49 protein-coding genes (1 of these 49 only partly in view) are annotated in these 57,671 nt (G+C 67.5%); 21 read left to right on the top strand and 28 right to left on the bottom strand.

Features of this window, described 5'->3' with window-relative positions; translation table 11 throughout:
* Positions 1-713 carry the start of a S9 family peptidase gene (locus JW958_01270; GenBank protein ID MBN1824863.1) on the bottom strand. 1,411 nt of this gene lie to the left of the window's left edge, so the window shows 713 of its 2,124 coding nt (coding positions 1-713); the start codon lies at positions 711-713; its stop codon lies beyond the left edge, outside the window.
* Positions 714-1,043: 330 nt separating this feature from the next.
* Here JW958_01270 and JW958_01265 point away from each other — a divergent pair, with 330 nt between their 5' ends.
* The 3 genes from JW958_01265 (at position 1,044) to JW958_01255 (ending at position 9,358) form a co-directional block, all read left to right on the top strand.
* Complete coding sequence (locus JW958_01265) at positions 1,044-1,844, top strand: response regulator (protein ID MBN1824862.1); 801 nt, start codon at positions 1,044-1,046, stop codon at positions 1,842-1,844.
* A 180-nt stretch (positions 1,845-2,024) separates the two neighbouring features.
* Positions 2,025-7,109, top strand: a complete 5,085-nt coding sequence (locus JW958_01260; protein MBN1824861.1) for a hypothetical protein — start codon at positions 2,025-2,027, stop codon at positions 7,107-7,109.
* Entirely contained in the window at positions 7,106-9,358 is a 2,253-nt protein-coding gene (locus JW958_01255; GenBank protein MBN1824860.1) for an NADP-dependent malic enzyme, read from the top strand. The genes JW958_01260 and JW958_01255 overlap by 4 nt, the downstream gene beginning before the upstream one ends.
* A gap of 361 nt (positions 9,359-9,719) precedes the next feature.
* Here JW958_01255 and JW958_01250 read toward each other — a convergent pair whose 3' ends face one another.
* The 5 genes from JW958_01250 to JW958_01230 form a co-directional block, all read right to left on the bottom strand.
* Positions 9,720-11,012 carry a VCBS repeat-containing protein gene (locus JW958_01250; protein MBN1824859.1) on the bottom strand — a complete coding sequence of 431 codons (1,293 nt, stop codon included), beginning with the start codon at positions 11,010-11,012 and terminating at the stop codon, positions 9,720-9,722.
* 99 nt (positions 11,013-11,111) lie between these two features.
* A complete protein-coding gene (thiS, locus tag JW958_01245; protein MBN1824858.1) occupies positions 11,112-11,315 on the bottom strand; it encodes a sulfur carrier protein ThiS in 204 nt (67 codons plus the stop codon).
* Positions 11,308-12,423 carry a 2-iminoacetate synthase ThiH gene (gene thiH / locus JW958_01240; GenBank protein ID MBN1824857.1) on the bottom strand — a complete coding sequence of 372 codons (1,116 nt, stop codon included), beginning with the start codon at positions 12,421-12,423 and terminating at the stop codon, positions 11,308-11,310. Before thiH ends, thiS begins: the two co-directional genes overlap by 8 nt.
* On the bottom strand, positions 12,420-13,205 hold the full coding sequence (locus tag JW958_01235) for a thiazole synthase (GenBank protein ID MBN1824856.1): 786 nt from the start codon (positions 13,203-13,205) through the stop codon (positions 12,420-12,422). Before JW958_01235 ends, thiH begins: the two co-directional genes overlap by 4 nt.
* A 99-nt stretch (positions 13,206-13,304) precedes the next feature.
* Entirely contained in the window at positions 13,305-13,622 is a 318-nt protein-coding gene (locus JW958_01230; GenBank protein MBN1824855.1) for a GIY-YIG nuclease family protein, read from the bottom strand.
* Positions 13,623-13,727: 105 nt separating this feature from the next.
* On the opposite strand from JW958_01230, the gene JW958_01225 reads away from it, so the two are divergent.
* Both JW958_01225 and mtgA read left to right on the top strand, forming a co-directional pair.
* Entirely contained in the window at positions 13,728-14,378 is a 651-nt protein-coding gene (locus JW958_01225) for a thiamine phosphate synthase (GenBank protein ID MBN1824854.1), read from the top strand.
* Positions 14,375-15,166 carry a monofunctional biosynthetic peptidoglycan transglycosylase gene (mtgA, locus tag JW958_01220; GenBank protein ID MBN1824853.1) on the top strand — a complete coding sequence of 264 codons (792 nt, stop codon included), beginning with the start codon at positions 14,375-14,377 and terminating at the stop codon, positions 15,164-15,166. The genes JW958_01225 and mtgA overlap by 4 nt, the downstream gene beginning before the upstream one ends.
* A 50-nt stretch (positions 15,167-15,216) precedes the next feature.
* On the opposite strand, the gene JW958_01215 is transcribed toward mtgA, so the two are convergent.
* The 3 genes from JW958_01215 to JW958_01205 are packed head-to-tail and all read right to left on the bottom strand — an operon-like array spanning position 15,217 to position 20,168.
* Positions 15,217-15,942 carry a metallophosphoesterase family protein gene (locus JW958_01215; protein MBN1824852.1) on the bottom strand — a complete coding sequence of 242 codons (726 nt, stop codon included), beginning with the start codon at positions 15,940-15,942 and terminating at the stop codon, positions 15,217-15,219.
* 36 nt (positions 15,943-15,978) lie between these two features.
* A complete protein-coding gene (locus tag JW958_01210; GenBank protein ID MBN1824851.1) occupies positions 15,979-18,540 on the bottom strand; it encodes a TIGR03960 family B12-binding radical SAM protein in 2,562 nt (853 codons plus the stop codon).
* A complete protein-coding gene (locus tag JW958_01205; GenBank protein MBN1824850.1) occupies positions 18,537-20,168 on the bottom strand; it encodes a radical SAM protein in 1,632 nt (543 codons plus the stop codon). The genes JW958_01210 and JW958_01205 overlap by 4 nt, the downstream gene beginning before the upstream one ends.
* A gap of 213 nt (positions 20,169-20,381) precedes the next feature.
* Between JW958_01205 and JW958_01200 the strand changes: the two genes are divergently transcribed.
* The 3 genes from JW958_01200 (at position 20,382) to queF (ending at position 22,522) form a co-directional block, all read left to right on the top strand.
* Positions 20,382-21,401, top strand: a complete 1,020-nt coding sequence (locus JW958_01200) for a radical SAM protein (protein ID MBN1824849.1) — start codon at positions 20,382-20,384, stop codon at positions 21,399-21,401.
* Complete coding sequence (locus JW958_01195; protein MBN1824848.1) at positions 21,398-22,039, top strand: MBL fold metallo-hydrolase; 642 nt, start codon at positions 21,398-21,400, stop codon at positions 22,037-22,039. The genes JW958_01200 and JW958_01195 overlap by 4 nt, the downstream gene beginning before the upstream one ends.
* A 123-nt stretch (positions 22,040-22,162) precedes the next feature.
* Positions 22,163-22,522 carry an NADPH-dependent 7-cyano-7-deazaguanine reductase QueF gene (queF, locus tag JW958_01190; protein ID MBN1824847.1) on the top strand — a complete coding sequence of 120 codons (360 nt, stop codon included), beginning with the start codon at positions 22,163-22,165 and terminating at the stop codon, positions 22,520-22,522.
* Positions 22,523-22,535: 13 nt separating this feature from the next.
* Here the strand turns inward: queF and JW958_01185 are convergent, their stop codons facing one another.
* The 12 genes from JW958_01185 to JW958_01130 all read right to left on the bottom strand — a co-directional run bounded on the left by JW958_01185 (position 22,536) and on the right by JW958_01130 (position 32,704).
* Positions 22,536-23,387: a deoxyribonuclease IV gene (locus tag JW958_01185; protein MBN1824846.1), complete on the bottom strand. Its 852-nt coding sequence runs from the start codon at positions 23,385-23,387 to the stop codon at positions 22,536-22,538.
* Positions 23,384-23,674: a hypothetical protein gene (locus JW958_01180; protein MBN1824845.1), complete on the bottom strand. Its 291-nt coding sequence runs from the start codon at positions 23,672-23,674 to the stop codon at positions 23,384-23,386. Before JW958_01180 ends, JW958_01185 begins: the two co-directional genes overlap by 4 nt.
* Positions 23,671-24,366 carry a cytochrome c biogenesis protein CcsA gene (gene ccsA / locus JW958_01175; GenBank protein ID MBN1824844.1) on the bottom strand — a complete coding sequence of 232 codons (696 nt, stop codon included), beginning with the start codon at positions 24,364-24,366 and terminating at the stop codon, positions 23,671-23,673. The genes JW958_01180 and ccsA overlap by 4 nt, the downstream gene beginning before the upstream one ends.
* Positions 24,363-25,037 (bottom strand): heme exporter protein CcmB, encoded by a 675-nt coding sequence (locus JW958_01170; protein ID MBN1824843.1) that lies wholly within the window; start codon positions 25,035-25,037, stop codon positions 24,363-24,365. The genes ccsA and JW958_01170 overlap by 4 nt, the downstream gene beginning before the upstream one ends.
* The gene (gene ccmA / locus JW958_01165) at positions 25,037-25,756 is read right to left on the bottom strand and encodes a heme ABC exporter ATP-binding protein CcmA (protein ID MBN1824842.1); all 720 of its coding nucleotides are present in this window, start codon (positions 25,754-25,756) and stop codon (positions 25,037-25,039) included. Before ccmA ends, JW958_01170 begins: the two co-directional genes overlap by 1 nt.
* On the bottom strand, positions 25,753-26,742 hold the full coding sequence (locus JW958_01160; protein MBN1824841.1) for a hypothetical protein: 990 nt from the start codon (positions 26,740-26,742) through the stop codon (positions 25,753-25,755). The genes ccmA and JW958_01160 overlap by 4 nt, the downstream gene beginning before the upstream one ends.
* Positions 26,735-26,968, bottom strand: coding sequence for a hypothetical protein (locus JW958_01155; protein MBN1824840.1), 234 nt, complete (start codon positions 26,966-26,968; stop codon positions 26,735-26,737). The genes JW958_01160 and JW958_01155 overlap by 8 nt, the downstream gene beginning before the upstream one ends.
* Complete coding sequence (locus JW958_01150; GenBank protein MBN1824839.1) at positions 26,965-28,938, bottom strand: heme lyase CcmF/NrfE family subunit; 1,974 nt, start codon at positions 28,936-28,938, stop codon at positions 26,965-26,967. The genes JW958_01155 and JW958_01150 overlap by 4 nt, the downstream gene beginning before the upstream one ends.
* Positions 28,935-29,354, bottom strand: coding sequence for a cytochrome c maturation protein CcmE (locus tag JW958_01145; protein ID MBN1824838.1), 420 nt, complete (start codon positions 29,352-29,354; stop codon positions 28,935-28,937). The genes JW958_01150 and JW958_01145 overlap by 4 nt, the downstream gene beginning before the upstream one ends.
* A gap of 142 nt (positions 29,355-29,496) precedes the next feature.
* Complete coding sequence (locus tag JW958_01140) at positions 29,497-30,492, bottom strand: bifunctional oligoribonuclease/PAP phosphatase NrnA (protein ID MBN1824837.1); 996 nt, start codon at positions 30,490-30,492, stop codon at positions 29,497-29,499.
* 144 nt (positions 30,493-30,636) lie between these two features.
* Positions 30,637-31,317, bottom strand: a complete 681-nt coding sequence (locus JW958_01135) for a TrkA family potassium uptake protein (GenBank protein MBN1824836.1) — start codon at positions 31,315-31,317, stop codon at positions 30,637-30,639.
* A 34-nt stretch (positions 31,318-31,351) separates the two neighbouring features.
* A complete protein-coding gene (locus tag JW958_01130; protein MBN1824835.1) occupies positions 31,352-32,704 on the bottom strand; it encodes a potassium transporter TrkH in 1,353 nt (450 codons plus the stop codon).
* A 176-nt stretch (positions 32,705-32,880) separates the two neighbouring features.
* On the opposite strand from JW958_01130, the gene JW958_01125 reads away from it, so the two are divergent.
* From JW958_01125 to JW958_01070, 12 genes are all read left to right on the top strand, one after another.
* Positions 32,881-34,368 carry a leucyl aminopeptidase gene (locus JW958_01125; GenBank protein MBN1824834.1) on the top strand — a complete coding sequence of 496 codons (1,488 nt, stop codon included), beginning with the start codon at positions 32,881-32,883 and terminating at the stop codon, positions 34,366-34,368.
* 48 nt (positions 34,369-34,416) lie between these two features.
* Complete coding sequence (trxB, locus tag JW958_01120; protein ID MBN1824833.1) at positions 34,417-35,346, top strand: thioredoxin-disulfide reductase; 930 nt, start codon at positions 34,417-34,419, stop codon at positions 35,344-35,346.
* Between the two features lie 67 nt (positions 35,347-35,413).
* Positions 35,414-35,833, top strand: coding sequence for a (deoxy)nucleoside triphosphate pyrophosphohydrolase (locus JW958_01115; GenBank protein MBN1824832.1), 420 nt, complete (start codon positions 35,414-35,416; stop codon positions 35,831-35,833).
* On the top strand, positions 35,830-36,498 hold the full coding sequence (locus tag JW958_01110) for an HAD-IA family hydrolase (GenBank protein ID MBN1824831.1): 669 nt from the start codon (positions 35,830-35,832) through the stop codon (positions 36,496-36,498). Before JW958_01115 ends, JW958_01110 begins: the two co-directional genes overlap by 4 nt.
* A gap of 98 nt (positions 36,499-36,596) precedes the next feature.
* A complete protein-coding gene (locus tag JW958_01105) occupies positions 36,597-37,721 on the top strand; it encodes an aminopeptidase P family protein (GenBank protein ID MBN1824830.1) in 1,125 nt (374 codons plus the stop codon).
* A 243-nt stretch (positions 37,722-37,964) separates the two neighbouring features.
* Positions 37,965-38,591 carry an MBL fold metallo-hydrolase gene (locus tag JW958_01100; GenBank protein MBN1824829.1) on the top strand — a complete coding sequence of 209 codons (627 nt, stop codon included), beginning with the start codon at positions 37,965-37,967 and terminating at the stop codon, positions 38,589-38,591.
* Between the two features lie 148 nt (positions 38,592-38,739).
* Complete coding sequence (locus JW958_01095; protein MBN1824828.1) at positions 38,740-39,018, top strand: hypothetical protein; 279 nt, start codon at positions 38,740-38,742, stop codon at positions 39,016-39,018.
* Between the two features lie 97 nt (positions 39,019-39,115).
* Positions 39,116-39,610 (top strand): ferritin, encoded by a 495-nt coding sequence (locus JW958_01090; protein MBN1824827.1) that lies wholly within the window; start codon positions 39,116-39,118, stop codon positions 39,608-39,610.
* Between the two features lie 305 nt (positions 39,611-39,915).
* Entirely contained in the window at positions 39,916-42,390 is a 2,475-nt protein-coding gene (locus JW958_01085) for a glycogen/starch/alpha-glucan phosphorylase (GenBank protein MBN1824826.1), read from the top strand.
* Positions 42,391-42,537: 147 nt separating this feature from the next.
* On the top strand, positions 42,538-42,738 hold the full coding sequence (locus JW958_01080) for a hypothetical protein (protein MBN1824825.1): 201 nt from the start codon (positions 42,538-42,540) through the stop codon (positions 42,736-42,738).
* A 739-nt stretch (positions 42,739-43,477) separates the two neighbouring features.
* Positions 43,478-44,428: a DMT family transporter gene (locus JW958_01075; protein MBN1824824.1), complete on the top strand. Its 951-nt coding sequence runs from the start codon at positions 43,478-43,480 to the stop codon at positions 44,426-44,428.
* Between the two features lie 114 nt (positions 44,429-44,542).
* On the top strand, positions 44,543-46,873 hold the full coding sequence (locus JW958_01070) for a response regulator (protein ID MBN1824823.1): 2,331 nt from the start codon (positions 44,543-44,545) through the stop codon (positions 46,871-46,873).
* 247 nt (positions 46,874-47,120) lie between these two features.
* On the opposite strand, the gene JW958_01065 is transcribed toward JW958_01070, so the two are convergent.
* The 6 genes from JW958_01065 to JW958_01040 form a co-directional block, all read right to left on the bottom strand.
* Positions 47,121-47,669, bottom strand: coding sequence for a hypothetical protein (locus JW958_01065; protein ID MBN1824822.1), 549 nt, complete (start codon positions 47,667-47,669; stop codon positions 47,121-47,123).
* A gap of 45 nt (positions 47,670-47,714) precedes the next feature.
* Positions 47,715-48,122: a hypothetical protein gene (locus JW958_01060; protein MBN1824821.1), complete on the bottom strand. Its 408-nt coding sequence runs from the start codon at positions 48,120-48,122 to the stop codon at positions 47,715-47,717.
* A 283-nt stretch (positions 48,123-48,405) separates the two neighbouring features.
* Positions 48,406-49,344, bottom strand: a complete 939-nt coding sequence (locus tag JW958_01055) for an HD domain-containing protein (protein ID MBN1824820.1) — start codon at positions 49,342-49,344, stop codon at positions 48,406-48,408.
* 80 nt (positions 49,345-49,424) lie between these two features.
* Positions 49,425-51,845, bottom strand: a complete 2,421-nt coding sequence (locus tag JW958_01050; protein ID MBN1824819.1) for a GAF domain-containing protein — start codon at positions 51,843-51,845, stop codon at positions 49,425-49,427.
* A gap of 212 nt (positions 51,846-52,057) precedes the next feature.
* Positions 52,058-52,813: a response regulator gene (locus JW958_01045; GenBank protein ID MBN1824818.1), complete on the bottom strand. Its 756-nt coding sequence runs from the start codon at positions 52,811-52,813 to the stop codon at positions 52,058-52,060.
* Between the two features lie 2 nt (positions 52,814-52,815).
* A complete protein-coding gene (locus JW958_01040) occupies positions 52,816-56,361 on the bottom strand; it encodes a PAS domain S-box protein (protein MBN1824817.1) in 3,546 nt (1,181 codons plus the stop codon).
* 244 nt (positions 56,362-56,605) lie between these two features.
* Here JW958_01040 and JW958_01035 point away from each other — a divergent pair, with 244 nt between their 5' ends.
* Entirely contained in the window at positions 56,606-56,914 is a 309-nt protein-coding gene (locus JW958_01035; GenBank protein ID MBN1824816.1) for a hypothetical protein, read from the top strand.
* 75 nt (positions 56,915-56,989) lie between these two features.
* On the opposite strand, the gene JW958_01030 is transcribed toward JW958_01035, so the two are convergent.
* Positions 56,990-57,631: a response regulator transcription factor gene (locus JW958_01030; protein ID MBN1824815.1), complete on the bottom strand. Its 642-nt coding sequence runs from the start codon at positions 57,629-57,631 to the stop codon at positions 56,990-56,992.
* Positions 57,632-57,671 lie beyond the last annotated feature (40 nt).

The raw sequence follows: 57,671 nt of genomic DNA, 5'->3' as shown, positions 1-57,671 counted from the left end.
CGGGTCTGCGGATCCCCGAGACGGTGATAGTACAGCTTCTGGTTCTTGTTCACGTCCTCGTAGGCGTCCCCCTCCTTGGGAGGGGCGAAGCGGGCGTAGTAGAAACCCTTTTCGTCGGCGGTCCAGGCGGCGTCGGAAAACTTGATCCACTTAAGAATGTCCGGCATGTCCTTCCCGCCGGCGACGTCGCGGACGTGGAAGGTCATCCAGTCCGATCCGCTTTCGCTCGTGCCGTACATCACGTAGCGGCCGCGGGGGCTGATGGAGATTTGGGAGAGCGCGACGGTGCCGTCCTCGGAGAAACCGTTGGGATCGATGAGCACCCGCGGCTCGCCCCGGAGCGCTTCGCGGACGTAATACACCGACTGATTTTGGAGCCCGTCGTTTTTACTGAAGAAATAGCGGTTCCCCCGGCGGGTGGGCATGCCGAAACGTTCGTAGTTCCATAGCTCGGTCATCCGGTCGGTGATCCGCTTCCGCCCCGGAATCCCCTCGAGAAAACCGAAGGTGAGCCCGTTCTGTTCCCCCACCCACCGGTGGATCTCCTCGGAGTCCAGGTCCTCCATCCAACGATAGGGATCGGCCACCTTCGTTCCGTGGATCTCCTCCACCAAGTCCGTCCGGCGCGTCTCGGGATAGTCGACGGCTTCTCCACGGAGAGGGAGGAGGAGGAGCGGCGTCGCGAGGAAAAGAGCGATCTTTCGTCCTTTCATGGTCGTCCTTTCTTCTCGTTTCGGATTGGAACAAAGAGGGCGCCGGTGGGCATCCGCGGCCGGAAGGAGCCGGCGTGGTCGCGCCCGATCGGTTCTCCTGTCCCGCCGGTGGGCGAAGGGAGCATGGAACCCGATCTATCTCACTCGATCTCAATCGGTTATATGCCGCAGGGCAAGAAGCCCGTCCGCTCTTTCCAGCATAGTACCGGGGATCGCGGCGGTCAAGGCGCCGGAGGCGGACGGACGGCTAAACCGGGGCTCGGGCCGAGCCGATACGCGGAGTAAGACGGCCCATGAAAATAACCGGCGCGGACCGGAAGGAATCACATGGTGAGCGGACTGCGTATCCTCGTGGCGGACGACAACCCGATCAACCAGAAAGTCGCCCTCCGGATTCTGGAAAAGGACGGCCACTCCGTGTCGGCCGTCGCCAACGGCGCGGAAGCGCTCGTCGCCCTCGAAGAGAACGATTTCGACCTCGTCCTCATGGACGTTCAGATGCCGGAGATAGACGGATTGGAGGCGACCCGCCGGATCCGTTCGCCCGATTCGCGCGTCCGCGACCACCACATCCCGATCATCGCCGTGACGGCCCACGCCATGCAGAAGGACCGGGAGGCGTGTCTCGCCTCCGGCATGAACGACTACGCCTCCAAGCCGATCCAGCCGCGCTTGCTCCGCGAGGTGATCGCCCGGAACGTCTCCGCCGCGGCGGAGAGAACCGGCGCGGGAGCCGAAGGGGAGAATCCGGCCGGCGCGACGGCCGGAATCCCGGTGTTCGACCGGGAGGGGATGATGGATCGGCTCGACGGCGATGAAGAGCTTTGCCTGGAAATCGTCGACGTCTTTCTTCAGGACACCCCCGAGCGCCTGGAGTCGCTCATTCGGGCCGCCCGGGACGCCGACGCCGCCACGGTGGAATACCTGGCCCACTCGATCAAGGGAGCGGCGGGGAACATCGGCGCCGAGCGAGTCTCCGACATCGCTTTCCGGATCGAGAAAGCGGGAAGCAGCGGCGACGTGGAAAATGTCGCCGACATGGTCGACCGCCTGGAGAACGAACTGCGCGACCTGAACGCCGCCCTCCACGCGGCGGGCATGGTTCCCTCCCCCGCCACGGGCGGCGAGTAAGGGTCGCTCCTCTCCGCCGCGTTCCCCTTCGTCCTGGAATCCCCCGCGTCACGGCGATAGAATCCGAACGGACGAGCCGCTCCCGGCCGGACCCGCACGGGCCGCGCCGGTGCACGGGGCGGCGTCCGGCGGTCCTCCGACGGGTCCGGGAGAGCGATCCGGACCGGGTTCCTTCGCGCCATGACCCAAAAGACCGATCCACAAAGGGACGACCCGGCCGACGACGCCCTGTTTCGCGAGCGTGTGCGGGAAGTCTCGGAGCAGTTCGACGTCGCCCTCGGCCGGCCGGACCGTGTGGCCGAGGCGTGCGCCGCCATCGCGGCCCTGCTTCCGAATCCGCCCCCTCCCCGTCGGCTCGGCTGGCTCCTCCCCCTCGTCCCCTTCCTCCATCGCCGGAGCGGCGAGATCGCCTGGCATCTCTTCGAACTTCTCGACGGCGCGGTCTTCCACGCCGCCGATCCGCTCCCCTTCCTCCGCGGCATGATCGACGCGCGGGAGGGCGCCCTCGCCCGTCGAGCTCTCGAGCGGACCGTGGAGCGGATAAGCGAAGGCGCCGCTCCGCCGGCACCGGAACTGCTGGACGGCCTGGCCGACCGGGTGGAGGAGGCCGATTCCCCCTTCGCCGACGGCGAATCGCTGGAGCGAATCGGCCGCATACTGGCGCGCCTCCCCGTCGCCGGCGGCGGCGATCCCGACAAGGCCGCGCTCGCCCTCTTCCTCCGCGGACCGAGCCGGAAAATCCGCCGTCTCGCCGCCCGCGTCCTCGACCGTGAGGGGAAACCGGCGGACGAGGAGACCGCCCGGACGCTCCTGGGGGCGGAGGCGGCCGCGTTTCTGCAGCCCTATCTCGCCTTCACACGCGCCTCCCACCGGGACCTGCTTCATATCGCGCCCGAGGGGAAAGGGCCGCCCCCCATTCTGGAATCCCTTCGCGGCGCCGAGGAGGCGTGCCGCCGCCCGCTCCTCCGGGAGGTGATCGCCGAACTCGGTTGGAGCCGGGTCAACCTCGGCCTGGAGGCGCGGCCGGTGATCGGCGTGAGCGTGGGAGGTTCCTTTCCGCTGATGGTGTCGCCGGCGGAAGCGAACCTCTTCGACGGTTGCGAGGGCGCGCGGCGCATCTCCGGGTTGATCCTGATTCTGGCTCACGGCGGCCGCCGGGACGGGCGCCGGCCCGCCCGAGAGGAAGCGGACCCTGTGGAGCGCTTCCGCTCCGTAAACCTGGCCCACGCCGAGGTCCTCGCCGACATCCTCGACGTAGCTCCCCTCACGCGGGAGAAGGTGCTCCGGATCCTCGAGAGAATGGACCGGATCGTCGAGGACTACGTCTACCTCTTCTCCGGCCACGACGAGGAGTGCGAGCGGCTCCCGGAGATCTACGCCGCCCTCCACGCCGCGGTGCTCGCGGAGACGGGCCGCGAACCGGACGGGCCCTCCCTGTCGGCGGAGACGACCCGGCTCGTGCAGAGCTTCGAAGAGCCCCGCTCCGCCGGCGAGGTCCGAACGCTCCACGGCCTGAAACGCTACCTCCACCAACGCGGCCTACGCTTCGGCTTCCGCCTCGTCGAGAAGGGGCGCGCCACGCACCGCACGGTGGACCTGGTGCTCGCGTCGCCCCGGCGCGTCTCCCGCGTCTTCCGCGTCATCCGCTACGCCGACTTCGATCCCGAGGAGAGGGACGAGCAAGGGCCGGAGCGGATTCCCTATCCGGTCCGTCTCGTGGCGGAGGGGTTCGGCCGCCAGGCGCTTCACGGACAGGAGAATCTTCCTGACGTAAAGGTTTTTCTCTACGGCAACGAGGTGCAGTACTACATCGCCTACGGCACCCATCCCGCCTTCCTCCGGATCGACTACGCGCCCCCCCACCGCGGCGGGATGATCGACCTGGAGTTTTACGGCGTAAGTAAAAACGAAATCGCCCAGCACCCGAACCCGTCGCTCGGCGCGCTCCGCCTCTTCTTCCGGCGGCTCGAATACGACGTGCGGATCGAGGAGACGCGGATCCACGCCCGCTACGACAAGGAACGGGCGGTGGACCTGGGGGACCTGTGCGGGAAGGCGGAGGCGCTCTTCCGTCTCGTCCCCTATCTGATGGAGCTGGATTGGGTGATCGGCTCTCTCGACCTCCCCGAAGAAGCGCGGCGGCGCGTGGCCGTGTCGTGGGCGGATTCCTTCGCGATCTGGGGCGTGCTCCCCCTGCGGGAGCTGCTGAGCCGGGATCGGACGGGCATCCTGGTCGGCGTCGAATCCGGTCCGGAGGGGGAGCGGGAGATCCTATGGGACGGGCGCGGCCCTTACCGGGACCGCTTCCGGGAGCCGCCGCCGGGGTGCGTCCTCTCCGGCATCCCGCGGGCGCTCGAATCCCTCGGCCTGGAGGCGACGCCGATCCCGGAGGAGGAGGCGGAGCGGCCGGTCGGACAGATCGGCCTGGAGAGCGCGCTCCTGGAACCGCTCCGGCGGGCCGTCGCCTGCGGCGAGATCGAGGAGCGCCTCGAGGCGTTCCGCCGTCGCCCCGAAACGCATTTCCGCCGCGAACACGAAACGGAGCGCTTCGCCCGGATCCTGGCGGACAAGGACCGCGTGGTGGCGGAAGCGGCGGACCTGGCGCGGCTCGTGGCGGACCTGGGGCGGACCCTTCGCTTCCGGACCACCGGCAGCCTGAACGGCTATGAGGTGCAGCGCGCCCGCCTCGCCCTCCGCGGCCCCTCACTCGAGATCTACGTGCTCCGCGACGGCGGCGGCGTTTCTCGTCTCGCTTTCTTCACCCGCGGACCGTGCCTCTTCCTCCATCGCGAAAAGGGGCGCGGGCAGTGGCGATCCAACGCGAGCACCGACCGCGCCGAGCTTCACCGCGTGCTGCGCTCCAACGATTATCCGGTGATCGACGAAGAAGCCGCCGGAAAGGACGACCGGGAAACGGCGGCGCGCAAGCGGGAACGATTCCGCGCGCCGAACCCGGCGAGGCGGCCGCGGCCGGCGCCGGGGGAGAGGGTTCTCGCGGGGCTGAGAGCGTCGCCGGGACGCGCCGCCGGGTTCGCCCTTTTCGGCGTGGAGGGGCGGGATCCGCGCGATCTGGACGGCGCGGTTCTGGTCGCCCCGACGGTGCGGCCCGAGGACAACACCTACCTCTACCACGCCGCGGCGATCGTCTCCACCGGCGGCGGCGCTCTCAGCCACGCCGGCCTGATCGCGATCCAGTTCCGCAAACCCGCGCTCATCATCTCCGGCGAGTGGGAACGGGACTCCGAAGAAGGCGCCGCGGCGCTCCGCTATCGAACGTTGGAGTTCGAAGACGAGTTCCGCGACGTGGAGGGATACCGCGCGGCGATCCGGCGGCGTGTCCGTGAGAGAAGCCATCTCCTCCGCGAGGGGGATCTGGTCGTGGTCGACGCCGAGGAGGGGACGTTGCGCGTGCTCGGCCGGGGGAGCGACGTGACGGCGCTGCACGAGAGCTTCCTCCGCTTCGGCGAGGCGTGCCGCCTGCTCTCCGGCGCGACCGACGAGGAGGAGATCCTCCGGCTCCGCGGCGATCGCCTCCGGGCGCGCCACGGCATCGAGAAGATCCTCGTCCGCCTGGAGGATCCCGCGCTCGCGCGGCACGCCGTGCAGGAACTCTTCCTGAACCGCGCCTTCCGAGGCGAGGGGGAAGGATCGGAGAGGGCCGCCCTTCTCGAAACGATCCTGGAGAACCGGAAGGCGGGCGCCGTGGCGCGGGAGGAGTTGGAACGGATCGCGCGGGAGATCCGGGAAAGACACGACGCCTTCCAGGACTACGCGCTCCACCGGATCCCCGCGGCGCGCTCCGCCTTCGAGGCGCTCGGCCTCCGCCTCGACCTGCTCGCCCTCCGCGCGACCCTGGAGGACACCGGCGGCGCGCACCGACTTCTCGGCGCCGAACTCCCGCCGGAGAGAATCGACCCCGAACCGGTGGACCGCGCCGTGCGGAACCGGCTGGCCGAGCTGCGCCGCGATTGGATCGGACGCGTCGACGAGATGGAGCGCGCGCCGGACCACCGCGTAGGGCTCCGCCACGCGCTGCGCAAGCTCGCCCGGATCGACCGCGTGCTCGGCGTCCCGCCGGAGGAGAGCGAGCGATTCGAAAGGATCGCCGCGCGGGTCGACGAGGAAGACCGGCGAACGAGGGACCGACTCCGGGAGAGGCACGTGCTCCGCCCCGCCGACGGCGGTTTCCCCCTCTCTCCCCTCTTCGGATGGAAGGCGGCGAACCTGGCGGAGATGGAGCTGCTTCTCGGCGCCGCCGTCGTCCCCCCCTGGTTCGCCGTGACGGACAGCGCCTTCCGCGAAGCCCTCGAGTCCCCTCTCGGCCCGGCGGCGGACCGGGTGAGGGGGATCACCGGCAGGCCCTCCACGCTTCGCGAGGCGATCGAATCGGTGTCGGAGCGGGAGGATTTGGACCGAACCGATCGGTCCCGGCTGATCCGCTCCCTCTGGGAGGAGGTGGAGCTCCCGCGCGATCTCGCGCGAGAGGTGACGGAGGCGTACCGTTCGCTCTTCGCGGATGAGGCGTCCGGCGAGGGATCCCTCCCGTACGTCGCGATCCGTTCCTCCGCCCTCGAGGAGGACGCCGAGACGGCCGCCCGCGCGGGCGAGTTCGAGACCTTCCTCTTCGTGCGCGGCGGGCGCCCTCTCCTTTTACATCTCAAACGAGCTTGGAGCGGGCTCTGGACGGAGAGGGCGATCCACAACCGGTCGGTGCTCGAAATCGGGTTGGACCGGATCGGCGGCGGCGTGATCGTGCAAAGGATCGTCCGCTCCCGGGTATCCGGCGTGCTGCAGACGGTGAACGCGGCGGAGAGAAAGATGGGCGAGATGGTGATCGACGCCGGGCTCGGTCTCGGCGAAGGGATCGTCTCCGGCACGGTCGGCGCGGACCGGATCACCGTCGCCAAGGAAGAGGACCTCCAAACCGGAACGCTCCGTTTCCGCTATCGCACCGGAGACAAGCGGGAACAAATCGTCTTCGACCGCGCCGCCGGAGAGGGGACCGTCCGCACCGAGACGCTCTACCACCAGCGTTTCCGCCCGGCGCTGGAGTACGTGGAGCTGTGCGAGCTGGTGCGCACCGCGGACCGGCTCGAATCGGCCTACGGTTATCCCCTCGACATCGAGTTCGGCATCGAGGAGACGCGGCTCTGGATCCTGCAGGCCCGTCCGGTGGTCACCTTCCTCGAAACGTTGCGGGGAACGCTGCTAGGCCGCCCGCTCGCCCCTCCGCCCCCCTCGGACCGGAAGGAGAAGTCGCCATGATCGAAAGAGAGGACTCCCTCGCCTATCACGCCCAGGGGAGACCGGGCAAAATCGAGCTGCGCCCCACCAAGCCGTGCCTTTCGCCGCGTGAGTTGAGGCTCGCCTATCTTCCCGGCGCCTCCTTCCCCTCCGAGGAGATCGCCCGGGAGAGGGGGCTGGCCTTCCGCTACACCTCGCGCGGGAACCTGGTCGGCGTGATCTCCAACGGATCGGCGGTCCCCGGGCTGGGGGACGTGGGCCCCGAGGCGGCGAAGCCGATGCTGGAAGGGATGGCGGTCCTCTTCAAACGGCTCGCCGACATCGACGTGTTCGATCTCGAGCTGGATACGAGCGACCCGGACCGTTTCATCGAGACGGTGCGCCTCTGCGCGCCCACATTCGGCGGCATCAACCTGAAGGACATCCGCGCGCCGGAGGGGCTTTATATTTACGACAAGCTGAGCGAGAGCCTGGACATTCCCGTCTTCCACGAGAACCTGTACAGCAACGCGGTGGTCGCCGTCGCCGCGCTCCGAAACGCCCTCGACCTGGTGGAGAAAAGGGTCGACGGGGTGCGGGTGGTGATCTGCGGCGCCGGCACGGTGGGGACCGGATGCGCCCGGCTTCTCCTTCGACTCGGCGTGCTCCCCGAGAACCTGCTCGTCTACGACGAGCGGGGGCTGATCCGGCCGGACCGGAAGGACCTGCACGATTACCAGCGCGCCTACGCCCGGGAGGACACCGCGCGGGATCTCGCCGCGGGACTGGACGGGGCGGACGTGTTCGTCGGCGCCTCGGCGGCGGGCGTGCTCGACCAGGACATGATCCGGAGCATGAACCGCTTCCCCGTCGTTTTCGCCCTCGCCACGCCGGAGCCGGAGATCGGTTACGAGGAGGCGCGCGCGAGCCGCCGGGACCTGATCTTCGCCACCGCGCTCGACAGCCACCCCAACGCGGTGGTGGACCTGCTCAGCTTCCCCTACATCTTCCGGGGGGCGCTGGACGTGCAGGCGACGCGGATCACCGAGGGGATGATGCTCGCCGCCGCCGGCGCCCTCGCCGACCTGGCCCGGGAGGACGTGGTGGAAGAGGTGGAGCGGGCCTACGGCCGCGAGCGGTTCAGCTTCGGGCCGGAATATCTTTTGCCTAAACTGATCGACCCGCGCGTGCTGGTGCGCGAGTCCGCCGCGGTGGCGCGGTGCGCCGTCGAGGAGGGAGTGGCCCGCCTTCCGGTGGAGATGGAGGCGTATCAGGAGAGCCTGACCGTTCGCTTCGGCACGGGGCGGGAGACGCTCCGGGGGCTCATGATGCGGGCGCGCCGGAGCGGCCGCCGGGTGGTCTTCACCGACGGCGCCGACGAGGCGGTGCTCCGCGCCTGCGCCATCCTCACCGACGAGGGGATCGTCCGGCCGATCCTGCTCGGCCGCGAGGAGGAGGTGCGCGCCGCCGCGGAACGGGTCCGCGTCGACCTGGGAGGCGCCCGCGTGATCGACCCCGCGAAGAGCGGGCGCGCCGACGCCTACGCGGAGGCTTACTTCGCGATGCGCGGGAGGCGCGGCGTGGTGCGCGCCGTCGCGGAGAGGCGCGTCGCCCGAGAGGAGATCTTCGCGGCGATGATGCTGCACGGCGGCGACGCGGACCTGATGATGGTCGGCTCGCCCCCCGGCGCGGATCCTCTCCAGGCGATCCGGGAGGTGATCGGTCCCGCCGAGGCGATCCGCAAGATCTCCGGCCTGCACGTGGTTCTTCTGCCGAAGAGGATCTGGTTCCTCGCCGATTGCGCGGTGAACCCGGATCCGACCGCCGAGGATCTGGCGGAGACGGCGCTCCTCGCGGCGCGAACCGCCCGCTCCCTCGGCGTGGAGCCGGCGGTGGCGCTCCTCTCCCTCTCCAACTTCGGCGCGGTCGATCACGAGTCGGCGCGGCGGGCGCGGCGGGCGGCGGAGATCGCCAAGGAGCGCGCGCCCGGGCTCGCGCTGGACGGGGAGATGCAGCTCGCCGTCGCCGTGGACGGCCGCCTCCGCCGGGAGCAGTTCCCCTTCTCCACGTTGGAGGGGGACGCGAACGTGCTCGTCTTTCCGGATCTGCAGTCGGGGCGCCTCGCCCTCCACTTGCTGCAACACCTCGGCGACGCGGTCTCCATCGGGCCGCTCCTTCTCGGCACGCGCCTCCCCGCGCACATCCTCCCGGAACGACCGACGGTGGAGGACGTGGTCAACCTGACCACGCTCGCGGTGGTCGAGGCGATGGGGGAAACGGCGGGGGAGTGAAAAAATACTTCGGGGACAGGGAAAAGGAAGAGAAAAGCTCACGAGCGGAAAATGGACCGCGCTTCTGATCGGATCGGCCCTGTTCCTGTTCTCCGGATGCGGGGAGAATACATACTCTGCGATGTAAAGTATCCGGGCTTCCTGTCCCTAAACGGGATTTCCCGGATCACGTTCGGCTCGAAGAGCAACTACGAACCGTTCCGTATAGGCAGCCTCTGTTTGGAAGCCCCCGATCGCCTCCCGGCCGAGAGAAACGGCCCGCCTCTCCGTAAAAACAATAAAAGCCGACTCCCATTCGAAAGAGAACGGCCCCGGCGGGGAGGCCGGGGCCGCGGGATCGATCTCGCGTCGCCGCGCCCCGCTAGGGAACGCGCGTGGTGACGTTGAAGGTGATGGTGTCCCCCTTGAGCGGGCCGATCACTCCCTTCTTATAGGCGCTCCCGTCCCACCGATAGACGCGGAGCTCTTTCTGATCGTCCGAGGCGACCACCAGATCGTCGCGGCCGTCGCCGTCCAGATCGGAGGCGAAGGTGGCGTGCTCGAAGCCGGAGGTCCCGCGCGCCACGAGGCGGCGGCTCCACTCGTCACCGCCGTCCGGGGCGGGAGGATCGAGCCGCCAGATCCCTTCGCTTTTGGTGGAGGCGATCAGCTCGCGCGCGCCGTCGCCGTCGGTGTCCGCCCAAACGAGGAAACGGCAGAGGTTGCCGGGGAGGCCGGCGATGTCGGTGAAACGGACCGCGCCGCGGGCGAAGCGGTAGAGGCGGATCCGCGTGGAGTCTCCCTGCTCGGCGCCTCCGATCTTCTCCCCTTCCAGCGCCGCGAAGAGAACCGGGCGCTCCTCGCCGTCCGGCGTGACGCAGAGGATCTCCTTCACGTGCCGCGTCGGGAGTTCGGCGACCACGCTCCGCACCCATCCCCCCTTCTCGTAGTCGTAGCGGTCGATCCGCCCCGGCTGTTCCGATCCGTCCAGCTTGTTCGGCAGGCTGGGGGTGGAAAAAACCTCGGCGCGGCCGTCGCCGTCCACGTCCCCCGTTTCGATCTCGTGGACGAAAGTATTCCCCTCTCGGTACAGCTCCTCGGCGACCCACCCGCCGCCCACGCGGCGCATCACGGCGACCACGCCCTGGTCGTGCGTGGCGATCGCGATCTCATCCGCGCCGTCGCCGTCGACGTCGGCGACCTCGAAGTCGCGGAGACGATCGTATTCGCCTCCGAAGGTGGGATTCCAGAGCGACTCCCCGGTCCAACCGTCCGCGCCGCGCCGCCAGATCTTCAGATGCGCGCCGACGGCGCCGATGGTGAGTATTCCCGGTTCCCCCTCGGGCGGCGCATACCACATCGCTTTGTGGAAGACGTTGCTCTCCGGGTCCTCGACCACCTCTTCGTCCCAGCCGTTCGCGCCGCGCGTGAGGATCACCATGCGGGCCGGGCCGGGAACGGCGTGGTTTTTGCCGTCCTTCCCGCGCTCCTGAATGAACTGCGCCTGGGCCAGATAGACGGTCGCGCCGGGAAGGGCCGCCGCCGTGGGCGCGGCCGCCTCGATCTTCTTCCCCTCTCCCTCGCCCCCTCCGCCGCCGCAGCCGGCGAGCATCGCCGCGGAGAACGCGAGCGCCGCCGCCGCGCCCGCCGCGATAAGGATTCGTCGAGTCGCCATGATCCGGGACCTCCCTCCGCCCGACGGCGGATCCTTCCTATACCAAGTAAAATTGCGGACGTTTCGGCGCCGCGCCGGGCCGGTCTTTTCTCCGGCCGGTCAACCACCGCCCATCGGCGTGGCGATTTCCAAACGGTCCCCCGGTTCGACGACGGTGACTTCATAACGATCCCGGGGCACCGGCTCGCCGTTCCTCTCCACCAAGACCCAGCGTGGCCCGATCTCCATCTCGGCGAGAAGGCGGAGAAGAGGGAGAGGCCCGCCGACGGGTCGCCTCTCGCCGTTCACCGTGATCTCAGCCATGGAGCGCCTCCTCCCAATCCTTCCAAACCGGGTCGAGCCCCAGCTCGCGCAACCGGTCCGCCACCTCGGCGGGGGACCGGGAGTCGTCCACCTCGAACTGCCCCTCCGCCTCGTCCGGGTGGAGGTACCCGCCCGGCTCGGTGCGGGAGCCGGCGCTCATCTGCGTGGCGCCGATCCGGGCGAGCCCGTCCCGAAGGCGCGGGCGCTCCCGCGTGGAAACCACCAGGCCGGCGTCCGGAAGAAAAAGACGGAGCGCGGCAAGCATCTGGGTCAGCTCCCGATCACCGACCGGGAAGGGGGGAACGAAATGTCCCGCCGCCTCGCGGATCCGGGGAAAGCTGATGCTGACGTGTGTTTTCCAGTAGCGCCGGGTCAGATAGGAGGCGTGGAGGGCGAGCCGGAACATCTCTTCCCGCCAGGGGGCGAGGCCGAGAAGGGCGCCCAGATTCACCCGGCGGATCCCCGCCTCGGCGGCGCGGGAGAGCGCCTCCAGCCGGTTGTCGTAGTCCGATTTCGGGCCGCGGGGGTGATACTCCCCGTAACGATCCCGGTCGTAGGTTTCCTGATAAAGGGTCACTCCGTCGGCGCCGGCGGCCACGATGCGCCCGTATCCGGCCGAGTCGAGAGGCTCCACCTCGATCGACACCGAGGGGAAACGGCGGCGGGCGCGGCGCACCCCGTCCTCCAGATAATCGAGAGGGATCTTCTTGGGGTGTTCGCCGGTGACGAGCAGCACGTGACGGAATCCGAGGCGGGCGAGAAAGCCGAGCCCCTCGTCGATCTCCCCAGGGGAGAGAGTGGAACGCTTCACGTCCAAATCGGCGCGGAATCCGCAGTAGGTGCAGACGTTCACGCATTCATTGGAGAGATAGAGGGGCGCGTAGAGAAGAATGGTCCGGCCGAAGCGGCGCGCCGTGAGCGCCGCCGAGGCGCGCGCCGTCTCCTCCAGAAGCTCCGCCGCCGCGGGAGAGAGGAGCGCCGCCAAGTCGCGCAGGTCCCGCCGCTCCCGTCGGAGCGCGGCGCGCACCTCCGCGGCGGTCGCCCCCTCGGAACGGGCGAGGAGATCGCGTAGGGGAAGGGCGCGGAGCGCCCCGGCGAGCTCGGTCATGACTCTCCTAGAAAACCGGTGAGGGGCGAGGAGGCTTCGGCGTCGCGTCGCTCCGGCGGCGCGCCGGCGCGGAAGGCGATCCGCCCCGCCTCGACGCCGAGCCGGAAGGCGGCGGCCATGGCGACCGGGTCCTCGGCGGTGGCGATGGCGGTGTTCACGAGCACCGCGTCGGCGCCCATCTCCAGACACTCGGCGGCGTGAGAGGGAGCGCCCAGGCCGGCGTCCACCACCACCGGGACGGTGGATTCCGCGATGATGATCTCGATCGATTCCCGGGTCCTCAACCCCCGGTTGGTGCCGATGGCCGAGCCGAGGGGCATCACCGTCGCCGTCCCCGCCTCGATCAGCCGCCGCGCCAGCACCGGGTCGGCGTGGATGTAGGGGAGAACGGTGAAGCCCTCCTTCACCAGGATCTCCGCCGCCCGCAGGGTTTCTATGGGGTCCGGCAGGAGGTGCATCGGGTGGGGAGTGACCTCCAGCTTGATCCAATCCGAGATCCCCCCCGCCCGCGCGAGACGGGCGAGACGGACCGCCTCCTCCGCGTCCCGGGCACCGGATGTGTTCGGGAGGATCAGCGCGCGGTCGGGATCGAGATGGTCGAGCAGGTTTCCCGCCGGCGCCCCCTTCTCCACCCGCCGGAGGGCGACCGTGACGATCTCGGAGCCGCTCGCCTCGACGGCGCGGGCCATGATTTCGAGGGACGGGAACTTGCCGGTCCCGAGCAGAAGCCGGGAACCGAAGCTCCTTCCGGCGATGACCAGAGGATCCTTCGTATGGGACAAGACGGGTTTCCCCCTTTGTGCGTGCAGCCTCCCCCGACTAGGAGTATAGGAAGCGGCCGGAGAGCGTGTCAAACCGGGGCTGATTCCGGCACGGCCGGATCAGGCCGGAGGGGGCGGTTCCAGCGCGGCGAGACGGCTCTTTCCCCCCGCGGCGACGAGGAGGAGTTTCTCCCCGCGGCGTAGCTTCTTGATCTCCGCCTCCCGCCGGAGCGCGGCCCGCCGGCCCAGCCCCCCCTCGCGCCAGAGGAGCCGCACCGGCAGTCGCCCCCGGGTGTAGCGCGCCCCCTTCCCCCGGTTGTGGGCGATCACCCGGGCGCGAACCGAACGCGCGATACCCGTATACAGAGTCCCGTCCGCGCACTCCACGATGTACACGGACCAGGAACGGTCCTCCTTCTCCTCTCTCTTCTCGTTCATATTTTTCATTCTACGCCGCCGCCCGTCGTTGGCAACCGAATGCGACATCCTTATGATAGAGAGCGATTCCGCGCCGGAGTGGCGCGGGGGGAATCGGGGGCATTGATGGATCGAAAGAGACGTGCCGGCGCGGAGCACCCTTTCCGCTTCCTCTTCATCGGAAGCCGGGAGACGAGCGGCGAAGGGCGCTTCGCGGCGGCGCTGGAAGGGGCGCTCCGTGGAGGCGCCGACGCCTTTCTTCTCCGCGAGAAAAGGATGGCCGGCGGCCCGCTCCTCAGGCTCGCCCTCGCCTCCGCCCCGGCGGTCCGCGCGGCCGGCGCCCTCTTTCTCCTCTCCGACAGGATCGACGTGGCGATCGCCGCGGGAGCGGACGGGGTGCAGCTCCCGGAGAACGGATTCACGCCGGGGGAAGCACGCTCCCTCGTCGGCCCGGACCGTCTGATCGGGCGAAGCGTTCACGACGAGGCGGGCGCGCGGGAGGCGGAGAGGGCGGGCGCCGATTTCCTCCTCGTCGGCCCCGTCTTCCCCACGCCGGGAAAGGAACGCTTCGCCCTCGGGCCGGAACGCGCGGCCGCGATCCGCCGCGCCGTCCGGATCCCCGCGGCGGCGGTCGGGGGGATCGATCCGCAATGCGCGGGCCGAGTCCGCGCCGCCGGATTCGAAGCGATCGCGGTGATCCGCGCCGTCGCCTCGGCGGCCGACCCCGAGCGCGCCGCCGCGGAGACGCTGCGCGCCTTCGTCGAGGGACGGGCTTGAGCGCCCGGCGCCGCTCCTCCGTCGCCTCGCGGAGCGAGGAACGCCGCTCCCGGCGGAGGGTCGCGCGGATCGCACTCGTCTTCGCCCTCGCGGCGATTCTCTTCTCGCCCGTCGCCTACCTCACCCTCCCCCTCTACGACGTGGACTCCTTGCGGGACCGAAATCCGGAGACGACCGCGCTCATGCGGCTCCGCGCCGAAGAGGCCCTCGATGAGGGCCATCCCTTCCGCCAGGAACGGCACTGGGTTCCCCTGGACCGGATCAGCGTCCATCTCCGGAACGCGGTGATCGTCAACGAAGACGCCACCTTCTACGAACACTCCGGCTTCGACGCGCACGAGATCCGCGAATCGATCCGCAAGAACTGGAAGGAGCGGCGCTTCGCGCGCGGGGCGAGCACCATCTCCCAACAGCTCGTGAAGAACCTCTACCTCGGCACCGAAAAGAGTCTCCGGCGAAAGACGGTGGAAGCCTTCACCACGTGGCGGCTGGAACGCGCCCTGGAAAAGGACCGCATCCTCGAGATCTACCTGAACGTGATCGAGTGGGGGGACGGCGTCTTCGGCGCCGAGGCGGCGGCGCGCCGGTACTTCGACGTGAGCGCCGCCGGGTTGAATCCACGGCAGGCGGCGCTCCTCGCTTCCGCCATCCCCTCGCCGCGCAGGCTCGACCCGGCCCGGCCCGGTCCCTACCTCCGCAAGCAGGCGACGATCACCCTGGAGAGGATGCGCGCCCGCGGGATGATCAACGAGGAAACCTACGCGCGCTGGGCCGGCGCGAACGATTGAAATCGCGACTTTCGAGAATAAAACAAAAAAACGGAGAGGGCCGGAACGGGTCAGATGCCGAGGTGGATCCTCTTGGCGAGCATCTCCGGCAACCCCGCGTCGAGAATCTTGCGCGAGGCGGTCTCCCGGTCGTAATCGCCGCGGACGATCCTCAGCTCCAGCGTGGCGTTGTCGTAGATCCCGAAGGAGAAACGGGGATCCCGGTCGCGCGGTTGCCCCACCGATCCGACGTTGATGATGAAGCGCCCTCCCTCGGGGAGGGTGACGGCGCCGTCGACGATCTCGACCGGTCCCCCGTCCCCCTCGCGGAAAACGGCCGGCACGTGGGAATGGCCGAGAAAGCAAACAGGCTCCTCGAAGGCGTGGAACGCCTCTTCCGCCAGCTCCTGATCGACCACGTAGATCCAGCTCGCCGCCTGGAAGGGAGAGGCGTGCACGGCCAGGAACTCCTCGCCGTGAAACTTGAGGGGTAAAGCACGGAGCCACTCGGCGTTTTCATCGCTCAGGTGGCGGCGGGTCCAATGCACGGCGGCCCGGGCGTGGGCGTTGAACCGCTCGATGGATGTGGTCCCGATCACCGCGGCGTCGTGGTTGCCAAGCACGGCGTGATTCGCGCGCTCCCGTATCCGATTCACGCACCCGTCCGGATCCGCGCCGTAGCCGACGATGTCGCCGAGGCAGACCACCTGATCGACCTTCTCGCGGCCGATCGCCTCGAAGGCCGCTTCAAGCGCCTCCAGGTTGCCGTGTATGTCACTCAAAAAAGCGATGCGCATCCGACCACCCATTCTCCAACGATTGATGTCTTCAGGCTAACCGATGCCCGGCGCCGGATCAATCTCCTTTTCCCCTTCCTCCAGCGGATCAAGACCCGTGCGGGTGAGCGTCCATCGGAGCACCCTGTCGCGATCCCCTTCCGCCCACCAGAGGAGGAGCTCCGCCGTCGGCAAGCCCGATGCGACGGCGAAGAGGAGCGCCCGCTCGTCGCGGTCCAACCGCGCTTCGAGCACGCCCGGCCGGAGGTCCACCACGCGCGTCTTCCCCTTCGTCGTGCGTTCCACCGGGACCTCGGAACGCGACAGAAAATCGGCGACGCGGCGCTCCAGGCGATCGAGGTCTTCGCCGTCGGGCGGGCGCGCCTCGTACTCCATCCGGTAGGCGATGGAATCGAGGGCGCGGCTCCGTAGGGGCGCCTCGCGTCCGTGAAAGAAGCGGAGGCCGTGCGGCAACTGGGCGTTCAGGAGACGCTCCGCATCGGCCGGGACGAACGGCTCGTGGAGGAACACGTCCATCAATTCGGCGCGGCCGCCCACGCCCACCGGCAGGGCGGGGCCGAAGGCGATTCGCGCGTGGGGATGGAAACCGAGGGAGTAGGCGATGGGGAGGTCGGTTCTCCGAAGGGCGAGCCGTATCGCGCGCCCCGTTTCGAGGTGAGAGAGAAAGCGCCATTCGGCCAGCTTGGTGAAACGGAAGCGAAGGCGATGCTTCGCCTCGCGCGTTTCCGGAGACGCGCCCTCGTCCGGCGGCGGCGGCGCGGCGGCGGGACTCTCCGGCCTCCGCCGGATCACGCGGAGTTCGTCGCCGCAGAGAGAGCAGTTCCGGCACCCCTCGTCGCAAACCGGCGTGGTCTTCCCCTCCAGCGAGCGCCGCCTTTCGCGCAGGAGGAACTCCCGGCCCGGTCCCGCGTCGATCCGGTCCCAGGGGAGCGGTTCCGCCTCGTCCCTCTCCCTCAGGTAGTCGTCGGCGTCGACACCACAGGCGAGGAACGCGCCTTCCCAAGCCCGGGGGTCGAAGCACTCGCTCCACTCGTCGAACCGTACTCCCTCTCGAAACAGCCGCTCGATCACCGGCGCGAGACGGCGGTCCCCGCGCGCCAGAATGCCCTCGACGCGGGTCTGCGGCGCGTCGTGGAAGCGGACCGTCAGGTTGCGGTTCCGAGGGAGGGCGCGGCGGATGCGCTCCTGTTTGCGCGCCGTCTCCTCGGGACGGTCCTGCCGCTCCCATTGGAACGGCGTGTGGGGCTTGGGGACGAGCGTGGAGACGCTCACGTTCAGCCGGAAGCGCCGTCCCGCCCCCTCGCGGCCCACATTCCAAACTTCATGAATTAAGGATACGATCCCGTCCAGGTCCTCCTCGGTCTCGGTGGGGAGGCCGATCAGGAAATAGAGCTTGAGCAGGTCCCAGCCGCCGCGCACGGCGAGACGCGCCGCCTCCACCACGTCCCCCCGCTCGATCCCCTTGTTGATCAGGCGGAGCATTCTCTCCGTTCCCGCCTCGGGGGCGAGCGTGAAACCGGTCTTGCCGAGCCGCGCAGCCTCGGCGATCAGTTCGCCCGTGAGCGTCGCGACGCGAAGCGAGGGGAGCTGGATCCCCGTGTGACAACCGGCGAGCCGCCGATCCAGATCGCGCACCAGTTCGACGATCTCCCCGTGATCGCCCGTGGAGAGAGAGGCGAGACTGATGTCCTCGTGTCCCGTCGCGCGCAGCGCGCGGAGCGCCCACTCGGCGATCGACGCCGCCGGCCTCTCCCTGAGGGGACGGTAGATCATCCCGGCCTGGCAGAAACGGCAACCGACGCCGCATCCCCGGGCGATTTCGGCGTAGACGCGGTCGTGCACCGGTTGGAGCGCCGGAACCGCCGGCCGCTCCGGCGGCGGGTGCTCTTCCAGGTCCGCGACGACGGCGCGGCGCACCGTCCGTCCCTCCACCGCCTCGACGCGCCCGCGCGAATCGAAGCGGACCGGGTGCCGCTCCGGGGCGTAGACCCCCTCGATTCGATCGAGCCGGTCGATCAGTTCCCCCTTCGTTCCCCCTCCGGCGCGCTTCCACTCCCGCACCGCCTCGGAGATTCGCGGCGCCGCCTCCTCGCCGTCGCCGAGAACGAAAAGATCGAAGAAAGGGGCGAGGGGCTCCGGATTCATCGCGCAGGGCCCTCCCCCGACGACGAGGGGGAGCGGATCGGTCCGATCGGCGGCGCGGATCGGCAACCCCGCGAGATCGATCGCGGCGACGGCGGTGACGTAGGAGAGTTCGAACTGAAGGGTAATCCCGAGCAGATCCCCCTCACGAACGGGTCGGTAGGAGGGGAGGGTGAAGAGGGGCACACCGGCGGCGCGCATCGCCCTCTCCATGTCCGGCCAGGGGGAGAAGGCGCGCTCCGCGGCGCACCACTCCGGTCCGTTCAGGGCGCTGTGAAGCAGCTCCGTTCCGTAGTGGGACCAGCCGGACTCGGCGACGTCCGGGAAGAGAAGCGTCCAGAACACCTCCGCTTTTCCCGGGTCCCGGAAGGCGCCGCCGAGGAGGGGCGGGAGATAGCGACTCGGCCGGGAGACCCCGGAGAGGAGCCGGAACACTTCGTGTTTCAATGTTCTCATTCCCCTGTTCCCTTCGCGCCGACGGCGCGCGTCCACTCCCGAAGGCGCCTCTCCGCGGCGGGGTCCCGCTCCGCCCCTTCCCAGGGGAAGCCCGCGCCCGCCGGCCGGTCGGTGAAGAGGGTCTCCTCCAAGTCGATCCCCGCCTCGGCGGCGGCGCGCCGCCAGGGAAGCCCTTCGGCGAGGCGCTCCAGGAAAAGCCCCGCCTCCTCACCCGTCCGGGCGAGCAAGCCTTCCATATAGACTTCCTTCGGCGCAGGCGCCTTGACCGGGAAACCGGCGAGCCGGGAGCGGAGCCGGGCGAGAATCGCCCGCATCGACTCGGGCCGCGTCATGGCGCTCCACTGGAAAGGGGTGCGCGGCTTGGGGACGAAAGGATGAAGCGAGACCGCGATCTCCCCGCCGCCGGCGGCTCGGAAACGGCTCGCGATGATCCGAACCAGGGGAGCGATCGCCTCGCGGTCCTCCTCGGTCTCGGTCGGCAACCCGACCATGAAATAGAGACGGAGGGAACGAAACCCGGCGCGGGCCGCGCGATCGACGCCGGCGAGGATCTCCTCCTCCGAGGGGGGGCGGCCGATGACGCGCCGGAGACGGTCCGTCGCCGCCTCCGGCGCGACGGTCAGGGTGCGGAGCCCGCTCTCCCGAAGCCGGCGGAGCGCCCCCTCGCCTGTTCTCTCCACACGCAGCGACGAGACGGTGACCAGGAAGCCCCGGTCCGCCAATGCATCGATCATCCGATCCGCGCCGGGGTGGTCGAAAAAAGCGGCGCTCACCAAACCGATCCGGCGGAGCGGCGCCCTCCCCCGTTTCCGATCCTCGGCGGCGTAGCGATCGGCGAGGGCGACGACACGCTCCGCGGGCACGGTGCGGTACTCCGGCGAGAGGGCGCGCATGGAACAGTAACGGCAGCCCCGCGGACAACCGCGGCTGATCTCCACGAGAAGGGTGTCGCGAAACTCGGCGCGAGGAGTCAGGATCGACGTCGCCGGCGGGTCCTCGGTGAAGCGGCCGTAGGCGCGGCGCGGCGCGCCCCCGCCACCGGGAAGGATCGCCGGCGCGTAAACGCCGGGGACGCGCGCCGCCCTCTCCAGATGGTCCCGGCGCGGCGCGGCGCGGTCCTCCCGCAGAAGATCGAGGTACTCCGGAAAAAGCTCCTCTCCCTCGCCGAGAAAAAAAAGATCGACGAAGGGACGGAGGGGCTCCGGGTTGAGGAAGGTGATCGCGCCCCCCACGGCGACGAGCGGGGCGCGCTCGTCCCTCTCCTCCCGGCGGAGGGGGAGACCCGCGGCGCGAAGCGTGCGAAGAAGATGAACGTAGTCGTTCTCGAAGCTGACCGAGAAGGCGAGAAGGTGGGCGTCCGCGGCGGGGCGGTCGCCGTCCAGCGTGCGAAGCGGCGCGCCCTCTCCTTCGGGCGCGAAGAGACGATCCGCCTCGACCAGTTCCGACGCCCGCGCACGGGCGAGGATCGACTGGTACCCCAGGTTCGACATCCCCACGCCGTAACGATTCGGATAGGCGAAGACGACCCGCAGATCGCCGCTCCGGTATTCCGCGCCGCCGTAGATCCTTTCGTCATTCAGGATCGCCCGCCGGTCCGCGTCTCCCCTCCCGCGCCGCTCCTTCGCCATGATCCCCCCGTTTTGCGCGGCCCGCGCCCTCCGCCGGCCGCCTCCTGATTCTAAGTCGAGACCGCCGGGGATGCAATGAAGGGGGGCGCGGAATCGCCTGAAAATCCTTCGGTTGCGCCCTTCTCCACGGTTGCGTCCGCGCGCCGGCTGGCCTAGTCTGTAAGCGGGGCGCGGTGTCGGCTCCGAACACCGCCCAACCGCGGAGGGAGAAAAATGCGGAACGGCCCGATCGACGTGGTGCTGGCGGTCACCTACCGCTGCAACGCCCGCTGCATCATGTGCAGCATCTGGAAGCACCCATCCACCGACGACCTCCGCCCGGAGGAGTACCGTTTTCTCCCGGATTCACTTCGTTACGTGAACCTCTCCGGCGGCGAGCCCTTCCTGCGCGACGACCTCCCGGAGATCGTTCGCGTCGTGAAGGAGAGGGTGCCGCGCGCCAAAACGATCATCTCCACCAACGGGTTCCTCACCGGCCGGATCGCGGAGAGGATGCCGGAGATCCTGAAGGCCGACCCGTCCATCGGCGTGGGGATTTCCATCGACGGGATGGGCGCGACCCACGATCGGGTGCGCGGCATCCCGGGCGGTTTCGACAAGTGCATGAATACGTTGGAAACGCTGAAGTCCCTCGGCATGACCAACCTCCGCCTCGCCTTCACGGTGGTGCGGGAGAACGTGGAGGAGCTGGGCGCGGTGTACGCCCTGACGAAGAAGCTGGGGATCCAGTTCACGCTCGCGGTGGCGCAGGACTCGCCCCACTACTTCCGCGCCGACGAGGACCACAGCGTCCACGCCGACAAGCTGCGGGAGCACCTCGGCCCCCTCGCGGAGGACCTGCTCCGATCGGCCGGCCCCAAGAACTGGCTTCGCGCCTTCTTCGCGCACGGCCTCTTCCGCTACGCCGCCGGCGCCGGCCGCCCATTCGTCTGCAACGCCGGATCGGACTTCTTCTTCGTCGGACCCAACGGGAACATTTATCCCTGTAATATTCTGGACGACGTGATGGGGAACGTGCGCGAGTCCTCCTTCGACGAGATCTGGAACTCCGAAAGGGCCGAGACGATCCGGCGAAAGGTGCGCGCCTGCGACCTCCGCTGCTGGATGATCTGCACCGCCCGGGCGGATATGAAGCGGAACGCGCCCCGCGTGCTCTCCTGGATCGCCCGGAACAAGGCGGCCGCCCACGCCGGGCGCTTCCACCTCCGGCTGCCGGAAGGGGAGAAAGGATGATCTTCGAGCAGCTGCGCGTCGGCGGCGACCGGAACTTCGCCTATCTCGTCGGCGACCGGAAAGGGGGGCGCGCGATCGCGGTCGATCCTTCCTTCGATCCGGAGATGGTGCTCGGGCGCGCCGCCGCGCACGATCTGACGGTGGAAGCGATCGCCTGCACCCACTCCCACTACGACCACACCAACGGGAACGACGCGGTCCGCGCCGCCACGGGGGCGGAGGTGTGGCTCTTCGGTACGGGCGCCGGGCCGGGCGAGAGGGGACTCGTGGACGGGGAGACGATCCTCGTCGGCGAACTCCGGATCCGCGTGATCCACACGCCGGGACACACGCCGGACGCGGTCTGCTACCTCGTCGGCGGGAAGCTCCTCACCGGCGACACCCTCTTCGTCGGCAAGGTCGGGGGGACCGGCTTCGGCGAGGACGCCCGCGAGCAGTACGACGGTTTACACGAGAAGCTGCTGGTCCTCCCCGACGAGACCGAGGTGTGGCCGGGGCACGACTACGGCGTCCGCCCCTCCTCCACCATCGGCGAGGAACGGCGGAGCAATCCCTTCCTCCTCCAGACGGACTTCGAGTCCTTTCTTCACCTCAAAAAGAATTGGGCGGAGTACAAGAGGGATCACGGGATCGCCTGACGGCGCTATCCGGAAAACCGGTATCGCCGGGCGCGATCGGTCCGTGAAACGTTCCTGCGCCTCGGCCGCCCCCTTGGCGCCGCAGCCCCTTGGCGCTACAATCCCCATCGAGGAGGGCGCGCGATGCCGACCGAACCGACCCGCGAACTGGAGACATTCGAGAACCCGAACCCGGAGAGGGATTACCGGATTCATTTCGACTGCCCCGAATTCACCTGCCTCTGCCCGATGACGGGGCAGCCGGACTTCGCCCACGTCGAGATCGACTACACGCCGGACCGTCTCTGCGTGGAGCTGAAATCGCTGAAGCTCTACCTGTGGTCCTTCCGGAACGAGGGGGCGTTCCACGAGGCGGTGACCAACCGGATTCTGGACGACCTGGTCGCGGCGATCCGGCCCCGCTGGATGCGCGTGGAGGGACACTTCTTCGTGCGGGGGGGAATCTCCACCGACGTGACCGCCGAACACGGCGAGGAACCGTAGGAGAACCCGCCGCCTACTTCTTCTTCCGGAGAGAGCGGAGCACACGCAGGTTCTCGACGTCCTCGTGGAGGTCTTCCGATTTGGGGGTCTCCAGGATCATCGGTATCTTGCGGAAGCGGCGCTCGTTCACGAAATGGGCGAATCCCTCCCGGCCGATCTCCCCCTCGCCGATCGGAGCGTGCCGGTCCTTCCGCCCGCCGAGGGGCCCGACGGAATCGTTGAGGTGAATCGCACGCAAACGGTCGAGACCGACGATTCGGTCGAAGTCGCGAAAGGTTTGCAGGTAACCTTTCCTTTCACGGATCGGATAGCCGGCGGCGAAGGCGTGGCAGGTGTCGAAGCAGACGCCGATCCTCTCCGGCCGGCGAACCCGCCCCATAATCGCGGCGAGCTGCTCGAAGCGGTATCCGAGGTTGCTCCCCTGGCCGGCGGTGTTCTCCAGGAGCGTCAGGGTCCGGAAACCGGCGGTCTCCCCGTGCACGAGGTCGAGGGACGCGGCGATTCGTTTCAAACCCCACTCCTCCCCCTCGCCCAGATGGCTCCCCGGATGGAGCACCACGCCGGCGAGGCCGAGCGTCTCCGCCCTTTCCAGCTCGTCCCGCATCGCCGCGAGGGATTTCTCGAGGACTTCCTCTTTCGGCGAGCCGAGGTTGATCAGATAGGCGGTGTGGGAAACGAGGAATCCGGGGGGGAATTCGCGGGCGAGGACGCGGAAACGCTCCGCCTCCTCCGGCGCGATCGGCGGGCCGCTCCACCGGTTGTTGTTCTTGGTGAAGAGCTGCACCGCGCGGCAGCCGATCGACAATCCCCTCTCCAGCGCGAGTTCCACCCCGCCGGCGATCGACATGTGCGCGCCGAGGTTCATTCCGCATCCCCCGAGCCCGGTTTCCGATCCTCCCGCCCGCGCCTCTCCTCCAGCCGGGCGATCCGCCGGTCCCATCGGCGGCGCCCGGCGAACACCGCGAGAAGATAAGCAGCGACCGCCCCACCGGTCAGCAGATAGGCGGCGGCGACCGTTCCGGCGCGGCGGGGAGTCGCTCCGCCGCGGATCGCTTCCTTTTCGACCGCCGGCTCGCCCGCGCGCGCCGCCGCGCACAGAAGGAAGAAGAACGCCAGGAACAGACCGGCCGCCGCTCGCCTCGCCCCCCTCATGTCCTCTCCCTCCACTCATCGAGAAGACGCTCCGCGCGCGCGCGCCTCTCCGCGAGCCCCAAACGCGCCGCGAGGAGGGCGGCGTAGAGAACGGTGAAGGCGGCGAGGGAGAAGAAGAAGGCGAGGCGCATGCGCGGATCGAGCCCCGATCCCTCCCCGCCGGCGAGCACCGGCGAAGGGTGCTGGTTCCGCCACCAACGAATGGAGAAGTAGATCACCGGCACGTCGAGGAAACCGATCACGCCGAGCACCGCCGACAGCGCGGATCGCCTCGACCCCGGCGGCAGATAGGAGCGGAGCGCGAAATATCCGAGGTAAAGGAACCAGAGGACCAGTGTCGACGTGAGCCGCGGGTCCCAGGTCCACCAGACTCCCCAAACCGGCTTGGCCCAGATCGGCCCTGTGATCAGTACGAGGGTGCAGAAGAGAAGGCCCACCTCGGCGGAGGATGCGGCGATCCGGTCGTAGCGCTCCCGCCGCGCCGCCAGGTAGGCGATGGAGGCCGCGAAAACGACGAAGAAGGCGAGAAACGCCACCCAGGCGCTCGGGACGTGGATGTAGAAGATCTTCTGGATCGGACCCATGGTCCTCTCCTCCGGCGCCCAACCGAAGACGAGCGCCAGGGCGGCCGCGAGGAAGAGCACCGCCGCCCCGAGGAGAATCCCCACTCGGCGATCGGAGCGTCCGCTCATCCGCCTTCCTCCAACGCCGCGCCGAAGAGGAGCGCCGCGGCGGCCGTGAAGATCGCGTCGAAGGCGATCAGGATCCGGAAGGAGCCCGCCGCCGAACGCCCGTCGAAAAGGGCCGCGGTCCCCTCCACCGCCGCGACCAACACCGGCACGACCACCGGGAAGAGAAGCACCGGCAGGAGCACCCCCCGGAGACGGGTACCCGCCGTAACCGCCGAGAGAAGCGTGCCGGCGGCGCAGAACCCGACCGTGCCGGCGAGGGCGAGGGCGAGCAATTTCCACAAAAAGGGTAATAGGTTCACATCAAAAAAGACGACGAAGAAGGGGAGCACGGCGCACTCGGCGAGGAAGAGAAAGATCGTGTTCGCGAGCAGCTTGGCGAGATAGAGCGTCCCGCGATCGAGGGGAGAGGCGAGGAGCGCCTCCATCCCGCCGAGGGTTCTCTCCGACGAGGACGTGTGCTCCAGGCCGATCGTCCCCGCGAAGGCGAAGGCGATCCAGAGAATGCCGGGACCGATCCGGCGGCTCTCCTCGGCGGTCGGCTCGAAGGCGAAGGCGAGGACCAGCACCACGAGGAGCGCGAAAAGGATCATCGTGCCGAGCGCCTGCCGGTTCCTGAACTCCACGAGGAGATCCTTGCGGAGGATCGCCGCCGCCTGAGCCGCCGCGCCCATCACGCATCCTCTTCCAGGGCGGACCGGAGCGCCGAGACGCGCCCTTCCTCCCCGGCGCCGGAGAGATCGACGATGCGGGCGGGACGCCTCTTGCGCAGAATCACCGCCCTGTCGCCGAGACGGGCCGCCGCGTCGATTCTATGTGTGGCGAGCAGCGCCGTCCCTCCCGCCGCGGCGCGCCGCGCGAGACGGTCCGCGAGCGCCTCCGTCCCCCGTCGATCCAGCCCGGTGAAAGGCTCGTCCAGAAGGAGCAGATCCGGGTCGTGAAGAAAAACGCGGGCGAGGGCGAGCCGCTGGATCATTCCCCGTGAAAAGGAACGCACGGGCTCTTCCTCCCAACCGGCGAGCCCCGACTCCTCGAGGAGTCCGGCGACCCGCGCGCCGTGCTCCCGCGCGCCGTAAAGGCGGGCGAAGAAACGCAGGTTCTCGGCGGCGGTCAGCTCCGGATAAAGACCCGGGGCGTGGGAGAGGAAACCGATCCGCCGCCGCGCCTCCGCCCCGTCTCGGCGGGGGGACAATCCGCCGACGCGCACCTCCCCCTCGCTCGGCGGGAGAAGACCGGCGATCATTCGGAGAAGCGTGGTCTTTCCCGTCCCGTTCGCGCCGAGGAGAAGCGCCGTCTCCCCCGCCCCCAACTCCAGGTCGACTCGCTCCGGCGCACGAACCGCGCCGAAACGGCGGCCGAGACCGAGCACCTCCAGCACCGGCGCGCCGTTCATCGTCCTCTCCCCGGGCGAAGAAGCGCCGCGGCGAGCGTCCCCAGGAGAACCGCCGCCGCGAGGACGACGATCAGCGGGGCGCGCTCCTCGAAGGGGAAGGGTCCGAGGCCGACGTCGCCGCCCGCCTCCTCCGGCGCCGCCTCGCCTCCTTGAATCGTAAAGCGAATCTCGCCGCCCGGCGCCAGCTCCTCGCGAAACCAAACCGCCGGACCGCGGCCGCCCATGTGGGCCCGCTCCAGCCCGGCGCCCTCCACCTCCGCCCCCGCCGGCGCGACCAGCAATAGCCGGCCGATCGGGTAAGGGACGAAGATGCGGAAGTCGAAGGAGCCCGGGTACAAGGCGTCGTAAGTCACCGCCACCGCGTTGAATCCGGGACGGAAGGCGTGATCGACGCGCACCTCGTCCGCCTCCGCGCCGGGCAGGGGGTCGAGGCGCTCGGGGACCACGCCGTCCGACGCGGCGACGGAAAGATCATTCGCCTCGGCGGCGGGGAGGGGAAGCCGAGCGGCGAAGACCCCCCGGCCGGGATCGATTGCGGTGCGCGGCGGATCGGATCGGTTCTCCACCCGATAGATCTGATCGATTCGGAGACGTCCCTCTTCCCGAACGAGACGGATCTCCAACTCCGCCACGACGAGCGCCTCACCGGAGCGGGTCGTGTCGTAAACGGCGATCGCCGCGGTCGTGTCCGCCCCCGCGCCGAGAACCAAGGGGAGCCTGTAAAGAACGCCCAGGTACTCGGCGTGAAGGATGAAGGGATTCTCCGCGCCTTCGGGAAGACCGTCGAAACGGAACCCGGACCGCCCGTCGCCCGCGACCCATTCCCCGCCGCTCATGCAGACGAGCCGGACCGGCGCTTCCCCCCGGATCCCGAAGCCGGTGCCGTCCTCCACCGCGCCCCGGAGGGTCGCGCCGGACGCGGCGCCCGAGGCGGCGAGAAACGCGGCGAGAAACGCGGCGAGAAGAAGAAGCGACCGCCTACACATTCCGGTCCTCCTCCTCTTCCGCGTGCCGGAGGAACTCCTCCCGGTCCTCCTCCTCCAGAAGTCCCAGATCCCGATCGTCGTCGATCTCGCCGAGGATCTCCAGAAACGCCCGCTCCCGTTCCTCCCGCGACCCGCCCGCCTCCCCGGCCGGGAGCGCCGCGCGGAGAAGGGGAAGGACCAACGCGAGGACCGCCGCGGCGGGCACCAGGAGATAGAGGAGACTCATCGTTTCGTCCTCCGTCCGGCGGGCGGCGCGAGGGCGAGGAGCGCGCCCGCGACGATCAGCACGCCACCGATCCAGATCCAACGGACCAGTGGATTCTCGTACACCTGAACGACCGCGCCGTCATTCGGACCGACCGAGGCGAACACCACGTAAAGATCGCGCCGAAAATCCGAGCGGATTTCGATCTCCGACGTGGTCTGCCCGCCGGCTCGGTAGCGACGGATCTCGGGCCGGAAGAAACCGGTCCTCTTCCCTCCTTCCCAGGATGATATTTCACACCGGAATAGATCGAAGTTCTCCGTCTCCCCCTCCTCCATCCGCTCCAGGCGGAATCGCGTGCCGCCGAGGGAGAGCGCGTCGCCGATCGCCAGCTCCGCCTGGGCGCTCCTGTTGAATGCGGCGCCCGCGAGACCGAGGAAGAGGAGCGCCACGCCGAGGTGCGCCAGGATACCGCCGTACCGTCTCGGCCGCGCGGGGACCAGCCCGGGGAGAGCGCGGAAGAGCGGGACGCCGAGCCGGCGCGCCCGCGCCGCCGCCCCGCGGCCGATGTCGAGCGCCGCCGAAAGGAGGGCGAAGAGGACGATCGCCACGGCGACGAGCGCCCGCGGGTCGATCACGCCGGAGACGCGTAGCGCCACGATCGACAGGATCGCCGCCGCCGCGGGCGCCGCGAGAACGCGCCCGGCGCGGCGGGGATCGCTCCGCCGCCAGACGAAGGCCGGCGCAGCGCCGGCGAGGGCGAGTAAAAAGAGGCCGAGCGGAACGTTCACCCGGTTGTAGTATTCCGCCCCCACGCTCACCTCCCCTCCCCCCATCGCCTCGGAGAGAACCGGATAGAAGGTGCCCCAGAGCACGGCGAAACAGGCGACCAGAAGGACGATGTTGTTCAGAAGGAAGGCGGACTCGCGGGAGAGGAGCCCGTCGATCGGAGCCTCGCCCGCCAGATAGCGCCGCCTCGCGACGATCAAGAGCAGCGTGAGCGCCGCGCCCGCGATCAAATAAACCGCGAAGGGTCCCCCCACCGGGCTCCGCGCGAAGGCGTGCACCGAACTGACGATCCCGCTCCGTGTGAGGAAGGTTCCGAAGACGCAGAGAAAATAGGTGAGCGCGAGGAGAGCCGCGTTCCATGTCTTGAACATCGCCCGCCTCTCCTGGACGACCACGGAGTGGAGGAATGCCGTGGCGGTGAACCAGGGGAGCAGGGAGGCGTTCTCCACCGGATCCCAGGACCAGTATCCCCCCCAGCCGAGTTCGACGTAGGCCCAGCGCATGCCGAGCAAAATACCGGCGGTGAGCGCCGTCCAGGAGAAGAGGGTCCAGAGGCGGACCGTCCGGAGCCAGGCCGAGCCGGCGGGACGGGCGATCAGCGCCGCCAGGGCGAGGGCGAACGGGACCGAGAACCCCACGTAACCGATGTAGAGAAGGGGCGGATGAATCACCATCACCGGGTGCTGCAGGAGCGGGTTCAGCCCCATTCCGTCGGGAGGCGTGAAGGGGACGGGACCCGCCGGGCCGGCGGCGACGAGCGTCCGGAATGGGTTCACGGCGAAGAGATTCAGATGCGAAAAGAAAAAGCAACCGGTGAGCAGGATCGCCGTCGTCCAGGGGGCGAGGTCGGGGTGGCGTTTTCGGGCGCTTCGCGCCGCAGCCGCGCCGAAGAGGAGGAGCAGCCAGTTCCAAAAGAGGAGCGATCCCTCCTGGCCGGCCCAAAGGGCGGCGGCCTTGTACGGAAGAGGAAGGGCGGCGTTGGAATGGCCCGCCACGTAGCCGTTGCGGAAATCATCGGTCAGAAAGAGCGCCGCCAGCGCGGCGACGGCGAGGGTGGCGAGCGCCGCGGCGACGGGCAGGCTCCGGGCGCCGGCGGCGTTCGTCGGGCCGTTCCGGCGGAACGCGCCGATCCAGGAGGCGGCGGCGCCGAAGAGCGTCACCGGCCAGAGGGCGACGACGGCGATGCTTCCCAGTTCGTTCACGACCCGCCCGTCCCGCTCCGGCCGTAAGCCGCTTCATACTTGGAGGCGCACTTGGTTTGGATCCGGCGCGCTTCGAAAAGGCCGTCTTCTCGGAGCGTCCCCTCGATCACCGCCTCGGAACCCTCGCCGAAGGTGTCCGGCACGGGAGCGTCGCCCGTGTAGAGAACCGGGATCGCCCGCCCGTCCTGGGCGAGGCGAAAACGGAGCCCCGAGCCGGCCCAGCCGAGGCTCCCCGGCTCGACGCGCCCTCCCACCTTGATCCTCGTTCCGGCGAGCGCGTTCCCCTCCCGCTCCATCTCCTCGACGGTGTGGTAGTACGCCTTCCCCTCACGGAAACCGGTGATCCCGAGATAAAGCGAAGCGGCGAGAATGACGGCGATCCCGACGCCCAGCCGGACCCCTTTGCCCACGGCCATCGTCGATCCCTCCGGGTTTCCCGGAACATAGCATTTCGGGCGGATCGGGCACAAACCTTCCGCCGCGCGCGCGTCTCGCGGTGGAAAACCGGGCGGGAATTGCGTCGGGGGGGAAGGAAACCCGCGCTCTCCGGGAAGGGCGTCAGCCCCCCACCAGCGCCTCCAGGCCGGAGACGATCCCGCGGATCGCCTCTTCGAGACTCCCCTGGAAGGTGATACCGGCCGCCTTGGAGTGGCCGCCGCCGCCGTGGGACTGGGCGAAACGGTGAAGGTCCACATCCCCGTTGGAGCGGAGGCTGATCCGGATCGTCTCCGGGTCGTGCTCTTTGAAAAAGGCGCACACCTCCACGCCGCGGACCCCCCGTGGGATTTCGATGAAGCCTTCCACGTCCTCGTAACGGCCGTTCGCCTTCTTGATCATCTCGCGGGTCACGTGGATCCACGCGATCCGGCCGTCGCCGGTCCGGTCCAGCGTGGAGAGAACCGGAGCGAGCAGCTTCGCCGAAGCCCAGCGACGATCCTCGAAGGCGTATCTGTAGATCCGGTCCGGGCGGGCGCCCCGCTCGACCAGGTCCGCCGCCGCCCTGAGCGCCCGCGCGTCGGTGTTGGAGAAGTGAAAAGAGCCGGTGTCGATGATGATGGTGGCGTAGAGCGCCTCCACCATGGCGGCGTCGAAATCACCCCCCAGCTCCCGGATCATTTCGTAGACCAGAAGGCCCGCCGCCGCCGCGCTCGTGTCCCGGATCAGAACCTCGGCGATGTCCTCGTCCGGACCCCGGTGGTGGTCGATACAGACCCGTCTCGGACCTCGGAGGCGAAGCGGCTCCGCGAAATCGCCGAGTTGGTCCCAGCTGGAGAGATCGAGCACGAAAACGGTGTCCACGCCGCGCAACACCGCCTCTTCACGGGAGGGATCGTAGACGATGATCTCTCCCTCCGGGTCGAGGAAACGGCAGTTTTCCGGCGTGGGACTCGGGTTGACGATGCGGACCGTCTTCCCCCGCTGGCGCAGAAAACGGACGAGCGCCATCTCCGAGCCGATGGCGTCCCCCTCGGGGTTGACGTGGCTCGTGACGAGAAAGCTCCGTCCTTCTTCCATGGCCGCGGCGACCGGCGACCAATCAATCGATCCGCCCATCGGTCCGTACCTCCCCGGTTGGTCCCAGCGCGGGTGAACCGTACAAGTTAGCACCGGTATGGGAGCAAAGTCAATGCGCGGACGAAAGGGGCGGGCGGAGACCGCGAAGCACTCCGCTTTCGTAACTCACCAGTATCAATATGGTTATACCACAGAGGCGATCCGATCGAGGTCGCCGGTCTTGCCGAGGAGAAGGAGCGAATCCCCCTCCAGGAAGCGGGTGTGGGCGGGCGGGGCGACGATCATCCGGCCCGGCCCTTCGTCGGCGCCGCCCCGTTTGATACCGATCACGTTCACCTTGTACTTGGCCCGGATCATCAGTTCCACCATTGTCTTCCCGACGAAGCTGGGAGGAACGACGACTTCGATGATCGCGGCGTCCGGCGAGAGACTGACGTGCTCGACCAGGCCGGGCATGACGAGCCGCCGGACCAGGCGGTCCGCCGTGTCCAGCGCGGGAAAAACCACCTGGTCGGCGCCGACCAGTCGGAGCACCTCCGCCTTCTCCTCGCTGTCCACCTGGGCGATGATCCTTTTGACCTTGGTCTCCTTGTGAAGGTGATTGATGAGCAGCACCGCCGCCTCGAAGGAGCTTCGAAGGCCGATCACCACGGTGTCCACGTCGAAGACGCCCACGTGCTCCAGCGCCTCCCAATCCATAACGTCCGCGCGAACCGCGGAAGTGACCTGCTGGGCGATCTTCTGCACCAAGCCGCCGTTCACGTCCACGGCGATGACGCTCGCCCCCGCCCCGTAGAGCCCCACGGCGGTCCGCCGGCCGAACAGAGAGAGGCCGAGCACCGCGAAAGTTTCCTTCCCTTTCATGACCCTTCCCTTCCCCGGGGCGCCGAGCCCGGACTCACCCCACCATGATATCCGCTTCCGGATAGGAATAGGACAAACCCTTTCTTTCGCCGATCAGCGAAGAGGCGAGAACCAGAGGCCCCACCCTGCCTGCGAACATGCAAAGGATCAGCACCCCTAAGCCGCCGTCGGTAAAACGATTGGTGGCGCCCGTCGAGAGGCCCACCGTGCTGAGGGCGCTGATCACCTCGAAGAGATGCTCCAGAAACGCCCCGCGTGTTTCGGTGTGGGGCTGGCCGCCGTACTCGAAGGCTTGGATAGCGACCATGGCGCCGACGACCATGATGACATAAAGAATAATGACCGCCAAAGCCTTGGCCACGATCTGGAAGGGGATGGTGCGCCCGAAAAGCTCCGTGCGGGGGCGGTTGGTGAGCTGCCCACGGACCATGGCCCAGACGATCGCCGCCGCCGTGGTTTTCACGCCGCCTCCGGTGGAACCGGGGGAGGCGCCCACCACCATCAGCAGGCCGAGAACCACCAGCGTCATGTTGGTGAGATGGCCGGTCGGTACGGTGTTGAAACCGGCGGTGCGGGCGGTGACGGACAGAAAGAGGGATTGGAGCAACACCCCTTTCGCCGGAACGCCCCGGAAGGTGTTCCCCCGCTCGAAGAGTAGAAAGGCGAAGAACCCCACCACGACCAGGATCGCGGTGACCACCAACACGGTCCGCGTGTGGAAGGAGAGCCGCCTCGGCCGCCGGCGGAGGAGCGAGAGCATGGCCCCCGCGGCGTCCACCGCCGCCACGAAGCCGATTCCCCCCGCGAGAATCAGGAGGATCACGACGCCGTTCACCGCCGGGTCGGCGCGGTAGGCGGCGAGGCTGTCCGGAAAGAGGGTGAACCCGGCGTTGCAGAAGGCGGAGACGGAGTGGAAGAGGGCGAGCCAGAGGGCGCGGCGCGGCGGAGCATCGGAGAGGAACCGGAGAAAGAGAAGCGCCGTGCCGGCGGCCTCGCACGCGAAAGTGTAAAGCATCACCCGGTGCAGAAAGCGGGAGGGAGAGAGGTTCATCAGCCCACCCACGATTCGGTTGGTCAGGACCGTCCCGCGCGGCCCGATCCGTCCCCGCACCGAGAGGAGGATCCAGTTCGAGAGGGTCAGGAGGCCGAGCCCGCCGATCTGGATGAGGAGGAGCGTCAGGAGCTGGCCCCGGAAACCCATCTCCGAGGAGAGGTCGACGACGGTGAGGCCTGTCACGCAGACCGCGCTGGTGGAGGTGAAGAGGGCCGCCATCGCCCGCGGCGCGCCGCCGTCCCGGTCGAAACCGAACAGCAGGAAGGCGGCCGTTCCGGCCAGAATCAGCAGTAAGAAAGTGATGACCAAGGTCAACGCGGGACTCACGCGCATCCTTCGCGCCCTCCGTCGCGGGTTTCGCCCAGTGTAGATCGATCGCGCCCGCCAGTCCAGGCCGCCCGGTCCGAGAGCGCGGTTCTTCGATACACCTCGCGGATCGGATTTGTTAAACTGGTCAGCCGATCGAGCGTTGTCGCGTGGCCGCGGCTCCTTGAATGAGAGGTGATTCGGTGATCGTTTCCTATTCCATTCCCACCATTCGGTACGTCCAAGGCGATCCGGATCCGAAAGGGCTGCCGCTGATCGCCTTCGGCGTGCCTCTGCATGCGAACCCCGACAAACTCCCGAGATGGGCGGAAGCGGCGCGGCGCCCCATCGCCGCGGGCGACTTCGCGGGCCGCACGCTCGAGACGGCCCTGTTCTATCCGGCCGGAGACGGGCCGGAGAGGCTCATCGCCGGCGGCCTCGGCTCGGGCAAGGATTTCGAGGAGAACACGTTGATCCGACGATGGGCGACGCGCATCGGCCGCGAGGCGAGGCGGATCGGCGTGAACCGTTACGCCCTGGTCCTTCCGAACAACGACAAGAACATGACGAGCCGGATGATCGCCGCCGCCCAGGGAACGGTCCTCGGCGTCTGTCACGGCTGGAAGGCGCCCACGAGGAAGCGGGTCGAGGAGGTGATTCTCCACGGATCGGCTCCGACCGAGAAAGGGGCCGAGGCGGTCGAGGCGGGTCTCCGTCTGGCGGAGGCGACCCTTTTCGGGCGCAGCCTGATCATGGAGCCGGCGAACCGGCTCACGCCGGCGGATCTCGCGGAGACGGCCAAGCGAATCGCCAACGAGGAGGACATCGCCGTCGGCGTGCTGGACGAGAAGAAGATCACCGCCGAAGGGCTCCACGCCCTCGCCGCCGTCGGCCGCGGGAGTGACAATCCCCCGCGCCTGATCTTCCTCGAATACGAGGGGTCCGGCGTGGGCGGTCCCTCCGTCGTGTTGGTCGGCAAGGGGATCACCTTCGATTCCGGCGGACTCTCGCTCAAGTCTGCGGAACGGATGGTCCACATGAAGTACGATATGAGCGGCGCGGCGGCGGTGTTGTCGGCGATCCGCGGGGCGGCGCGCCTGCGGCTCCCCCTGCGCGTGATCGCCGTGATCCCCGCGGCGGAGAACCTGCCCGGCCCGCACTCCTATCGCCCCGGCGACGTGATCGACACCTTCCGCGGCCTTACCGTGGAGGTGGACAACACCGACGCGGAGGGTCGTCTCGTCCTGGCGGACGCGCTCGCCTGGGCGGAAAAACAGTTCAAGCCGGACGAGATCATCGACATCGCCACGCTGACCGGCGCCTGTAAGGTGGCGCTGGGCCGCCACGCCGCGGGCCTCTTCGGAAGCGACGATCTGATCGCCGAACGGGTGATCCGCGCGGCGGAGGATTGCGGCGAGAGGGTTTGGCTCATGCCGCTTTGGGAGCACTACCGGAAAGAAATCGAGAGCGACGCGGCGGACCTGAAAAACGTGGGGAACGCCAACGTGGGGGGCGGAGCCGTCGTGGCGGCCTCTTTCCTCAGCCACTTCATCGAAAAAACGCAGTGGGCGCACATCGACATCGCCGGAGTGGCCTGGGCGGACGGTGACTATGACGTCGGTCCCAAGGGTCCGACCGGATTCGGCGCCGCGCTTCTTCTTTCCTATCTTCGGAAAAGGGCGTTGCGTTGATCCCGGCCGCGGGGACTGCCGCGGGGAAGCGGAGAGAGTGAGGAACAGATGAAGGAACGATACCGCGTGGTCATCATCGGATCGGGCCCGGCGGGGCTTACCGCGGCGATCTACACGGCCCGGGCGAACCTGGAACCGATCGTTCTCGAGGGGCATCAGCCCGGAGGACAGCTGACGATCACCACCGAGGTGGAGAACTATCCGGGTTTCGAGGGAGGGGTTCAGGGACCGGAGCTGATGAACATCTTCCGGAACCAGGCGCGGCGGTTCGGCGCCGAGATCGTAGCCAAGGACGTGACGGAAGTGGACTTCTCGAAGCGCCCCTTCCTCGTTGTCGTGGAAGAGGAGCACCGCCTCCTCGCCGACACGGTGATCATCTCCACCGGCGCGCGGGCGCGCTATCTGGGTTTGGAATCGGAAACGCGCCTCCGGGGGCGGGGCGTGTCCGCCTGCGCCACCTGCGACGGGTTCTTTTTCCGAGACAAGACGATCTGCGTGATCGGCGGCGGCGACTCGGCGGCGGAAGAGGCGATCTTTCTCACGCGCTTCGCCCGGAAGGTTTACCTCATCCACCGCCGGGAGGAGCTACGCGCCTCCAAGATCATGCAGGACCGGGTCGTTAAAAACCAAAAGATCGAGGTTCTTTGGAACTCCGTGGTGGAAGAAGTCCTGGGCGAAGACGGAGTCGAGGGAGTCCGTCTGAAGAACGTGAAGACGGGGGAGGTCGGCGATGTGCCCCTGGAGGGATTCTTCCTCGGCATCGGGCACGCGCCGAACACGAAACTCTTCGAGAAGTTTCTCGAGCTGGACGGGCAGAAATACATCGTCACTCGAAACGGCATGAAGACGAACGTGCCCGGCGTGTTCGCCGCCGGCGACGTCCAGGACCCGATCTACCGTCAGGCGATCACCGCCGCCGGATCCGGGTGCATGGCCGCCATCGACGCGGAGCGTTTCCTCGCCGCGGAAGAACAGTAGCCCGCATTCCACCCGAAGTCCCCACGGCGGATTTCCCCCCGCGCCGGGCTTTCTCGGGAGAACCGTTTTGACGGAAAAGCCTTTTCTGCGGGTGGTCGCCGGCGTCGCGTTCCGCGGCGGAAGGATCTTGGTCACCCGGCGCCCGCCGGGCGCCCCCTACGCCGGCCTGTGGGAGTTCCCGGGCGGAAAAGTAGAACCGGGCGAATCCGACCGGGAGGCGCTCGTCCGGGAGTTCCGGGAAGAGCTGGAGATAGAGCCGCGGGTCGGGGAAGAGATCGCGACGGGCCGCCACGAGTATCCGGAGAAGACCGTGGAGCTTCACTTCTACCGTGTCGACGCGCTCTCCGGCGATCCGCGGCCGACGGGGGTGGCGGAGATCCGATGGATCGACCCGGAGCGCCCGGGGAATTTGGATTTCCTGGCCGGCGACCGGGAACTGTTGGACCGGCTCCGTGAACCCGACTGGCGGGAGAGGGCTTTCCGATGAGCGGTCCGCGGCGGCGCCCCGAATTCCCCTTGGAGTTCCTCCTCTTCGACCTGGACGGCACGTTGCTCGACACCCTCCCGGACATCGCCGGGTCGGTGAACCACACCCTCCGGCGGCTCGGCCGCCCCACCCTCTCCGTGCCGATGATCCGCTCTTACGTGGGGCGAGGCCTCGAGGTGCTTCTGGTCCGCTCTCTCGGCGACGGAGACGCGGAGCTTCTCGAGGAGGCGGCCCGGATCTTCCGGGCCCATTACGACGATCACTGCCTCGACTTCTCCCGGCCTCGGCCCGGCGCCCGAGAGCTTCTCGACCGATTCGCCGACCGCCCCATGGCGGTGGTGTCGAACAAACCGGAGCGTTTCATCCACCGACTCCTGGAGGCTTTCGACATGGACAGGCGCATGAGCGCCGTCTTCGGCGGCGACTCGGTGCCCGAGAAGAAGCCCTCCCCCCTCATGGTCCTCCTCGCCCTGGAGCGCTTCGGCGCGGCGCCGGACCGGGGCATCCTGGTGGGCGACATGCCGGTGGACGTGGAAACCGGGCGCGCCGCCGGCGTGTACACCGTCGCCGTGACCGGGGGATTCGCCGAACGCGAGGAACTGGAGGCGAGCGCGCCCGACCTCCTCTTGGAAGGCCTCACGGACATTCCCGGGCTGTTTCACTGACGAAGGATATCCCCCCGCACACGCCGCCTTGTCCCCGCGCCGCCTCCCGTGCTATGCTCGGATATCGGCGATTCACCCTCCCGAAGAAGGATGCGGCTATGACAAGGAAGAAGAAGAAGCTGGCCACCGTCGTTCTCGGCGACAGCATGTCCGACTCCGACCTTCTCTATCTCACGCGCTTCGCGAGCGGCGACCCGTTCCTTTACGTCAAAATCGGAAGCCGGAGCACGATCCTCCTCACCGATTTCGAGGTGGGCCGGGCGCAGGAAGAGTCCGCGGTGGACAAGGTACTTCCGATTTCGACCTATCTGGAGAAGGCGGAAAGCAACGATCTCGCCGACGCGCTGGCCGTTTTCCTGGACGAAAAGAACGTCACCCATCTCACCTTGCCGGCGCGCTTTCCCTTCAGCGCGGCGGAAAAGCTCCGCGGGCACGGCTTCGTTCTCGAGATCGCGGAGGACCCCTTCGTCCACGAACGGGAACAGAAGGACTCCTACGAGATCAAGCTGATCACCCAGACCCTTCGGAAAACGGAAAAGGCGCTGGAAACGGCGATCCGTTGGATCCAGTCCTCGTCGGTCCGCCGGGGAACGCTCTACGTGGGCGGCCGCCCCCTCACCGCGGAGATGGTCCGGAAGAGGATTCACCTCGACCTGATGGAGTCGGACTGCCTCGCCCTCGCCGGAACGATCGTCGCCTGCGGCGACCAAGCCGTGGATCCGCACAACCAGGGACACGGCCCGTTGAAAGCGAACAAGCCGATCGTGCTCGACGTCTTCCCGCGCTCCCAGACGACTCACTACTGGGGGGATATCACCCGCACGGTGGTCAAGGGAAAGGCGAGCGAGCGCGTGCGAAAGATGTTTCACACCGTCCGTGAAGGCCAGCGGATCGGCATCGGCATGATCAAGCCGGGCGTGCGCGGCGACAAGGTGCACGGCGCCATCGTGGAGTACTTCCAAAAACAGGGTTTCGAAACGGGAATACTGAACGGCAAATTCCAGGGGTTCATCCACGGGACCGGTCACGGCGTGGGGCTGGATATTCACGAGGCCCCGAGGGTTTCCAAGGTGAACCTCAAGCTGAAGGCGGGCCACGTGGTCACCGTCGAGCCGGGCCTCTACTATCTGGGACACGGCGGCATCCGTATCGAGGACATGGTGGCGGTCACCGCGACCGGCGCCAAGAACCTCACCAAGATGCCCAAAATCCTGGAGGTCTGACCGGCCGGATTCGGGAGAATCGGCGGGGCGGGGGCTTCATCGTCCCCGCCCTTTTCGTCTTCCTCACGCCCGCGTCGCGACGCGCGCCGGCGGCGCCCCGCTTGACACCCCCTCCCACCGGCGTCTAGACTCCCCGAACCGAAGACCGGGGGGCATCGACCATCGGCGGACCGCCCGCGTGGAGAGGATCTCTCTCCCGTTAACGTGAAAAACATCGCCATGCAAAATGAGTGTAAATACATTTTGCGGATCGACCGGATCACGGTCGGTCCCTTCCAGGCGAACGCCTGGCTCCTCGGCCGCACGGACCGACCCGACACGATCCTGATCGATCCGGGCGGCGAACCGGACCGGATCGCGGAGCGGATCGAAGCCGGGGGTCGGCGATTGGCGGCGATCCTGAACACCCACGGCCATCTCGACCACATCGGCGCCGTGGAGGCGCTTCGGGAGCGTTTTCACGCCCCCTATTACCTGCATCCCGCGGACCGGCCCGTCGCCGAGGCCGCGCCGGAGCACGCCGCCCTGTTCGGGATCGAGCCGCCCCGCGTCCCCTCGGAAGGACGGCCTCTCCGGCACGGCGAGAGGCTCGACATCGCCGGCGTCGAGATCGCCGTGATTCACCTGCCCGGCCACACGCCGGGGGGAACCGCCTTCCTCGTCCGCGGACACCTCTTCGCCGGCGACACCCTCTTCCGGGGCTCCATCGGACGGACCGACCTCCCCGGCGGCGACGGGGAGGCGCTGTTGCGATCGATCCGGGAGCGGCTTCTGATCCTCCCGGGCGACACGGTGGTCCACTGCGGCCACGGCCCGGACACCACCATACAAGAGGAAAGGAACGGGAACCCCTTCCTGGCGGGCTTCTGATTTTCCGGGGTTGGCTCGGAGACGCGAAACGTTTTATCTTATAGATCTCGAACCGGACACGAGGCTCGACCGGGAGAATGGGAGAGGGAGATTGATCCGCGTCTACTGCAAATCCACTTGAAGCACCTGTCGGAAGGCAAGAGGTCTCTTGCGGGAACTCGGTGTGGAGACGGAGTGGCGCGACTTCGACAAGGCCCCCCTCACCCGGAAGGAGCTGGAAAGCCTCATCGGCGACCGCCCGGTGGAGGATTTTCTGAATCCCCGCAGCATCCCCTTCCGTGAGCGCGGCTTGAAGGGGAAGAAGATCGGCAAACGAGAGGCGATCCGCCTCATGAGAGAAGACATGAACCTTCTCCGCCGCCCCCTGGCGGTGAAGGGGAACACATACATATTCGGACTGGACGAAGAGGCGTACCGGCGGCTCTGAGCCGCCCGGGCCGCGCGGAGAACGCGGTTCGCCTCCGTCCGGAAACGTATAGAAACCAAGACCAGGCGCCTCGCCCCGGAGGCGCGAGGAGAAAGCCATGCTGAAGAAGAAAATGGAGAAAGCCCTGAACGACCAAGTGAACATGGAGCTGGAAAGCGCCTATCTTTACCTCTCCATGTCCGTCGATTTCGCGGCCAAGAACCTGAACGGGGCCGCGGCCTGGATGCGCATGCAGGCTCAGGAAGAGGTCGGGCACGGGCTGAAGATCCAAAACTACATCCTGGAGCGGGGCGGAACGGCGACGCTGCAGGCCATCTCCGCGCCCCAGGCCACGTGGAAGACCCCCCTCGCCGCCTTCCAGGACGCCTATCTGCACGAGCAGAAGGTGACCGCCTCGATCGACAAGCTGGTGAACCTGGCCGTCGTCGAGAAGGACCACGCCACCCAGGCCATGCTCCAGTGGTTCGTGACGGAGCAGGTGGAAGAGGAGGCGTCGGTGGACGAGGTGGTGCAGATGCTCAAGATGGTCGGCGCCAACACCAACGGTCTCTTCATGATCGACCGCCAACTCGCCGCCCGCGGCGCGGCGTAAAGGGAACGGAGCGAATAACACGGTGGGGGGCGTCTCCCCGGCGGGGACGGTCCCCCGAGAAGCGGGGGCGGGGCGTTTCGATCGCGGAGCGCCCCGCCGTTCATGACCGCCCGCGGAAACACCTCAACCGGATCGGGTGAACGTCCGAAAAGCGGATAGACGGGCCCCCCGTAAGATCCGAACGGCCCCCGCCGCTCAGGAGCGGCGCATGGGTGCGCACCGACGACCTGCGCGAGGTCCGGCGCGGGGGAGGACCATTTCCCCGGCGGCCGGAGCACCGGGCGCGGGGATGGAGATAGGGATCCATGGCTACTGTTCCCGGAAGCACGACCGTTTCCGTCTCCGCCGATTCCGTGTCGGAGATGCAACAGGCGATCCAGCGACACGTGCGTTACTCCATGGGGAGGAACTGGAAAAACCTCTCCGGCCAGGAGCTGTTCACCGCCGTCGCCCTCGCCATCCGCGACCGTCTCGTGGACGGAATGATCGAAACGGAGGAGCGCTACCGGCGGAACGGGGCGAAACGTCTCCATTATCTTTCCATGGAGTTCCTGATCGGGCGGTCCCTCGGGAACAACCTCCTCAACCTCGGCCTCTTCGAAACGGCCCGAGAGGCGCTGGACCGGATGGGCGTCGATCTGGAGGAGGTGCGGGAGGGAGAGAACGACGCCGCCCTCGGGAACGGCGGCCTCGGTCGGCTCGCCGCCTGCTTCCTCGACTCCCTGGCCACCCTCGACATGCCCGGCTTCGGGTACGGCATCAACTACGAGTACGGCCTCTTCCGCCAGCAGATCGCCAACGGCCAGCAGCGCGAGCGCCCGGACCAGTGGCGCTCCTTCGGCACCCCCTGGCTGATCGAGCGGCCGGACCAAGCCTGCATCGTCCCCGCCTACGGGCGCCTGGAGCACACCAGCGATCGCGAGGGCGGGTACAACCCGATGTGGATGGACTGGAGCATCCTCATCGGCGTCCCCTACGACATGCCGATCGTCGGTTACGGCGGCCGGACAGTGAACACGCTCCGCCTGTATTCCGCCCGTTCCTCCCACGAATTCGACATGGGGATTTTCAACGGCGGCGACTACCTCCGGGCCGTTGAACGAAAGGTGGCGAGCGAGACGATCTCCAAGGTGCTCTATCCCTCCGACTCGGTCGAGGCGGGCCGGGAACTGCGCCTCCTGCAGGAGTATTTCTTCATCGCCTGCGCCCTCTGGGACATCACCCAGAAGTTCTTCCAGGAGAACGAAGAAATCGAGCGCTTCCCGGAGCGCACGGCGATCCAGCTCAACGACACGCACCCCGCTCTCGCCATCGCCGAGTTGATGCGGATTCTGGTGGACGAGCGCGCCCTGGAGTGGGAGAAAGCCTGGGCGCTGACGGTGAAAACATTCGGCTACACCAACCACACCCTGCTGCCGGAGGCGCTCGAGAAATGGCCGGTCTGCCTCCTCCGGCGGGTCGTCCCCCGACACCTCCAGATCATCGAAGAGATCAACGATCGCTTCCTGAAGCGGATCGAGCGCATCTGGCCGGGAGACGAGAAGAGGCGGCAGCGGATGGCGGTCATCGAGGAAGACGACGAAAAGCGCGTGCGGATGGCGCATCTGGCCATCGTCGGCAGCCACTCCGTGAACGGCGTGGCGGACCTGCACAGCGAGCTGATCAAGAAGAATCTGGTCCCCGACTTTTTCGAGATGTGGCCGGAGAAGTTCAACAACAAGACGAACGGCGTCACCCAGAGGCGTTGGCTCCTGAAGGCGAACCCGGAGCTGAGCGACCTGATCAACCGGACCATCGGCGACGGCTGGATCACCGACCTGGACCGCCTCCGCGGCCTCGACGCCCACGCCGAGGACACCGCCTTCCAGGAGGAGTTCCGCCGAATCAAACGGGAAAACAAGGTCCGCCTCGGCAAGCTGATCCGGGAGACGACCCAGGAGGAGGTCGACCCGGACTCGATCTTCGATTGCCAGGTCAAGAGGATCCACGAATACAAGCGGCAGCTCCTCAACGTGATGCAGATCGTCCACCAGTACTTCACCATCATCGAGGACGGCAGGGACATCGGCGTTCCCCGCACCTACGTTTTCGCCGGCAAGGCCGCGCCCGGGTACTGGGCCGCCAAGCAGGTGATCCGCCTGATCCACGGCGTCGGCTCGGTCGTGAACAACGACAAGAGGGTCCGCGGGCGTCTCCGGGTCGTTTTCATCCCCGACTACCGCGTCTCCCTGGCCGAGAAGATCATCCCCGCCGCCGACGTGAGCGAACAGATCTCCACCGCCGGCATGGAAGCCTCGGGAACGGGGAACATGAAATTCTCGATGAACGGCGCGCTCACGGTGGGAACCCTGGACGGGGCGAACATCGAGATCATGCAGGAGGTGGGCGCGGAGAACATCTTCATCTTCGGGCTCCGCGCGGAAGAGATCGAGGAGATGCGCCGGAACGGCGGTTACAACACCTGGAATTACTACTCCAACAACCACTACGTCCGGCGCGTGATGGACGCCATCAACTCCGACCTCTTCTGCCCCACCCGCGAACCGGACCTGTACAAGTGGATCTTCGAGTCCCTCGTCAATCAGCAGGATCCCTATTTCCACCTCGCCGATCTCCCCTCCTACATCGACACGCAGGAGAAGGTGACCCGTCTGTACCGCCGGCCCGACGAATGGGCGGCCAAGGCGATCCATAACGTGGCCAGAATCGGCAAGTTCAGCAGCGACAGGACGATCAGCGCCTACGCCCGGGAGATCTGGGGAATAGAAACACAACGGTGAGGAAGGGACCGTCTGGCTTCCACCGACTTCTTATCCACCGGACAAGAACACCAAATCCGCCTAAAGTTATAACGCTCTCCGCCGATACCCGGTAAAGAAAGGGTCGCTCCACTCCGGACGATCCCCCCACCGCCGGAAAGGACGGAGATGATGCAAACCGACGAACGAACCCTGCGACGCCTCTCCCAGAGGATTCTGCGCGATTCGGGCCCGCTATCGAAAAACGGAGGCGCCTCGCCCACCGCGCGCGCCCTTTTCATCCGGGCGCTCCGCGATCGCAACCGCTGTCCGGTCCTGCCGAACGGGACGGAGACGGCGGAAGAGAGGACGCCGGCCCCGATCCGCTGACGCGTTGGCACTCTCACCTCTATCCCGAACAGACATCACCCCTTTGCGCTCCTCCTCGGACGGACGGCGGAATCCGATTTCGATGTCGATACCGATAAAGACGCCCTCACCCTAGCCCTCTCCCACTCTCCCTTCCGCCTCCTCCCCGGACGGACGGCGTGATCCTTCGAGGAGAAGGGGCGGTACGGGCGACCTCCCTTCCGCCGCCGGTCTCCCTCTCGGAGCCGTCAGCGCTTCTCCCTCTCCCGCCATCCCCTCCGCTTCCTCCCCGGACGGGCGGTGTGATCCTTCGAGGAGAAGGGGCGGGCGACCTCCCTTCCGCCGCCGGTCTCCCTCTCGGGGCCGTCTCGACTCGCCGGGCACCCACCGGAGCCCGCCTCCGTCGAGGCGTAAATGAATCTGTCGAGCTTATCGGGGCGGGCAAAGGTGGGTCGGCGAGCGAGAAGAGGGAGGATGCGGAAGCATCCGGACCGTGCCCCGAAGGGAGACCGGTGGGGGAAGAGAAAGAATCGATACCGATTCCAAGCGCCCCGGACTCCGAGAAGGATTACCCGTCCGTCCTCCTTCCCACACCGTGCCCCGAAGGGAGACCGGTGGGGGAAGAGAAAGAATCGATGCCGATACCAAACGCCCCGGACTCCGAGAGGGATTACCCCGTCCGTCCGCGGTCTTTCTTCTCTTTATGGTAAGATTTTCCCTTCTTTGCCGCGGTACAGGGCAACTCGGAAGGAGTGGGTGAATGCCGATCGGCGAAATGGCCGCACTCGGAGCGGCGATCATCTGGGCGTCCACATCCATTGCGTTCACCTCCGCGGGCCGGATCTCCACTCCGACGGCGGCGAACACATTCAAGACCGTCGCGGCGGTCTTCCTCTTCGGTTCCGTCTTTCTGATCCGCGACGGCGTCCCCTGGGGGCGCGGCGTCCCGCCCGCCGACATCGCCCTTCTCGCCCTGAGCGGCCTGGTCGGCCTCAGCCTCGGCGACTCGCTCCTCTTCCGCGGCTTCGTCACGCTCGGCACGCGCCGGGCGATGCTCGTCTTCTCGCTGAACCCGGTGATCGGCGCCCTCGGCGGCTACCTCTTCCTCGGCGAGCGGCTCGGCGGCGCCGGGATCGCCGGCATGGTGATCGCCCTCGCCGGGATCGCCCTTGTGGTCGGCGAAAAACGCCGCGCCGCGCCGGACGGCCTCACCCACCCGCCCGTCCCGGACTGCGGCGCCGTCCCCTGCCCTGATCGGGGGTTCCTCCATCGCCACGTCACCCTCGCCGGCGTCCTCTTCTCCGTAGGCGGCGCCGCGGGCCAGGCGGTGGGCGCGCTCCTCGCGAAACCTTCCCTCGCGAGGGTGGACACCCTCGCCGCGACCCAGATCCGGGCGACCGCCGGGGCCGCCGGACTCCTTCTCTTCGCCCTTCTCGGCGGGCATCTCGCCCACTGGACACGGCTTATCCTGCGCGGCCGGATCCTCGCCCGGCTCTGCCTCGCCAGCTTCTTCGGGCCCTTTATCGGCCTATTCCTGATGGTCCTCTCCATCAAGAGGGCTCCCACCGGCATCGCCCTCACACTGCTCAGCACCACGCCGATCTGGCTCCTCCCCCTGGGCGCCTGGTTCCAAAAGGACAGGCCGTCTCCCCGTGAAGCGGTGGGCGCCGTCATCGCCCTCGCCGGCACGGCGCTCCTTCTCCTCCGCTGACTTCCCCCCGCGCCGGCTGAAGCGCCGCCCCTTCCGTGCCGATCCTCCGAAGGGGGATGAAACCGAGCGCCGCCCGGACGGGAACGGCGGCGGATTTCGCGCGGGAGAGGAGCCATGAAGCCGGAAATGTCGAACCGAGGGCCTCGCGGGTTCGGAAAGAGGCTCGGGGGTGCCGCCTGGGGACTTCTGCTCGGATGGACCGCCCTCGTCGCCCTGGCCCTCGCGGGAAACCTGGCCCTCTCCAGGGGCTCGTTCCGCGCCGCCGCGCCCGCCGCGGAAGCGGCGGAGGACCGCCGCGCCGACCTCGCCCTTCTCGCCATCCACGCCCTCCTTTGGGGCGCCGTCTCCGCCGGGATTCTCACGGCCGCCGGCGCCCTCCGCCGGAGGGAACTCGACAGGTCCAGCGCCGAGGAGGTGCTCGCCTCCATGAACGAACGGCTCGAGCAATCGGTGGTCCGTTCGCGGAAGCTGGCCTCGGAGGCGGAGGACGCGAGCCGATCCAAAGGGGAGTTTCTCGCCAACATCAGCCACGAGATCCGCACCCCAATGAATGGGATCATCGGCATGACCGAGCTGGCCCTCGGCACGGACCTCAGCGCCGAGCAGCAGGGGTACTTGAACGCGGTGCGCGGCTCGGCCGAGACTCTGCTCGCCCTTCTGAACGACGTGCTCGATTTCTCCAAGATCGAGGCGGGGCGGATGGAGCTGGAGAGGGTCGACTTCGACGTCTGCCGCGTGCTGGACCGCGTGAACGACATCACCGCCGGGCGCGCCGCCGAGAAAGGGCTGGAACTCCTCTTCCACGTCGCGGGCGACGTGCCGCCGGTCCTACGCGGCGATCCGCTCCGCCTGCAGCAGGTCTTCGTCAACCTGGTCGGGAACGCGATCAAGTTCACCGACCGGGGAGAGGTCGTGGTCGAGGTGCGCGCCTCGTCGCGCGACGAGGGACGCGTCGTGCTGGAGGCGACGGTGCGCGACACCGGCATCGGCATCCCGCCGGAGCAGACGGAGCGGATCTTCGAGAGCTTCCGCCAGGCCGACGGGAGCACCTCCCGCCGCTACGGCGGAACAGGGCTCGGTCTCGCCATCTGTCGTGAGCTGGTCGGGCTCATGGACGGCGGGATCGGCGTGGAGAGCGGACCGGACCGGGGGAGCGTTTTCCGTTTCACCGTGGAGTTGGGTGTCGGCCACCGGGCCGAGGAAACGGTCCGAGACATCAGCGTTCACAACATGAAGGTCCTCCTTGTGGACGACAACGGCGCCGGGCGGCGGATGCTGCGCGAGATTTTCCGCTCCTGGGGATGCCGGCCCGAAGAGGCCGCGGACGCTTTCGGGGCGCTCACCCTCCTCCGGGAGGCGCACGCCGCGGGCGATCCCTTCGATCTCGCCCTCCTGGACGTGGAGATGGGCGGGACCGACGGTTTGGACATTCTCCACGCGATCCACCGCGACCCGGAACTCCCGGAAACGCCGGTGATCCTCCTCTCCTCGATGGAGCGGCTCGGCCGCTTCGCGAACCGGAAGGACCTGGGCTGGCAGGGATACCAAACCAAACCGGTGAAGCAGAGAGATCTCCTGGAAACGGTCCTCCGGGTGATGGGCCGGGCGGCGGAGGAGAGCGAGCTGACGCGATCCCGTCTCGAGCCGCCGCCGGATCCGGAGGGGGAACCGGTCGAGCCGGCGCGCGTCCTTCTCGCCGAGGATCACGAGATCAACCAGACACTGGCGCGAACGCTGATCGAGAGGGCGGGGCACACGGTGCGGGTCGCCTCCAACGGGCGGGAAGCGCTGGAGTTTCTCGAGCGGGAGACATTCGATCTGGTTCTGATGGACGTCCAGATGCCCGAGATGGACGGCCTCGCCGCGACCGCCGCCATCCGCGCCGACAGGCGCTTCGCCTCCCTGCCGGTGATCGCCATGACCGCCCACGCCCTCCCCGGCGACAGGGAGCGCTTTCTCGCCGCCGGCATGGACGACTACCTGAGCAAGCCGATACGCCCGGAGGATCTGCGCCGGGTGATCGCGCGGCGCGGCGCGCCCGACGCGGGCGGCCCCGACGCGGGCTGCGCGCCTCCGTTCTCCGGCGAGCCGGACGCGGCGGCGGTTCTCGATAGACAAGGCGCCCTCCGCCGCATGGAGGGGGACCACGAGATGTTCGACCGCCTTCTCACCCTTCTTCTCGAACGGTCGCCGGAGAGAATGGAGGAGATCCGCGAGGCGATCGAGCGCGGAGACGGCGTCGCGGCCGCCGATCGAGCCCACGCGCTCAAGGGAGCGGCCGCGGGTCTCGGCGCCGAGCGCCTGCGGCAATGCGCGGAACGCCTGGAGGGGCTCGGCCGCGCCGGCGACCTCTCCGGCGCGGAGGGGGCGCTCGCCCCTCTCGGCCGAGAGATCGATCGCCTCCGCGACCACGTCGCCGGCCACGCCGTCGGGCCGCGCGGCTGAGCCTCCGATTCTCCTCCCCTCTCCCCTCTCCCCTTTCCCTTTCCCATTCCCTTTCCATGGACGACCCGAACGACCGGTGTTTGATGGATCGAAAGAAGAGGAGCGAATCCATCGCTCGGCGAGGAACGGGGCGGAAGATCCGCGGCGGCCGGGGGAAAAGAGAAAGCCGCGGGCGGCGCCGCGGCTCGGAGGAAGGGGGGATCCGGAACGGGGCGAAGGGGGACGCCCCGCCCGGAGAATGATCGGATTAACCGGTGGTCGTTTCCAAGGTGTAGACCACCGTGATGCTGTAGGCGCCCGGGATGTCCGCGGTCCAGTCCAGGTCGACCTTCGTCTGGATCTCCACGCTGTTATCGGAGACCCCCGCCGTGTGGGAGAGAACCTCCGTGTCCGAGGAACCCAGATTCAGGTAGGCGTCGGCGCTGTTCTGGATCGTCCCGGTCGGGCTGTTGGTGATCTTGATCCAAAGATCGGTTTCCGCCTTGTTGTAGGAACCGGGACAGCTCCAGCCGGTGCCGTCGTACTTGGCGCTCAGCTTCCACTGTTTGTTCGCGTCCAGCGTAAGAGTCACCGCGTCCGCCGCCGACTCGATGTAGCCGGCGTCGTAGGCGGTCTCGCCGGTGCCGTCCTGGGTGAGCGTGAGCAGCGCCGACAGGTCACCCGCGAGGGCGAGCTGGCACAGCTCCGGAATGGTCCCTCCGACGACGGAGTTCTGCACGTCCGATTCGTCCGCCGCGGGAACCGCTCCCGCCAACAGCGCGAGCGCCAACGCGGCGATCCATAGCTTCCCTCTCATCCTGTTCTCCTCTCGACACGCGGCCTTCCCGACCCGTCCCCGGGGTCAGTGCCGCCACGCCTCTTCCAAAAGACCCAAACGGGCGACGCACGCGAAAAGCGCTCGAGGCTCCACGGGTTTGATCAGGCAGGCGTCGCATTGCTTTCTGAGACAATCCACGGTTCGGTGATCGTCTCGTAAAACGGTGGTCACCAGAACCCGGGCGTTCGCTTGGAGCAGAGGGTATCGTTCCTCCTCCCTCCGCAACCCGGCGACCACCTCACGCCAATTCGCGCCGGGCTGGAGCAGATCGAGGCAGAGGAAGTCGTACGGCTCCCCCTCCTGCAACGCTTTCCGGGACTCCCGGATCGCCGCGTCGCCGTCCGGCACGACCACGCAGGGTCCGCAAACCGCGAGGAGCGCTTCCAGCCTTCGACCGTCGCCTCGTGTTTCCTGCACCACGAGCGTCTTCATCCCAAACCACCTCCACGTACCGGAAAATCAAAGGCGGCGACGATCCGTTTGTGGCCCAACGGGGGGTTCCGGCCTCCGGACCGCCGCCGACACGCCTTTATTCGCGTTTTTCACCGACATGCGAAAAGGCGCGGCCTCCAGCATCCCTCGGGGATCCGGTGGCCACGCCTTCGTCTTACAGCTCCGTTTCTCTGTACGACAAGGCAGCTATCAGGTACGCTGCGTTGCTTCCTTCCGATTATCGGCGGCCCGCCGCCGGGCTTTACCGAAAAAGACGCTTTTTTTAAGGGACCGTAACCGCTTCCACTTCATAGAGTTTGTCGGCCATCACCTCACGGAACACCTGTAGGACCTTGGGCGAGAACTGCGTCCCCGACCCCTTTTCCAACTCGGCGAAAGCCTGGACGGGGGGTCTACCCGCCCGGTAGGGGCGGTCGGTGACGATCGCGTCGTAGGTGTCCGCCACGGAGATGATCTGCGACTCGATGGGAAGAGCCGTGCCCTCCATCCCCCCCTCCTTGTAGTGAAGGTGATGCATCTCGATTACGGGAACGACCTCTTGCAGGATGCCGCCGAGAGAGTCGATCATCCGCGCCCCGCGTTCGGCGTGGGTCGCCACCTCCGCCCGCTCCGCCTCGGTCAACGCGGAAGCCTTGCGGATCAGGTCCAGAGAGATCTCCACCTTCCCGATATCGTGCAGCAACCCGCCGACCCTGCAGTTCTCCACCATGCGCCGGGAGAGACCCATCCGCTCCGCCACGGCGGCCGCCATCTGGGAGACCCGCATCGAATGGCCGAGCGTGTACCGGTCGTTCGACTCGATGTACTTGGAAAGGATCTCCAGGACGCCCACATAGGCGGAGTGGAGTTCTCGGACCTTCTTCTCCTTCTTCTCGTAGAGAACGCCGGTGACGGCGCTCGTGAGAATCAGGAATCCTCCCCACACGCCGATGGTGAACGCCGCCTCCCCGCCGTCCGAGCCGAGGATCGGCTCCGAAGCGGCCTGCATGAAAAAGACCAGAAAAGCGATGGAGAGGAGCGACGTGAGCAGCGCCGCCCTGAGGCCGAGCACGTATCCGGCGAGCAGGGCGGGAAGAAAGTAGAAATGCAGAAACGAGGCTTGATGAACGACCAGGAGATGCATGGTGAGCACGCCGCCGAAGACCGAAAGCACCACGAGAGCCTCGAAATGGCGGAACACGAATTCCTTGATTCGTTCCATGGTCCGTCCCCCTTCTCCCGGTGTTTTCCGGGATGATGGTTGACGGCCGTCCACCCCCGAGAGCGGCCATTTTTTACGGTTTACTTCTCCTCATCTTCCGTTCCGGTGAAGCGGATCGCCGCCGCCGCCGCGTAATCGGCGAGACGCATCCCCGCCTCCATCTCCTGTTCTCCGTAACGGGTCTCCCGTTCCTCCGGGCCGATCACGCGGTAAACCGTGATCGTACCGATGCGGTCCCGGCCGGAAAGAACCGGCAACCCGAGAAAGGCCGAGACGTTCGCCCTTTTTCGGAGCGACGCCTCCGCTCCCGGATCGCCTCCCGTTTCCCGGGTCGCCCGGCCGGACGTTGTCGCCTTCGCGGAGACGAGTTCATCGAGAAGGGCGAGTGGATGATCCTCGCCGGGCAGCGAGGCGCCGTGCGCGGCGAGAAGCTCCATTTCCTCCGATCCGGCCGCGGCCGGATCCGCCCCCTCGCGCAGGATTCGGACCATCGCCACCTCGGATTCGAGCACCGTGGCCGCCGTGAAAGCGATCAGCTTCGCGAGCCCCGTCCGGTCCCGCGCCGCGGTGAACGCGGTCCCCATCTCGCTGAGCGCGGAGAGGAACGTCATCCGCCGGTTCGACCGATCGTATCCGCAGACCTCGCCGATCCGCGACGCGCCGGCGGCGAGGGCGGAGGCGATCGACTCGCTCCTCTCCTCCTCGGCGCCGGCGGGGAAGCCGGTCTCCAGCAGGAGCACGCCGAACAGATCGGTGTGGTGCAGAATCGGCACCCCCATCTCGAGCAGAACGGCGGTCTCTCCGTTCGGCTCGCTCCGCATCCGGATCGGCGACCGGTTTCGCGCGACCCTCCCGACGAGACCTCTCCCCACCCGGATTCGGGCCGTCGCGATCGCGCCGGCGGCGGGTCCCGCGGAAGCGCGCAACTCCAGCTCCTCCTGCTCCGGATCGAGCAGGAAGATCGAGCAGAGATCCGCCTCCAGAACGCCGGCGAGTCGCGCCGCGATCCGCCGCAGCTTGGTGCCAAGGTCGGCGGCCCCGGCCGCGATGGAATCCACTTGAGACCGAATCGACTGCTCGTAAGATCGCCGCTGCATCTCCCGGAGCTCCAGGGAACGCTGAAGCGCCCGTCCGATCTGGAGGCCGAGCCTCCCCACCTGCTCCAGCTCCCTCTCGCCGAAGGTCCTCTCCTCCGGCGGGGCGTTCACATTCAGCACTCCGAGAAGCATGTCGCCGGCGCGGATCGGAACGCTGATGGACGACCCGATCTTGGGCCGCCCTCCGACTCCCTGAAAGCGCTCGTCCCCCACGCGTCCCACCAGGAGAAGCGGTTCCCCCTTCTGGGCCACGCTCCCCGCGATCCCCTCGCCGACCCGCAGCCGTGTCGACCGGGCCACGTTCTCGGGAATTCCCCGGGAAGCGACGATCCGAAGCTCCCTCTCCCCCTCGAGGATCATCAGGCTCCCGGTCACTCCCCCGGAGAGATCGAGCGCCCTTTCGAGAACCCAGTCGCTCAGGCTCTGGAAATCGAGAATGAGGTCGAGCGCCTGCAGGATGCGATCCACCTCGCCGTCGATCCCCGACGCGGCCGGATTTTTCACGGTCTCTTCCCCGGAGTTCCTCTCTCCGTCCTGCGGGCGGGTTTCTCCCGCCGCCCTCTCTCCGAACGCCGCCTCGTCCCCGCCGGCCTCCGCTCTCCCCCTCTTCCGTCTCCCCCGCAGATAGAGATCGGGATCACGCAGGAAGGCGTCGATCTCCTCCGGCTGGACGATCACGGCCCCCGCCGGCGGCCGCCCCCTCAGCCCGGCCCGCAACTCGGCGCGCGCGATCAAGAATGCCTCCGGGGCTCTCGCCCCTTGGGGCGCCGGTTCGCCGCCGCCGGACGCGGCGATCCCCCGCTCCGTGGCGAATGAAAGGCCGGGCGCATCCGGGTCGGGATCCCAAACGCGGAGCAGCCGGACTCCGGTGGATCGGTGGAGAAGGTCGATCAGCGCGAGGTCCTCTTCGGAGGCGCCGACCAGGACGGCGGTGTGGGGTTCCTCCGCGCGGCCTTCTTCGCGGATCCAGAGGAGCAGCCGGCGCCCCTCCGGGTCGTCCCGATCCCAGGCGCGTGCCTCCACGACCCAACGGCGCTCCCCTTCCGGGCTCTGGAGGGAGAGGGTGAATCGGCGGGGGCGCTCCCCGCCACCGTCGCGGAGCAACCCCAGAAGCTCATCACGGAGGGAGGGTGCGCCGCCGGTCGGGCGGACGGGCGCATCGAGCAGAGGATGATCGAAGGGGGCGGGGGGGCCGTCCTCGGCGGCGGCGGCGGCGAACGCCTCGCGGAAACACCGGTTCGCCGAACGGACCCGCAATCCGTCGTCCAACACGGCAACGCCGTCCGGGATCAGATCAAGCAGGCCGCCGCTGAAAGCGAGCAGATAACGGAGCTGTTCTTCCCAAAAGGGATCGGGGAAGGGGGCGCGATTCGCGCCGCTCGGGCCGTTCTTGTTCCGCTCCACGATGGACGTTCTCCCGCGCACGGGTGTGCGCCGTTCCCGGAATCCGCCTTACAGGCGAAGGGCGCGACCGCCGCCCCACCGACCGGAGGCCGCGCGCCGCGCCCGCAAGCCGTTTCACGCGACCTCCGACGCGGCGTTCCGCTACGACGCGGAATCCCTCCGTCCGGACAATCGGCAAACAGCGGGCCCTACTTGAGAACTCCAGGCGGGACTTATAGTTCGCCCATCTCCTTCAGCGTGGTTTCGAGATCCCTTCGGAGATCGCCCAGCGCCTTCGACTTGAAGGAACCCTTGGTCTCCTCGAGTACATCGATGGTCCGGCGGATCTTCCGTGTCAGGTTGTCCAGCCGGGGACACTCCATCAGGCGGCAAACGTCGGAAGAGTCGGGAGAGTAGAGCATTCCCTCGGTGAGGTGCCGCAGATCGGCGAGGGCGGCCATGATGCTTCTGAGCCAGAGGTCGATGAACTCCACGAGCGGGAGGGGACGGGCGGTGTCCGGTTCCGGCTCGGCGATCCGATGCATCAGCTGTTCCATCTCACCGCTCCACTCCCGCATCCTTTCGCTCGACCGGCGGATCGCTTGGGCGGTGCGATAGCGGGCGATGGAGCGCCCCACCGCGTCGATCAGCGCCTGGTTGTCGTAGGGCTTCTCCAGATACTTCACGACGGAAGTTCCGATCGCGTCCCGGGCGGTCTCCTCCGACGGATAACCGGTGATCAGAATGATCGGCAGCCCCTCCACGACCCGGCGGGTGTGATCCACCAACTCCAGGTGTTCGTTTCCGGGCATGCGGATGTCGGCGATCAAGAGGTCGTAGGCGTCCTTCTCCAGGCGGGCGAGAGCGGCCGACCCGTCCGGAACTCCGTCGCACTCGTACCCCGCGCGCTCGAGCAGCCTGCAAATCGTTTTCAAGTAATTCGCGTCGTCGTCCGCGATCAACACGCGTCCCTGCGCCACCGCGACCATGATCAGTTCCTCCCCTGATCCTCTATAGGAAGTCGAATCCGGAAAACGGTTCCCCCTCCGGCCCCGCCGGTGAAGTCGATGGTGCCCCCGATGCTCTCCACCAAGGTCCGGGTCAGGGACAGGCCGAGCCCCATGCCCGATGTGGGCCCGGACGTTTTCGTCGTGAAAAATGGTTCGAACACTTTATCCGCGATCTCTTCGGCGATTCCCTCGCCCCGGTCCTCGACCTCGATAACGAACCGGTCCCTTCCCGATTTCTTTACCCTCACGCTCACCGTGGAACGGTCGGGCGAGGCTTCCAACGCATTACGGATCACGTTGAAGATCGCCGTGCGGAGCGCCCCCTCGCCGAGACGAACGGTGAGGTTCGGGGGATCGATCGCCGTCTCCACCTCGCCCCCCCTCCCCTTTTCCCCTTGAGCGATGAGCTTCACCACGTCATCGAGGAGAGACGCGATCCGAAATGTACGGATCGTCGACTCGCTCGGCTTGTAGATCGTATACATCAAACGGACGATCTCGGCGAGGCGCTCGATCTCGTTCTGCACGATCTCCACGAACTCCAAATTGGGATGGTCCGGCGGAACGGCGTCGCGGATCAGGCTGATCGAGTTCTTGATCGCCGCCAATGGGTTGTTGATCTCGTGGGCGATCCCCGCGGCGAGACGGGCCGTTGCGGCGAGACGGTCCACCGCCCTCTGCCGGCGCTCCAGCTCCCGGATACGGAGCGTCCTCTCCTCCACCAGATCCTCCAGCTCGTTCTGGCGCCGCTTCCTCTCGGTCACGTCCGCGAGGATGCAGTGGGCGCGGTCGATCCGGCCCAGGGAGTCCACTCCGGTTCGGCCGTTGAAGGAAACGACCAGCGGTTCGCCGGTCACCCGAACGATCGGGAACTCCGCGTCGATGGCGCCGGTGGAGAAAAGAACGCGGAACCACTCGTCGTAGTTTTCCCTCGCCTCCGGCGCGACCAGGTTCCGGAAGGGGCGGCCGATGACCTCCTCCCGCTCATAGCCGAGAAGATCGAGCCATGCGTCGTTCACCCCGATCAGACATCCCGCCGGATCGATCGATTGGTAGGCGAGGGGCGCGTTTTCGTAGAGGGTCCGGAAACGGCGTTCGCTCTCCTCCAAAATCGCTCTCGCCTCTACCTCCTTGGTAATGTCTTGCGTGATGACGAAGAAGTAGGTCCGTCCGCCCAGGCGGATCACCGTCGATTCGACCCGGCAGGGAATCGATTTCCCCTCACGGTTCAGATTGGTCACCTCCGCCGAATATCCGTTCTGCTCGACGGTCTGCCGGATGATCTCCGGTATGTGCCCCGCCAAATCGGGGGGGACGAGATCGCGGGCGTTCATTCCGATCAGCTCTTCCCGCCGGAATCCGGTGAGTTTTTCCGCCTCCGCGTTGGCGTCCAGGATGTCCCCGTTCATGTTCTCCAGGTAAATCGCCACCGGCGCCTTATCGAAAATGGTACGGAAACGGATCTCGCTCTCGCGAAGCGCTTCCTGTGCGCGGAGCCGGGTGTAGGCGGCGCTCAACTCACGGCTGATCGCCCGGAGGATCTCTCGATCCCGGGGAATGATACGACGCTCCCCCCGACAGGCGAGATTGAGAGAGCCGACCACCCGCCCGTTCATCCAAAGAGGGAGGGAGGCGCCGGCACCGAAGCCGTAGGCGCCGATCCTCTCCCGCCCGTCCTCCAGGAGATCCGTGTCGATGATCGGCTCGCCGTCGATGAAGATCCTACGGAAGGGTTCCGTCTCGATCGGCAGGCCGCGCAGGCGATCGGGGAACTCTTCGGGAAGGCCGTGTTCGATCTCGAGAAAGGCTTTTCGCTCCGCGGCGTCGACAAGGTAGATCCCTCCGGCGTCGAAACCGAGGAGTCCGGCGGTGGCGGCGAGCACCTCGCGGAGGAGAGAGTCCACATTCTCCGCCCGGTTTCCGATCGTGGTGATCCGGCCCAGGATGTCCGTCCGCCGAACCTCTTCCCGGCGGACCTCCTCGGCCCGCACCCGCTCCGTGACGTCCCAGAAGACGACCTGCGCGGCGGGACGCCCCTGGAACACGACGGAAGTCGCTTCCGTTTCCACGTCGATCTCCTCGCCGCCCTTCCGGATGAATCGCAAGGCGATCTTCGGGGCTTTACTCTCCCTTCCGTACACCCAGCGCATCCGCTTCCGCGCGATCTCGTGGTAGGCGGGGGAAACGATATTCAATATGTTCGTTCCGACCAGCTCTTTTCCCGAAACGGCGAGCATCTCCGCCGCCGCCCGGTTGAGAAAGACGACCTTCTCCTCGCAGTGGATCAGGATCGGCACGGGTGAATTGTCCACCAGAAGGCGGTAACGCTCTTCGCTCTCGCGGAGAGCCCGCTCCGCCTGCCGTCGCTCCGTCACGTCCTCGCCGCAGCTGAGCACGCCCGTCGGCTTCCCCTTCTCGTCGGTGAGAATCGTGTTGGTCCAGGAGACCAGGCGTTCCTCGCCGGACCGGGTTAAAACCTCGTTCTCGTACGCGCCCTCCAATATATCTTCTTGTTTGAGAATTTTATGGAAGAATTCCCAGAGGGACGGCCGGCGCCGCTCGGGCACGCACGTGTCGATCCAGTTCCGCCCCAGGAGGTCGGATTCCCCCCAACCGAGAACGCTGCACCCCTTCCTGTTGATCAGCCGAATCCCCGCGGAACGATCGAGAGCGACGAGGATCACTTCGGCGGCGTCCAGATAACGCTGCGCCCGGTCCCGTTCCTCCCGGAGCACCTTTTCGGTCCGAATACGAACGGAGACGTCCCGAACGATCACCAGATTCGCCGGATGCCCCCCCCACTCCGTTCGAGAAGGAGTGATCTCGACGACGATTTTCCGCCCCGACTTGTGACGGATCGCCGTCTCGTAACCGGTCTCCACCGATTCTCCGCTGAGCCGCCGCTCGTTGTTCGCCCGGAGCCGGTCCCGTTCGTCGGGGTGGGCCAGGTCGAACAGGTTGAGACGGAGAAGTTCCTCGATGGAGTAACCGGAGATCTGCTCCATTCGCGGGTTCGCGTAGACGTGCTTTCCGCCCTTGAGGCTGATGATGATTCCGTCGTTGGCGTGATCGGCGAGGGTACGGAACCGCGCTTCCTTCTCCAGTTTCTCCCGTTCGAGCCTCGTGTAGCGAGCTTGATCGGAGATGGTGACGACCACGCCGAGGAGATCGCCAGTAGGGTCGACGAGCGGGAGAATGGAAAAGGCGACCGGGACCGTTCCGCCCGTTTTACGCAGGAAGACGGTTTTACCGCTGATCGCCTCCCCCTGCCGGAGACGGTCTCCCTCCGCCCGCGCTTCGGAAGCGGTGGATTGTTCCATGAGGTCGAACACGGATCGCTCGAGGAGTTCCCGCTCTTCGTAGCCCACGATGGCGCAGAATCGGCCGTTGGCCCTGAGGAAACGTCCCTTGCCGTCGACGACGGCCACACCGTCGAGGAGCGCCTCGACGGCGCCGCCCGGCTCGACCGACTCGTAGCCTTCCGTCCGCTCCGGATGTTCGCCCCTATGGTTCTCTCTCTCGTTCAACGTCGTCCCCCCGGGGGCGGGCCCCCCGTCGGGTTCGCGGCTCGATGAGGGGGGCGCCCGCTCGCGGCGTGATGTTCGTGCGCTGAGGACCCGGAGCCCGACACTAACCATACACCAAGTGACGATCGATCGGCGATGGAATCCCGGGGGCGTTCGAGCGCGGGATTGGATCGGACGGAAAACCGGATTATCTTTATCCTAAGGGGAACGGACGGGAGACGGGACACCACCGGAGAGGAGAGAAATGGCGCAACCGAACGAAATCTTGGCGCGGCTCGAGGAGGAGAGTGTCCTCGAGGTGACCTTGGAGGAATGGGAGGGGTTCCTCGCGGAGGCGGAGAAGATCCGTGAGGAGAAACCGATTCTCTCCGAGGCGATACGCGTGCTTCGGATCGGCGGTCGTATCGTGGTTCAAGAGACGTCGAACCGGAAGGAGATTCTTCTCCGCCGGTTTGCCGGCGTCGAAGAGGCGGACGCCTTCGTCCGGGACAGGATGGACACCTATGACCGGATGTGGGACGGCTGCGGCTGCCGCGTAGACTATTACGAGTAAACCGTTAGGAAACCGGGAAACAGCGGCGGCTCGATCGGTGGCGGCGGGTATGGCGTATCCCCCACCCGATTTCCGTCAGTCGCTATTCGGGGTCGCGTTTCCGACCGGCGCCGACTCGCCTTCGGGGATCTCGGGTGGGTAATATTTCTCGAGACACTCGGGGCAGATGCTGTGACTGAACTCCGCCGCCGAATGGTCCTCGATGTAGGACTCGATCTTTTGCCAGGACTCCTGATCGTCGCGGATCTTGTGGCAATGCATGCAAATCGGGATGAGCCCCTGGAGCGTCTTGACGTGGGCCAGCGCCCCCTCCAGATCGCGCAGGCGTTTCGCCAACTGTTCCTGCAGGCCGAGCACCCGATCCCCCACGGCGACCCTGGCCCGAAGCTCCGCGTGATGGAAAGGTTTGGTGATGTAGTCGTTCGCACCGGCGTCCAGACCACGCACCACGTCTTCCTTTCCGTCCCGCGCGGTGAGAAGAATCACGTAAGACGATGCGAGCTTCTCCTCGCCGCGGATCTTCTCGATTAACTCGACGCCGTCCAGGCCGGGCATCACCCAATCGAGAAGAACGAGGCGAGGCGGGAGCGAGCCGCACAAAGCCGACCAGGCTTTTTCTCCATCGTCGACCGCCTCCACTTCATAGCCCCACTTCTTCAGCGCTTCTTCCAGGAAGATCCGATAGGTGGGGTCATCGTCCGCGATCAGAACACGCATGTATCTTCTCTCTCCTCGAGGCCTCTTCCGCGGGAACGAA

This window comes from Candidatus Eisenbacteria bacterium (genome assembly GCA_016930695.1).
Taxonomy (GTDB): domain Bacteria; phylum Orphanbacterota; class Orphanbacteria; order Orphanbacterales; family Orphanbacteraceae; genus JAFGGD01.
Note: the sequence above shows the minus strand (reverse complement) of the source record. Positions and strands in the feature narration are given on the sequence as shown.

Bases quoted from the DNA above. Each gene is read 5' to 3' on its own strand.
- JW958_01080 (MBN1824825.1), top strand. From the start codon at position 42,538: ATGATGCAAACCGACGAACGAACCCTGCGACGCCTCTCCCAGAGGATT.
- JW958_01055 (MBN1824820.1), bottom strand. From the start codon at position 49,344: ATGGAACGAATCAAGGAATTCGTGTTCCGCCATTTCGAGGCTCTCGTG.
- JW958_01210 (MBN1824851.1), bottom strand. From the start codon at position 18,540: ATGAGAACATTGAAACACGAAGTGTTCCGGCTCCTCTCCGGGGTCTCC.
- JW958_01195 (MBN1824848.1), top strand. From the start codon at position 21,398: ATGATCTTCGAGCAGCTGCGCGTCGGCGGCGACCGGAACTTCGCCTAT.
- JW958_01180 (MBN1824845.1), bottom strand. From the start codon at position 23,674: ATGAGGGGGGCGAGGCGAGCGGCGGCCGGTCTGTTCCTGGCGTTCTTC.
- JW958_01130 (MBN1824835.1), bottom strand. From the start codon at position 32,704: ATGCGCGTGAGTCCCGCGTTGACCTTGGTCATCACTTTCTTACTGCTG.
- JW958_01200 (MBN1824849.1), top strand. From the start codon at position 20,382: ATGCGGAACGGCCCGATCGACGTGGTGCTGGCGGTCACCTACCGCTGC.
- JW958_01215 (MBN1824852.1), bottom strand. From the start codon at position 15,942: ATGCGCATCGCTTTTTTGAGTGACATACACGGCAACCTGGAGGCGCTT.
- JW958_01260 (MBN1824861.1), top strand. From the start codon at position 2,025: ATGACCCAAAAGACCGATCCACAAAGGGACGACCCGGCCGACGACGCC.
- JW958_01045 (MBN1824818.1), bottom strand. From the start codon at position 52,813: ATGGTCGCGGTGGCGCAGGGACGCGTGTTGATCGCGGACGACGACGCG.
- thiH (MBN1824857.1), bottom strand. From the start codon at position 12,423: ATGACCGAGCTCGCCGGGGCGCTCCGCGCCCTTCCCCTACGCGATCTC.
- JW958_01145 (MBN1824838.1), bottom strand. From the start codon at position 29,354: ATGGCCGTGGGCAAAGGGGTCCGGCTGGGCGTCGGGATCGCCGTCATT.
- JW958_01170 (MBN1824843.1), bottom strand. From the start codon at position 25,037: ATGGGCGCGGCGGCTCAGGCGGCGGCGATCCTCCGCAAGGATCTCCTC.
- JW958_01225 (MBN1824854.1), top strand. From the start codon at position 13,728: ATGGATCGAAAGAGACGTGCCGGCGCGGAGCACCCTTTCCGCTTCCTC.
- ccsA (MBN1824844.1), bottom strand. From the start codon at position 24,366: ATGAGCGGACGCTCCGATCGCCGAGTGGGGATTCTCCTCGGGGCGGCG.
- trxB (MBN1824833.1), top strand. From the start codon at position 34,417: ATGAAGGAACGATACCGCGTGGTCATCATCGGATCGGGCCCGGCGGGG.
- JW958_01075 (MBN1824824.1), top strand. From the start codon at position 43,478: ATGCCGATCGGCGAAATGGCCGCACTCGGAGCGGCGATCATCTGGGCG.
- JW958_01255 (MBN1824860.1), top strand. From the start codon at position 7,106: ATGATCGAAAGAGAGGACTCCCTCGCCTATCACGCCCAGGGGAGACCG.
- JW958_01205 (MBN1824850.1), bottom strand. From the start codon at position 20,168: ATGGCGAAGGAGCGGCGCGGGAGGGGAGACGCGGACCGGCGGGCGATC.
- JW958_01230 (MBN1824855.1), bottom strand. From the start codon at position 13,622: ATGAACGAGAAGAGAGAGGAGAAGGAGGACCGTTCCTGGTCCGTGTAC.
- JW958_01065 (MBN1824822.1), bottom strand. From the start codon at position 47,669: ATGAGAGGGAAGCTATGGATCGCCGCGTTGGCGCTCGCGCTGTTGGCG.
- JW958_01060 (MBN1824821.1), bottom strand. From the start codon at position 48,122: ATGAAGACGCTCGTGGTGCAGGAAACACGAGGCGACGGTCGAAGGCTG.
- queF (MBN1824847.1), top strand. From the start codon at position 22,163: ATGCCGACCGAACCGACCCGCGAACTGGAGACATTCGAGAACCCGAAC.
- JW958_01140 (MBN1824837.1), bottom strand. From the start codon at position 30,492: ATGGGCGGATCGATTGATTGGTCGCCGGTCGCCGCGGCCATGGAAGAA.
- JW958_01155 (MBN1824840.1), bottom strand. From the start codon at position 26,968: ATGAGTCTCCTCTATCTCCTGGTGCCCGCCGCGGCGGTCCTCGCGTTG.
- JW958_01185 (MBN1824846.1), bottom strand. From the start codon at position 23,387: ATGAACCTCGGCGCGCACATGTCGATCGCCGGCGGGGTGGAACTCGCG.
- JW958_01250 (MBN1824859.1), bottom strand. From the start codon at position 11,012: ATGGCGACTCGACGAATCCTTATCGCGGCGGGCGCGGCGGCGGCGCTC.
- JW958_01035 (MBN1824816.1), top strand. From the start codon at position 56,606: ATGGCGCAACCGAACGAAATCTTGGCGCGGCTCGAGGAGGAGAGTGTC.
- JW958_01105 (MBN1824830.1), top strand. From the start codon at position 36,597: ATGACAAGGAAGAAGAAGAAGCTGGCCACCGTCGTTCTCGGCGACAGC.
- JW958_01030 (MBN1824815.1), bottom strand. From the start codon at position 57,631: ATGCGTGTTCTGATCGCGGACGATGACCCCACCTATCGGATCTTCCTG.
- thiS (MBN1824858.1), bottom strand. From the start codon at position 11,315: ATGGCTGAGATCACGGTGAACGGCGAGAGGCGACCCGTCGGCGGGCCT.
- JW958_01070 (MBN1824823.1), top strand. From the start codon at position 44,543: ATGAAGCCGGAAATGTCGAACCGAGGGCCTCGCGGGTTCGGAAAGAGG.
- JW958_01135 (MBN1824836.1), bottom strand. From the start codon at position 31,317: ATGAAAGGGAAGGAAACTTTCGCGGTGCTCGGCCTCTCTCTGTTCGGC.
- JW958_01085 (MBN1824826.1), top strand. From the start codon at position 39,916: ATGGCTACTGTTCCCGGAAGCACGACCGTTTCCGTCTCCGCCGATTCC.
- JW958_01110 (MBN1824831.1), top strand. From the start codon at position 35,830: ATGAGCGGTCCGCGGCGGCGCCCCGAATTCCCCTTGGAGTTCCTCCTC.
- JW958_01090 (MBN1824827.1), top strand. From the start codon at position 39,116: ATGCTGAAGAAGAAAATGGAGAAAGCCCTGAACGACCAAGTGAACATG.
- JW958_01160 (MBN1824841.1), bottom strand. From the start codon at position 26,742: ATGTGTAGGCGGTCGCTTCTTCTTCTCGCCGCGTTTCTCGCCGCGTTT.
- ccmA (MBN1824842.1), bottom strand. From the start codon at position 25,756: ATGAACGGCGCGCCGGTGCTGGAGGTGCTCGGTCTCGGCCGCCGTTTC.